60 protein-coding genes (2 of these 60 running past the window's edge) are annotated in these 57,671 nt (G+C 35.7%); 55 read left to right on the top strand and 5 right to left on the bottom strand.

The window, feature by feature from the left end:
- Window positions 1-1,075: the 3' portion of a helix-turn-helix domain-containing protein gene (locus tag AC4BC7_RS09340; RefSeq protein WP_207942466.1), read on the top strand. 329 nt of this gene lie to the left of the window's left edge; 1,075 of the gene's 1,404 nt are visible here — the last part of the coding sequence; the start codon falls outside the window, past its left edge; it ends in the stop codon at window positions 1,073-1,075.
- 74 nt (window positions 1,076-1,149) lie between these two features.
- Here AC4BC7_RS09340 and AC4BC7_RS09335 read toward each other — a convergent pair whose 3' ends face one another.
- On the bottom strand, window positions 1,150-2,589 hold the full coding sequence (locus tag AC4BC7_RS09335; protein WP_490502705.1) for a helix-turn-helix domain-containing protein: 1,440 nt from the start codon (window positions 2,587-2,589) through the stop codon (window positions 1,150-1,152).
- A gap of 345 nt (window positions 2,590-2,934) precedes the next feature.
- Between AC4BC7_RS09335 and AC4BC7_RS09330 the strand changes: the two genes are divergently transcribed.
- On the top strand, window positions 2,935-4,887 hold the full coding sequence (locus AC4BC7_RS09330; protein WP_207942464.1) for a heavy metal translocating P-type ATPase: 1,953 nt from the start codon (window positions 2,935-2,937) through the stop codon (window positions 4,885-4,887).
- A 54-nt stretch (window positions 4,888-4,941) separates the two neighbouring features.
- On the top strand, window positions 4,942-5,223 hold the full coding sequence (locus AC4BC7_RS09325) for a rhodanese-like domain-containing protein (protein WP_207942463.1): 282 nt from the start codon (window positions 4,942-4,944) through the stop codon (window positions 5,221-5,223).
- A gap of 65 nt (window positions 5,224-5,288) precedes the next feature.
- Here the strand turns inward: AC4BC7_RS09325 and AC4BC7_RS09320 are convergent, their stop codons facing one another.
- Complete coding sequence (locus AC4BC7_RS09320; protein ID WP_490502704.1) at window positions 5,289-7,337, bottom strand: methyl-accepting chemotaxis protein; 2,049 nt, start codon at window positions 7,335-7,337, stop codon at window positions 5,289-5,291.
- A gap of 621 nt (window positions 7,338-7,958) precedes the next feature.
- On the opposite strand from AC4BC7_RS09320, the gene flgB reads away from it, so the two are divergent.
- The 3 genes from flgB to fliE are packed head-to-tail and all read left to right on the top strand — an operon-like array spanning window position 7,959 to window position 9,132.
- Window positions 7,959-8,333, top strand: a complete 375-nt coding sequence (gene flgB / locus AC4BC7_RS09315; protein WP_207942462.1) for a flagellar basal body rod protein FlgB — start codon at window positions 7,959-7,961, stop codon at window positions 8,331-8,333.
- A gap of 19 nt (window positions 8,334-8,352) precedes the next feature.
- On the top strand, window positions 8,353-8,796 hold the full coding sequence (flgC, locus tag AC4BC7_RS09310; RefSeq protein WP_207942461.1) for a flagellar basal body rod protein FlgC: 444 nt from the start codon (window positions 8,353-8,355) through the stop codon (window positions 8,794-8,796).
- A gap of 6 nt (window positions 8,797-8,802) precedes the next feature.
- Window positions 8,803-9,132 (top strand): flagellar hook-basal body complex protein FliE, encoded by a 330-nt coding sequence (gene fliE / locus AC4BC7_RS09305; RefSeq protein WP_207942460.1) that lies wholly within the window; start codon window positions 8,803-8,805, stop codon window positions 9,130-9,132.
- 505 nt (window positions 9,133-9,637) lie between these two features.
- Here the strand turns inward: fliE and AC4BC7_RS09300 are convergent.
- Window positions 9,638-10,705 carry an IS30 family transposase gene (locus AC4BC7_RS09300; protein ID WP_490502703.1) on the bottom strand — a complete coding sequence of 356 codons (1,068 nt, stop codon included), beginning with the start codon at window positions 10,703-10,705 and terminating at the stop codon, window positions 9,638-9,640.
- Between the two features lie 146 nt (window positions 10,706-10,851).
- Between AC4BC7_RS09300 and fliF the strand changes: the two genes are divergently transcribed.
- The 46 genes from fliF (at window position 10,852) to AC4BC7_RS09070 (ending at window position 53,240) form a co-directional block, all read left to right on the top strand.
- Window positions 10,852-12,225, top strand: coding sequence for a flagellar basal-body MS-ring/collar protein FliF (gene fliF / locus AC4BC7_RS09295; RefSeq protein WP_490502702.1), 1,374 nt, complete (start codon window positions 10,852-10,854; stop codon window positions 12,223-12,225).
- A 16-nt stretch (window positions 12,226-12,241) separates the two neighbouring features.
- Window positions 12,242-13,246, top strand: a complete 1,005-nt coding sequence (gene fliG, locus AC4BC7_RS09290) for a flagellar motor switch protein FliG (RefSeq protein ID WP_207942458.1) — start codon at window positions 12,242-12,244, stop codon at window positions 13,244-13,246.
- Window positions 13,230-14,030 carry a FliH/SctL family protein gene (locus tag AC4BC7_RS09285; RefSeq protein WP_490502701.1) on the top strand — a complete coding sequence of 267 codons (801 nt, stop codon included), beginning with the start codon at window positions 13,230-13,232 and terminating at the stop codon, window positions 14,028-14,030. Before fliG ends, AC4BC7_RS09285 begins: the two co-directional genes overlap by 17 nt.
- Before the next feature lie 7 nt (window positions 14,031-14,037).
- A complete protein-coding gene (fliI, locus tag AC4BC7_RS09280) occupies window positions 14,038-15,375 on the top strand; it encodes a flagellar protein export ATPase FliI (protein ID WP_207942456.1) in 1,338 nt (445 codons plus the stop codon).
- Between the two features lie 14 nt (window positions 15,376-15,389).
- Entirely contained in the window at window positions 15,390-15,809 is a 420-nt protein-coding gene (gene fliJ, locus AC4BC7_RS09275; protein ID WP_207942455.1) for a flagellar export protein FliJ, read from the top strand.
- A 26-nt stretch (window positions 15,810-15,835) separates the two neighbouring features.
- Window positions 15,836-18,499, top strand: coding sequence for a flagellar hook-length control protein FliK (locus AC4BC7_RS09270; RefSeq protein ID WP_490502700.1), 2,664 nt, complete (start codon window positions 15,836-15,838; stop codon window positions 18,497-18,499).
- Between the two features lie 17 nt (window positions 18,500-18,516).
- The gene (locus AC4BC7_RS09265; protein WP_207942453.1) at window positions 18,517-18,945 is read left to right on the top strand and encodes a flagellar basal body rod modification protein; all 429 of its coding nucleotides are present in this window, start codon (window positions 18,517-18,519) and stop codon (window positions 18,943-18,945) included.
- Window positions 18,946-18,979: 34 nt separating this feature from the next.
- A complete protein-coding gene (locus AC4BC7_RS09260) occupies window positions 18,980-19,834 on the top strand; it encodes a flagellar hook-basal body complex protein (RefSeq protein WP_490502699.1) in 855 nt (284 codons plus the stop codon).
- Between the two features lie 33 nt (window positions 19,835-19,867).
- Entirely contained in the window at window positions 19,868-20,071 is a 204-nt protein-coding gene (locus tag AC4BC7_RS09255) for a flagellar FlbD family protein (protein WP_207942451.1), read from the top strand.
- A 13-nt stretch (window positions 20,072-20,084) separates the two neighbouring features.
- A complete protein-coding gene (locus AC4BC7_RS09250; protein ID WP_490502698.1) occupies window positions 20,085-20,606 on the top strand; it encodes a flagellar basal body-associated FliL family protein in 522 nt (173 codons plus the stop codon).
- A gap of 8 nt (window positions 20,607-20,614) precedes the next feature.
- Window positions 20,615-20,992, top strand: coding sequence for a flagellar biosynthetic protein FliO (locus AC4BC7_RS09245; RefSeq protein ID WP_490502697.1), 378 nt, complete (start codon window positions 20,615-20,617; stop codon window positions 20,990-20,992).
- The gene (gene fliP / locus AC4BC7_RS09240) at window positions 20,979-21,740 is read left to right on the top strand and encodes a flagellar type III secretion system pore protein FliP (protein ID WP_490502696.1); all 762 of its coding nucleotides are present in this window, start codon (window positions 20,979-20,981) and stop codon (window positions 21,738-21,740) included. The genes AC4BC7_RS09245 and fliP overlap by 14 nt, the downstream gene beginning before the upstream one ends.
- Before the next feature lie 15 nt (window positions 21,741-21,755).
- A complete protein-coding gene (gene fliQ / locus AC4BC7_RS09235) occupies window positions 21,756-22,019 on the top strand; it encodes a flagellar biosynthesis protein FliQ (RefSeq protein ID WP_207942447.1) in 264 nt (87 codons plus the stop codon).
- 9 nt (window positions 22,020-22,028) lie between these two features.
- Window positions 22,029-22,781 (top strand): flagellar biosynthetic protein FliR, encoded by a 753-nt coding sequence (locus AC4BC7_RS09230; RefSeq protein WP_207942446.1) that lies wholly within the window; start codon window positions 22,029-22,031, stop codon window positions 22,779-22,781.
- A gap of 13 nt (window positions 22,782-22,794) precedes the next feature.
- On the top strand, window positions 22,795-23,859 hold the full coding sequence (flhB, locus tag AC4BC7_RS09225; RefSeq protein WP_490502695.1) for a flagellar biosynthesis protein FlhB: 1,065 nt from the start codon (window positions 22,795-22,797) through the stop codon (window positions 23,857-23,859).
- A 23-nt stretch (window positions 23,860-23,882) separates the two neighbouring features.
- A complete protein-coding gene (gene flhA, locus AC4BC7_RS09220; protein WP_207942444.1) occupies window positions 23,883-25,961 on the top strand; it encodes a flagellar biosynthesis protein FlhA in 2,079 nt (692 codons plus the stop codon).
- Between the two features lie 19 nt (window positions 25,962-25,980).
- Complete coding sequence (locus AC4BC7_RS09215) at window positions 25,981-26,691, top strand: sigma-70 family RNA polymerase sigma factor (RefSeq protein WP_207942443.1); 711 nt, start codon at window positions 25,981-25,983, stop codon at window positions 26,689-26,691.
- Complete coding sequence (locus AC4BC7_RS09210; RefSeq protein ID WP_490502694.1) at window positions 26,688-27,386, top strand: flagellar hook-basal body protein; 699 nt, start codon at window positions 26,688-26,690, stop codon at window positions 27,384-27,386. The genes AC4BC7_RS09215 and AC4BC7_RS09210 overlap by 4 nt, the downstream gene beginning before the upstream one ends.
- 15 nt (window positions 27,387-27,401) lie before the next feature.
- Window positions 27,402-28,184 (top strand): flagellar hook-basal body protein, encoded by a 783-nt coding sequence (locus tag AC4BC7_RS09205; protein WP_490502693.1) that lies wholly within the window; start codon window positions 27,402-27,404, stop codon window positions 28,182-28,184.
- 12 nt (window positions 28,185-28,196) lie between these two features.
- Complete coding sequence (locus tag AC4BC7_RS09200; protein ID WP_207942440.1) at window positions 28,197-28,916, top strand: cell division ATP-binding protein FtsE; 720 nt, start codon at window positions 28,197-28,199, stop codon at window positions 28,914-28,916.
- Between the two features lie 141 nt (window positions 28,917-29,057).
- Window positions 29,058-30,350 carry a methyl-accepting chemotaxis protein gene (locus AC4BC7_RS09195; protein WP_207942439.1) on the top strand — a complete coding sequence of 431 codons (1,293 nt, stop codon included), beginning with the start codon at window positions 29,058-29,060 and terminating at the stop codon, window positions 30,348-30,350.
- 31 nt (window positions 30,351-30,381) lie between these two features.
- Window positions 30,382-30,867, top strand: coding sequence for a chemotaxis protein CheW (locus AC4BC7_RS09190; RefSeq protein WP_207942438.1), 486 nt, complete (start codon window positions 30,382-30,384; stop codon window positions 30,865-30,867).
- Window positions 30,836-31,345, top strand: a complete 510-nt coding sequence (locus AC4BC7_RS09185) for a chemotaxis protein CheD (protein ID WP_422389686.1) — start codon at window positions 30,836-30,838, stop codon at window positions 31,343-31,345. Before AC4BC7_RS09190 ends, AC4BC7_RS09185 begins: the two co-directional genes overlap by 32 nt.
- A 13-nt stretch (window positions 31,346-31,358) precedes the next feature.
- Window positions 31,359-32,378: a protein-glutamate methylesterase/protein-glutamine glutaminase gene (locus AC4BC7_RS09180; protein ID WP_207942436.1), complete on the top strand. Its 1,020-nt coding sequence runs from the start codon at window positions 31,359-31,361 to the stop codon at window positions 32,376-32,378.
- Window positions 32,379-32,383: 5 nt separating this feature from the next.
- Entirely contained in the window at window positions 32,384-33,154 is a 771-nt protein-coding gene (locus AC4BC7_RS09175) for a CheR family methyltransferase (protein ID WP_207942435.1), read from the top strand.
- A 20-nt stretch (window positions 33,155-33,174) separates the two neighbouring features.
- Window positions 33,175-35,274 carry a chemotaxis protein CheW gene (locus AC4BC7_RS09170; protein ID WP_207942434.1) on the top strand — a complete coding sequence of 700 codons (2,100 nt, stop codon included), beginning with the start codon at window positions 33,175-33,177 and terminating at the stop codon, window positions 35,272-35,274.
- 3 nt (window positions 35,275-35,277) lie between these two features.
- Window positions 35,278-35,865, top strand: coding sequence for a chemotaxis protein CheC (locus tag AC4BC7_RS09165; RefSeq protein ID WP_207942433.1), 588 nt, complete (start codon window positions 35,278-35,280; stop codon window positions 35,863-35,865).
- Window positions 35,866-35,879: 14 nt separating this feature from the next.
- Entirely contained in the window at window positions 35,880-36,242 is a 363-nt protein-coding gene (locus tag AC4BC7_RS09160; protein WP_207942432.1) for a response regulator, read from the top strand.
- Window positions 36,243-36,259: 17 nt separating this feature from the next.
- Window positions 36,260-36,655 carry a chemotaxis protein CheW gene (locus AC4BC7_RS09155; protein WP_207942431.1) on the top strand — a complete coding sequence of 132 codons (396 nt, stop codon included), beginning with the start codon at window positions 36,260-36,262 and terminating at the stop codon, window positions 36,653-36,655.
- Between the two features lie 13 nt (window positions 36,656-36,668).
- Window positions 36,669-37,685, top strand: coding sequence for a flagellar motor switch protein FliM (gene fliM / locus AC4BC7_RS09150; RefSeq protein WP_207942430.1), 1,017 nt, complete (start codon window positions 36,669-36,671; stop codon window positions 37,683-37,685).
- Window positions 37,682-38,827: a flagellar motor switch phosphatase FliY gene (gene fliY, locus AC4BC7_RS09145; protein ID WP_490502692.1), complete on the top strand. Its 1,146-nt coding sequence runs from the start codon at window positions 37,682-37,684 to the stop codon at window positions 38,825-38,827. The genes fliM and fliY overlap by 4 nt, the downstream gene beginning before the upstream one ends.
- Window positions 38,828-38,922: 95 nt before the next feature.
- A complete protein-coding gene (gene flgM / locus AC4BC7_RS09140; RefSeq protein WP_207942428.1) occupies window positions 38,923-39,216 on the top strand; it encodes a flagellar biosynthesis anti-sigma factor FlgM in 294 nt (97 codons plus the stop codon).
- Window positions 39,217-39,219: 3 nt separating this feature from the next.
- On the top strand, window positions 39,220-39,588 hold the full coding sequence (locus tag AC4BC7_RS09135; RefSeq protein WP_207942427.1) for a flagellar protein FlgN: 369 nt from the start codon (window positions 39,220-39,222) through the stop codon (window positions 39,586-39,588).
- 12 nt (window positions 39,589-39,600) lie between these two features.
- Window positions 39,601-41,055 (top strand): flagellar hook-associated protein FlgK, encoded by a 1,455-nt coding sequence (gene flgK / locus AC4BC7_RS09130; RefSeq protein WP_490502691.1) that lies wholly within the window; start codon window positions 39,601-39,603, stop codon window positions 41,053-41,055.
- Between the two features lie 4 nt (window positions 41,056-41,059).
- Window positions 41,060-42,028: a flagellar hook-associated protein FlgL gene (flgL, locus tag AC4BC7_RS09125; protein ID WP_490502690.1), complete on the top strand. Its 969-nt coding sequence runs from the start codon at window positions 41,060-41,062 to the stop codon at window positions 42,026-42,028.
- Between the two features lie 264 nt (window positions 42,029-42,292).
- Window positions 42,293-43,591 (top strand): flagellin N-terminal helical domain-containing protein, encoded by a 1,299-nt coding sequence (locus AC4BC7_RS09120; RefSeq protein WP_207942424.1) that lies wholly within the window; start codon window positions 42,293-42,295, stop codon window positions 43,589-43,591.
- A 123-nt stretch (window positions 43,592-43,714) separates the two neighbouring features.
- Window positions 43,715-45,136, top strand: coding sequence for a flagellar filament capping protein FliD (gene fliD, locus AC4BC7_RS09115; RefSeq protein WP_490502689.1), 1,422 nt, complete (start codon window positions 43,715-43,717; stop codon window positions 45,134-45,136).
- Entirely contained in the window at window positions 45,136-45,459 is a 324-nt protein-coding gene (locus AC4BC7_RS09110) for a hypothetical protein (RefSeq protein ID WP_207942422.1), read from the top strand. The genes fliD and AC4BC7_RS09110 overlap by 1 nt, the downstream gene beginning before the upstream one ends.
- A gap of 13 nt (window positions 45,460-45,472) precedes the next feature.
- Window positions 45,473-45,850, top strand: coding sequence for a flagellar export chaperone FliS (gene fliS / locus AC4BC7_RS09105; protein ID WP_490502688.1), 378 nt, complete (start codon window positions 45,473-45,475; stop codon window positions 45,848-45,850).
- Between the two features lie 137 nt (window positions 45,851-45,987).
- Window positions 45,988-46,755 (top strand): flagellar motor stator protein MotA, encoded by a 768-nt coding sequence (gene motA / locus AC4BC7_RS09100; protein ID WP_490502687.1) that lies wholly within the window; start codon window positions 45,988-45,990, stop codon window positions 46,753-46,755.
- Window positions 46,756-46,770: 15 nt separating this feature from the next.
- Window positions 46,771-47,562, top strand: coding sequence for an OmpA/MotB family protein (locus AC4BC7_RS09095; RefSeq protein ID WP_207942419.1), 792 nt, complete (start codon window positions 46,771-46,773; stop codon window positions 47,560-47,562).
- Window positions 47,563-47,618: 56 nt separating this feature from the next.
- On the top strand, window positions 47,619-48,473 hold the full coding sequence (locus AC4BC7_RS09090) for a C39 family peptidase (RefSeq protein WP_490502686.1): 855 nt from the start codon (window positions 47,619-47,621) through the stop codon (window positions 48,471-48,473).
- A gap of 92 nt (window positions 48,474-48,565) precedes the next feature.
- Window positions 48,566-50,656 (top strand): DUF8426 domain-containing protein, encoded by a 2,091-nt coding sequence (locus AC4BC7_RS09085; RefSeq protein WP_490502685.1) that lies wholly within the window; start codon window positions 48,566-48,568, stop codon window positions 50,654-50,656.
- Window positions 50,646-51,689, top strand: coding sequence for a 5-methylcytosine restriction system specificity protein McrC (locus tag AC4BC7_RS09080; protein WP_490502684.1), 1,044 nt, complete (start codon window positions 50,646-50,648; stop codon window positions 51,687-51,689). The genes AC4BC7_RS09085 and AC4BC7_RS09080 overlap by 11 nt, the downstream gene beginning before the upstream one ends.
- A gap of 62 nt (window positions 51,690-51,751) precedes the next feature.
- On the top strand, window positions 51,752-52,441 hold the full coding sequence (locus tag AC4BC7_RS09075) for an MgtC/SapB family protein (RefSeq protein ID WP_490502683.1): 690 nt from the start codon (window positions 51,752-51,754) through the stop codon (window positions 52,439-52,441).
- A gap of 55 nt (window positions 52,442-52,496) precedes the next feature.
- Window positions 52,497-53,240: an alpha/beta fold hydrolase gene (locus AC4BC7_RS09070; protein WP_490502682.1), complete on the top strand. Its 744-nt coding sequence runs from the start codon at window positions 52,497-52,499 to the stop codon at window positions 53,238-53,240.
- 14 nt (window positions 53,241-53,254) lie between these two features.
- On the opposite strand, the gene AC4BC7_RS09065 is transcribed toward AC4BC7_RS09070, so the two are convergent.
- Window positions 53,255-53,866, bottom strand: a complete 612-nt coding sequence (locus AC4BC7_RS09065; protein WP_490502681.1) for a sugar O-acetyltransferase — start codon at window positions 53,864-53,866, stop codon at window positions 53,255-53,257.
- A gap of 341 nt (window positions 53,867-54,207) precedes the next feature.
- Between AC4BC7_RS09065 and trhO the strand changes: the two genes are divergently transcribed.
- Together trhO and AC4BC7_RS09055 are read left to right on the top strand one after the other, a co-directional pair.
- Entirely contained in the window at window positions 54,208-55,161 is a 954-nt protein-coding gene (trhO, locus tag AC4BC7_RS09060) for an oxygen-dependent tRNA uridine(34) hydroxylase TrhO (RefSeq protein ID WP_490504424.1), read from the top strand.
- Window positions 55,162-55,311: 150 nt separating this feature from the next.
- The gene (locus AC4BC7_RS09055; RefSeq protein ID WP_490502680.1) at window positions 55,312-56,490 is read left to right on the top strand and encodes a multidrug effflux MFS transporter; all 1,179 of its coding nucleotides are present in this window, start codon (window positions 55,312-55,314) and stop codon (window positions 56,488-56,490) included.
- A 51-nt stretch (window positions 56,491-56,541) separates the two neighbouring features.
- Here AC4BC7_RS09055 and AC4BC7_RS09050 read toward each other — a convergent pair whose 3' ends face one another.
- Complete coding sequence (locus tag AC4BC7_RS09050; RefSeq protein WP_490502679.1) at window positions 56,542-57,243, bottom strand: GntR family transcriptional regulator; 702 nt, start codon at window positions 57,241-57,243, stop codon at window positions 56,542-56,544.
- A gap of 162 nt (window positions 57,244-57,405) precedes the next feature.
- Here AC4BC7_RS09050 and AC4BC7_RS09045 point away from each other — a divergent pair, with 162 nt between their 5' ends.
- Window positions 57,406-57,671, top strand: partial view of a PTS sugar transporter subunit IIC gene (locus AC4BC7_RS09045; RefSeq protein WP_490502678.1) — the 5' portion only. The gene runs 1,027 nt beyond the window's last position; 266 of the gene's 1,293 nt are visible here — the first part of the coding sequence; its start codon is at window positions 57,406-57,408; the stop codon falls past the right edge of the window.

Raw genomic sequence — 57,671 nt, 5'->3', positions numbered from 1 at the left:
TTTTTGCGACGAACATGGCATTAGTTTTTCAAAATTACGTCGTAAAATCACGCAAATCAATCAGTTCTTACATCGCTTTGACTTACATATTAGTATTTCACATCAAGTAAAAATCAATGGTTCTGAAGAAGGGATTCGAATCATGTTATTCTTACTTATGTATGGATTACAGCCATACACCAAGAGTGTGTACTCAGATGCAGTTGAAGAAAAATACTATCGAATCGGTCATTTATTAGCCAATGAGCTAGAGGTTGAGCCAAATAATTATATGGTACATTTGCTATCTACGTGGTCTTTTATTATCAGTCAATCGGTGCATTTAGGATACAATTTGTCAAAAAACGATCGTAAAAACAAAGTACCTTTAAAAGAAGAATTGACAGGCTGGGGAAATAAAGACTGGGAGCTATTTAATTCTGTTTTATATTGTTTTGAATTGTGCCCAAATCAAGCAGTATCTGTCAAAATGGATACAAGTACCAAATTTAAAGCACAGAAATGGATTAAATTTTTTGAGAGACATTTTCGGATTTTAGTTCCAGCTGAAAAAAATATGATTTATACTATGTTCCATCGGCTCCATCTTATTAAAAATTATCATTTTTTAGATGGCGAACTCCATTCTTTATTGTATCCAGTTACTGTCGAAGAAGCTGAGCAAAAAGATACAGCGTTTGATCGTCAATTTCAAGAGTTCTGGCAAAGTTATAGCAAAAATGTGCAAGATGCTAACAACTTTGTTAAGTGCCAAAGCTATTTAATGTGTCAAAATTTTATCCCGTTGGAACAAACATTTGAAAAAGTACACATTTTTATCTACTCAAAAGTTTCAGCTAGTTCTTTGCAGTTAATTAAAAACAAAATTTATCGATATTTTATGGGAGAAGTCGTCATCGAATTTGTCGATGATTTTATGGATGCGGACTTTACGATTATTACGGAAGAAATCAATCGGACGAACTTTAATAAACGTCAAAAGATTGTTGTCATTAATCCTTGGGTATCGGAAAAAGATTTATTGATGTTGGCAGTTCAACTTCAAGAATTTTTAACACATGCTAAACTAGCATAAATTTTATAAGATAAATAGCTATCACAAAATTAGGCAACTATTTTTGTGATAGCTTTTTTGTGGAACTCGTGTTTTTATCCATCGATAGCAGTACTGGTTATCTTTTGTGCTGCGCGTTCAACGATAGACATATCGATTAAAGAAAAGTTACTACATACTTGTAACAATCTTTGAGATTCATTCAATTCTTCTAAAAATTCAATGGTACTGATGATTAATTGAGCTTCTTTATAATTTTCAACAAATGTTAAAGCGTATGTAGTTAACGTAGTTTTTAATCGAGCTCGTAAATAATTTTTATGCAAATCACTGATATCTGAAAAAATATAAATTTTTAATTTAGGTGTTAGTTGCTCAAAATCAACTAACTTGATTGCAGTTAATAACGACATTCTTCGTATATACTCTGAATTTTGATAAATCTTTTGTTTTTCAGTTAATTCTTGCCAAAAAAAATCAAAGCGTTCTATAAGTTCAGGAAATTGCTGGTAATCTGTATAGTCATTCAATTCATTAAAATTATCCAGTAATTTTTCTTCAAACGGAAAATTCATTGTATAGATTAACTGTTTATCTAATAAAATTTTTGTAGCTTTTTTTTCTGACTCAAATAATGGAAAGAGATACTTTTCAAATGATATCAACCATGTTTGAATAGCCTCTTCAAATAGAAACTCTGATTTTAGTATTAACTGATCATTATATTGAGAGTCAATTAAGTTGTATATATACAAAAAAGCAACATAAAATTGCCAATCAGACATGGACCAATGAGATAAAAAATCAGGTTTGTCTGGATAAATAATGGAATTTGTATGTTGAAATAAAATATTCTCTGGTATATGCGAATGAGTCTTGATGCTTTCAGTATTTATATAGGTTAAAATTGCGAGTTTTTGTTTTTGATTTTTTGAAATAGGAATCTTTAAGTAATCAAAAATATTGGTAGTTACTTGTTCAATGTTCATCTGATTAGCAAGGGTGATATCAGGCAAGAATTGGATCATTCGATGACAATTAAACAAAAAAATATAACCAAACATACGAATATGATGTTCTGCTCCTCTGAAACTAATCCGACTGGAAAGGGCTATGTGTAAGCCATAACGATGTAAACTATCATTTAAAATTCGTATACGATTATATAAGGTGGTTCTGGTGATATAGTTGTTTTCTAAAAATAAGTCAGTTACAAGTGTACGCTTGACTAATAGGTTAAACACTAACGTATAAGCCAGGTCATTAGCAACTAATTCTTCGATTAAATGATGTGTGTTTGCGCTATGACGAATGAGTTTGACGCCTTCAGATACTTTAATACTAAATTCAGCATCTTCTTTGTGATAAAACTGTTCGAATTGTTGTTTTAGTTCCGCGCATGCTTGTTTTACACTATTGAAAGAGGGATAAACAAGTATATCAGTTAGTTGTTTTGTAGATATATACTCATTAGTGTTTTCTAATACTTCAAGAATATCTCGCTTTAAACGAACGCTTTTATGTAAAGCGAACATCAAATCACCTCCTTTTTTCCTCTCATATAATCTTAATTTTAACTCAATGAAAAAAGGACTGTACTCAAAATAACAACGAATAATGAGGGTTAATTTTGAATTTAAAAGTGAGCGGATATTCTTTATTATATTAAGATATGTCTAAATTAAAACTAGTCATAAGTAGATAAATTACCTGGTTTTCGATGAATAAGAAGAGATGAAAGAAACGGCTGAAACTTGTAGTCGTTTCTTTTTTTATTTTTAGGATATCATTTGACAAATGAATGATCGCTCATGTATTCTATAGATGAACAAATGATTAAGTAATCATATGAAACGATTTCAAGAAAGAAGGAAACTATCATGGAAACAGTCAATAAGCATACACATAGTGAAGAATGTCATCATGACCATACACATCACAATCATCATGAACACAATCATTCACATGGTCGTTTACCTGTTTATTTATATGGCGTGGGACTAGTTATCTATCTTATTGCTCTTATTGGAAATTTTTCTTTAATAATCACTAATAGTCTTTTTACAATCAGTATGTTAACAGCAGGTTATCATATCATTTTAGAAGGCTTTGGTGAAACAATCACTGATTCAATTCGTTTGAAAAAATTTCAGCCCAATGTTCATATTTTGATGACTTTAGCTGCATTAGGTGCTGCGATTATTGGTGATTTTGATGAAGGAGCATTGCTGATTCTGATTTTTGCTGGAGCTCATTTTCTCGAAGAATATGCAGAAGGTCGGAGTCGTCGTGAAATTACTAATTTATTAAAAATGAATCCGACTGAAGCACGCCTTATTCAAGAAAATGGCGAAACAATTTTAGTTTCTGTCGATCAACTACAAATTGGCCAACAATTAAAAGTTCTTCCAGGAGATCAAATTCCAACAGATGGACAAATTGTCGAAGGTGTTAGTTCAATTGATGAAGCCTCAATTAGTGGCGAAAGTATTCCGAGAGAAAAAACAATCGGCGATGAAGTATTTGGTAGTACGATAAATGGTTCAGGGACATTCACAATGACTGTGACCAAAGATAGTAGTGAAACAGTATTTGCTAAAATTTTGCAACTGGTCAATCAATCACAAAGTAATTTATCTAAAACTGCAACGAAAATAAAAAAAATTGAACCAATTTATGTCAAAATTATTTTAGCAATTGTCCCGATTTTTATCTTGTTGACACATTTTGTTTTTAATTGGGACTGGAATACAAGTTTTTACCGTGGGATGGTCTTGCTAATTGCAGCGTCGCCTTGTGCTTTAGCTGCTAGCGCGATTCCAGCAACTTTATCAGGAATTTCAAATTTAGCTAAACGTGGCGTTCTGTTTAAAGGCGGTTCTTATCTAGCTAACTTAACGAATATTAAAGCTGTTGCCTTTGATAAAACAGGGACATTAACTAAAGGACAACCTGTTGTGACAGATATGTATTTTGTTGATGAGAGCCAACAAAGTGATTGGCAAGAAATTATCATTACAATGGAAAAAAGTGCCAATCACCCTTTAGCAAAAGCTATTTTAGATGAATTTGGTCAAACGACTTCTTTAAATTTAGACGTTACAAATGAAATCGGTAAAGGGTTAATCACTACACATCAAAACAAAGTGTATCGGATTGGGAAACCAGCTTCTTTTGAACAATTATCAATGGACATTCAAGAAAAAACGGCGAAATGGGCAAATGAAGGAAAAACGGTTGTTTATTTTGCAGAAAATGAACTAGTTGTAGGCATGATTGCGATGATGGATACACCCAATGAACAAGCAAAAAAAGTTATTCAATATCTACAGGAACAAACTATTCATACCACGATGATTACAGGCGATGCAGTTAAAACAGGTGAAGCTGTTGCCAAACAATTAGGGATTGATGAAGTAGCTGGTAATGTCTTGCCAGAAAATAAAGCTGCGATTATTACAGCGCTTCAAGAGAACTATGGAGAAACTGTGATGGTTGGAGATGGAGTAAACGATGCCCCAGCTTTGGTCCAAGCCGATATTGGTTTTGCGATGGGCGATGGGACAGATATTGCGATTGATGTTGCAGATGCAGTCATTATGCAAAATGATTTGTCGAAATTTAAGTATGCTCATCAACTTTCTAAAAAATTAGATAAAGTTGTTTGGCAAAACATTCTATTTTCAATGTTTATTGTGGTGTTGCTTAGTGTGTTAAATATTTTAGGTAAAATGGATATTGGAATTGGCGTGCTGGCACATGAGGGAAGTACGCTAGTGGTCATTTTAAATGGATTACGCTTATTAGTTCCTATTAAAGAAAAGGATTTTTGACAAATAGGACTCAATTCGTTAGTATCAAAACAACTGAATTGAAGGAGTGAGTAAATGTATCCGTCTATTTCCATCGAAGAATTTAAAATTAAACGTCAAGAAAACATTGCAATTCTGGATGTTCGTGACAAAGAACCATTTGAACAAAATCATTTATCCGAAGCATTTAATATTCCTTTAAATGAATTACCAGCAAAATTAGCTGAGTTGGACGATGAAACAACCTATTATGTTATTTGTACATTAGGGATTCGTTCTAACCAAGCCTGTGAGTTTTTAGCACAAGAAGGCTATGATGTGGTTAATGTTGAAGGCGGCATGCAAGCCTATCACTAAAATAAAATATTCCGAGTGATAAGTACCTCAATCAGGACTTTATCACTCGGAATATTTTTTTGCTGTTAATCGATAACAGTAATATTATTCATTTTTTGTTTTAGAACATCAGAGATACCTTTTAAATCACTAACATGGCCAACAAATTCTTCCATTGTTGCTAGTACTTCTTCGGCATTTGCAGATACTTCTTGTGTACCCGCTGCATTTTCTTCTGTCGATGCTGAAATGCTTTCTAAGTTTTCTAATACAATGTTTTGAATGTTCACAATGCGATTAGTTGAATTTTCAATCTCGCGAATGCCTTCAATCATTGCTGCGCTACGAGTATATACTTCTTTTGAAGAAGCAATCGCTTGTTCAATTAAACGTGTTTGTTTTTCTCCACCATCTAATGAACGAGACGCTTGATTGACCATCTCAGAAGATTGGCCTTGAATCGTAGCAATAATTGATTCAATTTCTTTGGTTGAATTTTTGCTTTGCTCTGCCAATTGACGGATTTCAGAAGCAACCACTGCGAACCCTTTTCCAGATTCACCCGCACGCGCAGCTTCAATTGAAGCATTTAAAGCTAATAAATTCGTTTGATAAGAAATGTCATTAATAACGTTAATGATTTGATTGATTGCTTGAATGCTTTGATTCATTCCATTCATGCTATCAACTAAAATTTCCATTTGATTCATTTCGTGTTGCCAGCTCGTATTGACTTCATTCATCACAGTCATGCTTTGTTGGTTAATACTTGAAGATTCTTGAGACTGATCATTCATGGTCGTAACGTTTGTGGTTAATTCTTGTACCACATCAGAAAGTTGTTGTAACTGTGAAACACTACGTTCTGTTTCTTGTGCTTGTGTACCAGTCACTTCAGCAATTCCTGTGATTGTTTCGGTCACTTCGCTGGTAGCTGAACTAGTTTGTTGAGATAACTCGAATAAGGATTCCGACATCGTTGCAACATGGTCACTTTCTTGACGAACTTGTTTAACCAGTCCAGCTGTGCCATCAATCATATCATTATAACTAGCGGCTAGCCGATGAATTTCGGTACCATGTTTATCAGGATAAACGTAACGGCGTGCTTTACTTAAGATATTTATGCCAGTTCCTTTTTGCTTATCAGCTTTTTTGATTTTGCGATAAGTGCCATTTTTTAATTCATTAAAGTATTCTTCAAAAACAGCAATGATTTCTTTAATCACATTGCGGACAAAGAAGGCGAAGAAAATTACGATTATCGTAATAATAACAGCAATAATTATTGAGTTTCTAATCAATGCTTGGATTTCAACAGCATATTCATCTTCGTCAATCGCGGCATAAACAAAACTTTGGCTGCCTTCGCGACCTTTATCGAAATAAATATTGGCGATACCATCTTCGTTGATAGCAATAGAACCTTCATTTCGAGAAGGATCCGAAATTTCTTTGAATATTTTTGTCTTCGAAATATCTTCCCCAATACGTGCTGGATCAATATCTGCCACAATAATTCCTGAATCTGAGATTAACGTAATTGAACCGGTGCGCCCAACTGTTAAATCACTTAACAATTGAGAAATACCATCGTATGAAACATTCATACTTAGGACGCCCCAATCCCCATTTTTGTTTGTAACAACTTTAGAAACAGTTGTTAAATAATTTTTTTCTACCGCTGCATTTTCGTATGGTGGTGACCATACAGATTCCCCATTTTTTTCAACGGCTGCTTGAAACCATGGTCGGGTACTTGGTTTGAAATCACTTGGCAAGTCACTTAACGAAGTGAACTTGTCATCGGATGTAGCAAAAGTCATTCCTTTGATTTCAGTATCTCCATAAGTAACTAATTCCATCGTTTCATGAATTTTTGCTAAATCAAAATCATTTTGAAAGTTTGGCATTTTACTGATTTCTTCAAAACGTTCTCTGGTTTTGTTTAACAATGTGTCTTTTTCAGTAATCACTGCACGAGTAGTGCTTACTTGTGTTACATGATTTCGTTCTTGTAACAAATTGGTAGTTATGTTATAAGAACTAAACAACATAATAAGAATCGGTATTAAAGCCAATAAAATTAAAACCATTAAAATTATTGTACCGATACTTTTTTGCCCTTTTTTCACTTCATTTCCTCTTTTCTATAAAAATTTGAACAATTCACGTTCTATGGGTGTGTTCACCTAAATTAAATCGGTTGTTATCTAATTGTTTTTAATATGAAATTTAATTTTATTTGAAAAATACGAAAAAACAATGAGCTGAACGATATTAAAAAAGCAATAGATGTGATGGAGAATAATTTGTTTAATAAAAATTTTTGAATTTTGATAAAAAAATTATAAATGGGCGCAAGGTATATTTTCTGCTTCAAATATTTTTTTTTGTGAAATTTGTTAATTATTTTCTGCTGTTCCTTTATATGTGTCCTTTTTAGTCATTTACAATAGGTTTTTTCTATAGTAAAATTTAGTTTCTATTAATATATTCCATTGTAAAAATTATGACAGCACTTTATACTGAGGTGGTAGTAATTTTAATTATATAAAAATTTCAAAAAATAGAAAAAAATAGATAAATTAACTTTAAAATATAAATTGATTGAGATTGTTCGAAAAATAATCTATTTCTAGATTGTTTTAGAACTTTTTTTTGAGCTATTATTTGATACTTTTTGATATTGTAAACATCATTATTTAATAATATGAAATTTAAAATGAGAATTTAAGGAAAAGGGGTTTGTATAATTGGATACATATAATTTATTGAAAACTGCTATGCAAGTTTCCACAACACGAGCTGAATTAATTTCTAGCAATATTGCGAATGTTAATACTGACGGTTATAAAGCGAAACGCGTTGAATTTGAAAACCAACTACAAAAGGCTATCGGTCAAAATCAATTTAATTTAAGCGCCACAAACGAAAAACATTTAAATAATTCGTCATCAATAAATCCACGTGTGATAGAAAATAATGCCAGCAGTGTCAAAGCCAATGGAAATAATGTTGATTTAGAAGTGGAAATGGTAAATCAAGCGACAAACGGGCTTTACTACAATGCACTGACAGCTCAATTAAATGGTAGGTATAAAATGTTGAATTATGTCTTGAGTAATTAATAGCAGAGGGGAAAAATAAATGAGTATTTTTAACGGCTTAAATATTAATGTTAGCGGTCTTGCTTTAGAACGCTTGAAATTAGACACGATTTCGACCAACATTGCGAATGTCAATACGACACGTACGCCTGAAGGGGGCGCTTATCGTAAAAAATCAATTGATTTTGCGGAAAGCTTAAAAAATGTTTCTACAACTGAGCAAAAGAGGAATTCATTAGCTACTAATCGCATGAGTTACGGGGTTCGTATTAATGGTATTACAGAAGATCAAACAGTTCGTACTAGTTATGATCCGACAAATCCCGATGCAGATGAAAATGGATATGTTGAGCAATCAAATGTAAATATGGCAGACGAGATGGTTGATATGATACAAGCTCTACGTACATATGAGGCAAATGCCTCTGCCGTTGAAATGAATAAAAGTATGCTACGCAAAGCATTAGAAATTTCCAAGGAGTAAAAATAAATGAATACTATTTCTAATATCCAAGGTTTAATGGATTATCAAAATCAATTAAGAGAATTGCAATCATCAGTGGGGGTTCCAACGCTTTCTGAGAATAACACAACATCTAACAAATCCTTTGGTGCTCATTTGGGCGAAGCAATTGCTGGATTGAATCAAAATATGAATGTGATTGATAGTGATACGACACGTGTCATTTCAGGAGATGAAAATGATTTAGCAAAAGTCATGATTAATATGACTGAAGCACAATTATCATTGCAAACAGCAGTACAGGTTCGTAACAAATGTTTAGAAGCATACAATGATATTAAAAATATGCAGTTTTAATGCAGTAAATTAAAGGCTTGGAAGGATGGAATGAATGGGTGCCAGGGTAAATGAGTGGTTCGAACAAGTAAAAGACAGATAGCAAAACCTTAGTGCAATGATGAAGCGCATTATTGTTTTGGGAATAATGAGTTTATTCATTGTCATTGGTACCTTTTACTATATAAGCACAAGGGTTGAATACGGGGTGCTTTTTACAGACTTGAGTCAAGCAGATGCAGGGATCATTGTTAACGACTTAAAAGAAAAAAAGATTGCTTAATTGCAATATCAAATGCATAAAAAATTTTAAAAACCTTTATAGACAGCGAATTACTCAATAATCCAGTATTACCAATGCTTTGAAGCCATTGACGGCAGGGAGTGTTTCATCCCTTACCATTTTTCAGGTGAGTTGTTGGTGGTTCTGACCCAAGAGGATAGGTTAGCTGAGTCAAGAGAAGGAGCAAAGCGGCTCTTGACTCAGCTAATCTATTCTCTTATCCTATAGAACCAACAAAACACCTTAAGCTGCTTGTAAATCGGCCAGTTCTTCCTGAAGGCGTTCTGCAGGTGTTGTATAGCCCATTATTTTTCTTGGTTTGTGGTTGATCGTATCGGTTACTTCCAGTAAATACGAATAGGACAATGGACGCAGAGTGACTCCCTTTGGGATAAATTCTCGGAGCATGCGGTTATGCCTTTCGTTCGTTCCTTTCTCCCAAGAAGCATACGCATGAGTAAAGAAAACCTGAACGTCTTCAGCAATGCTTTCGATAAGAGACAGACTTGAAAACTCAGAGCCGTTATCAGTTGTGAGTGACTTGAACTGTTCTAGCCCCTGTTTTTTCATCAAGTCAAGCACGCCTTTTTGAACCAGCGCTGCGCCTTTTCCCCAAACTTTCTTAGTGAGGCAGTAGCGTGTTTTCCGTTCAACCATAGTGATGATGACAGGCTCATTTTTTGTTTTCTTACCTAATACTAAATCAACTTCCCAATGCCCAAATTCTTCCCTCGAGAGTACTTCTGGAGAGCGTTCTTCGATACTGCGTCCCAAGTGTTTAGCGTTATGACCTTTAGGTTCAGAAACGGTTGTTTTTCGTGGCCGCATCCTAGTCTTCATAGGCAAATCGATATTACGGATTGGAAGTACGGCAGCATTTATCAAAGCGTAAACGGTCTTCGTGCATGGTACGCGTTCGTCAGGGTGCAACTTTCTATAAGAGTGTACAAAAGTATCCACACTATAAATCCGCAACCCCTTCTTGGGTGCTAGATTTTCAGGTAAGGCAGCAAGGAAAGCCGCAGAATATTTATTATGATCCCGCGCATGCGAGTTCTCACGATTTTCTTTATAAACCCGTGCGCCTGAGGCGGCAATATACTGCTCGTAATAATTGCGCTTATAGTCAAGCTGGCGCGTTCTACCGCGTTTCAACTCACGAGAAACAGTGGGTTGGCTGACCCCTAATTCTCGCGCCATTTCAGCTTGTTTATAGGTGCCGCTTTTCGCCATCTGTTCCAGCATTCCGCGTTGGATGTCAGTAAGTTGTTTGAAGGTGCGCTTTTCTGTGATACAATTATTTTTGGTCATGTAGATACCCCTTATACTTTTGGTTTGGTTGCTAACAAGTATATCGTATCTACATGATTTTTTCGTTTATTTCCTTATGCATTTCATTTTACAATTTACCAGAAAAAAAGATTGCTTACAAACTAGAAGATAAAGGTAGCACTATCATGATTGACCAACAAGAAATAGATGGTTATCGGATTGATTTAGCAGTAGAAAACAAACTGCCGGATAGTTCTACTGGATTCGAATTATTTGACCAATCGGATATGATGACAACTGATGAAGACCGTAAAGTAATGTATCAACGGGCGCTAACGGGTGAATTAGAACGAGCAATTGGTTCGTTGGATGGTGTTCAAAAAGTAAAAGTTATTTTGGTGACACCAGATGATGGCGTTTTTAGCAGCGAGAAAAAAGATGCTACGGCGTCTATTATTTTAACGCTAAATAAACAACTTTCTGATTCTGCCATTCAAGGAATTGTCACCCTTGCTTCGGGTGCAGTTGAGAATCTAAATCCTGAAAATGTCAAAGTAGTTGATGGCAACGGGCTAGTTTTAGCTGGTAGCGGCGAAGAAAATTCCCTATCAAATGCTAGTGATCGTTATATCGGTATTAAGAATTCGTATGAAGAAACACTAGAAAAGAAAGTCAAAAAATTACTTGAACCAATTTATGGGGCAGAGAATCTACAAGTTTCAATCAACGTCGATTTAGATTTTGATTCTGTAGAAAGCACGCGAACAACTTATAATAATCCTGAAATTCGTAGTGAGAGTGTTGAAGCTACTGGTTCAGCAGACGCTATTCAGGAAGCACAAACGGGGCAAGCAAATGACAATGTGACGGTTGTAACTGGTGATGATGCAGAAGGAAATCGCACGTATCGACGGGATGTCAATAATGAACTTGATACAGAAATTACGAAAACCATTAGTGCTCCAGGAATGATTGAACGCATGACAAGTTCAGTTGTGATAAGTGGAAATTTACCTGCAGATGTTCAACAAGAAATTCGTGCTTTAGTAGCATCAGCAGTGGGATATAACGAAGAACGTGGCGATGAAATTGCCATTCAAGGTGTGACTTTCACACAAGCAGAAGCTGCTGCTGAAGAAAATCCAACAACGAACAATCAATCGACTATCTTAAATAATCTTTGGATATATTTAGCCATTGGTGGTGGCGTTTTATTGGTCTCTCTGATTATGTTAGGCACATTCTTTATATTACGCAGACGTCAACAAGATGATTTCTTAGTTGATGATGACGAGGAAGAACTAATGGAAGAAGTAATTCCCAACTTTAATGAGCGTTCACAATCAATGTCTGCAGAAGCTAGTTTTGCAGATTCGATTGCTTCAATGGTCAATCCGTCATCAACCTCTGATAGTTATGATGAATTAGATGAAGAGGACACCCAAACAAGTCGTATTAAATCGAAAGTAGTTGACAGAGACAAACGTGCGAAACAATTTGCCGATGAAAATCCTGAAATTGCTGCTGAATTAATTCGTGCATGGACAAAGGAAAAATAAATGGAGGAGAAATAAGATGACTACCATTGATGGTATAAAAAAAGCAGCGATTTTATTAATCTCGCTTGGTTCAGAAACCTCCTCTAAAATTATGAAATTATTGCCGGAAGACGTTATTCGTAAGGTCAGCTACGAAATCGCAAATACTGATTTGGTTAGTCCCGAAGAAAGAAATGCTGTATTAGAAGAGTTGATTGAAACCTCCAGTGCAAGGCAATATGTTTTAGATGGTGGGATTGATTATGCAAAAGAATTATTAAATCAAGCATTAGGACCACAACGAGCAAAAGATGTCATTGATGTATTAAATCAAATTCAATTAAGAGAACGTCCATTTAATATTGTGCGTAAAGCAGATGTTCAACAATTGATAAATTTACTTTTGAATGAACATCCTCAAACAGTAGCATTAATTTTGTGTTATATGCAGCCTGAAAAAGCAGCTACAGTTCTTTCTCAATTTCCAGATAAACTTCAAGTGGAGATTGCAGAAAGAATCGGGATGATTTCTAGTACTTCACCAAAGATTATTCGTCGTATTGAAGGTGTAATTGAGAATAAATTCTCGAACGTAATGGAAAATAGCACCGAAAATGTTGGTGGTGTGCATACCCTTGTGGAAATTTTAAATTCAGCAAGTCGTGGTACAGAGAAGAATATCTTAACCGATTTAGAAAAACGTCAACCAGATTTATCAAACGAAGTCAAATCAAGCTTGTTTACTTTCGAAGATATTGTTGGTTTGGATCGTTTGGATGTACAAAAAGTATTGCGTGATGTTGATAACAATATGTTAGTTCTTGCATTGAAAGGAACAACCGAAGACATTCGTGAGTTTATTTTTGCTAACTTATCGAGTCGTGCAGTTCAAAATATTAAAGAGGAAATTCAGTTTATGGGACCTACACGATTATCAGCAATTGAAGAAGCACAACAACATGTGGTTGCTGTCATCCGTAGATTAGATGAAGCTGGCGAGATTTATATTGGAAGAGGCGAGCAAGATGCAGTGGTCAAATAATTCTTTGCTAAAAGGTTCAGCGATTGATAAAAGTACAACAGCTAAATCGATAGTTACTACGCGACCAATCATTCCTGAAAGAAAAGAACCTGAGTTTAACTTAACCAAAAATAAAACTAGAGCACAGCAACTTTCAAAAGAACAGCGACAGTTACAACAACTCGAAGAAATGAAAGCTAAGATTTTACAAGAAGCACATGAAGAAGCTGAAAAAATTAAACAGGCCGCATTACTAGAAGCTGCTCAAATTGAACAAGAAGCAGAGAACGTACAAATACAAGCCCATCAACTTGGCTTAGCAGAAGGTCATGAACAAGGCTTTCAACAAGGCCATGAAGAAGGCATGCAAAAGGTTCAAGAAGAGGCTGAACATTTATTTATTCAAGCCAAAGAATCTTTACAAGAAGCCATTGAAAGCAGTGCGATTTATGTGCAAGAAAAGCGTCAAGAAATCATTCAATTGGGTGTTGAGATGACGCAAGAATTGATTCAAACCAAATTAGAGATAGATAACGAAACGATTTTAAAAATCGTTGAACCAATCTTGATTAAGCTAGAAAAGCCCGACCAACTAATCGTTATTCGAGCAAATGCACGCTATTACGATCTGTTGGTAGAAAAAATGGAATCCAGAAAACAAGAAATACCTTTCTTAAGATTTTTAGTTTTGAAAGACGAACTTATGGGACCTTATGATGTATCAGTGGAATCGGATGAAGCACTGGTAACTTTTGAATTAGAAAAAGAATTAAAACGATTTTTAAAACAATTGACAAAGGAATGAACAACCAATGGAGCTAACATTACCAATTGATTCTTATATCGAACAAGCCAAAAGGCATTCCTTTTTTTCAGTATTTGGAAAAGTTAGCGAAGTGGTGGGTTTAATCATAAAAGTCGAAGGACTAGATGTATTTGTTGGAGAAATTTGCGAAATTAAAATCCGCAATAGCAATAAAACGGCGTTATCTGAAGTGGTAGGTTTTGTGAAACAAACGGTTTTGCTAATGCCTTTAGATGAACTAGAAGGCATTGGCCCAGGATGTTTAGTGAAAGCTACGGGTAAAACTTTAACCGTCAAAGTAAATGATGACTTGCTTGGTCACACGCTCGATGGACTGGGGCGACCGTTAGACGATTTAGTTTTAAATGAAAATAGTCCTGAATATGAAGTGATTAATGACTCTCCAGACCCTTTTAAACGAAAACGAATCGCTGAAATTATGAGTACAGGTGTACGCGCAATTGATGGCATTATGACAGTCGGTGAAGGTCAACGTATGGGGATTTTTGCCGGAAGTGGTGTGGGAAAAAGTACATTGTTGGGAATGGTTGCTCGTTACTGTGACGCAGATGTCATTGTCATTGGTTTAATCGGTGAACGTGGTCGTGAGGTAAAAGAGTTTATTGAGAATGATTTAGGTAGTGAGGGGTACAAAAAATCAGTAGTGGTTTGTGCGACGTCAGATTCGCCGCCTTTGGTTCGTTTAAAAGGAGCACACGTTGCTACCGCAATTGCTGAATATTTCCGTGATCAAGGCAAGAAGGTGGTATTGATGATGGACTCAGTTACACGTTTTGCTATGGCACAACGAGAAATTGGGTTATCTATCGGAGAACCGCCCACCACGAAAGGGTATACTCCATCTGTATTTACAGCTTTGCCAAAATTGTTAGAGCGTAGTGGAATGTCTGATAAAGGCTCAATTACAGCGTTTTATACAGTTTTGGTTGAAGGGGATGACATGAATGAACCAATTGCTGATGCCGTACGCGGAATTTTAGACGGTCATATCTTACTTTCGCGTAAAATTGCTTCACAAAATCATTATCCAGCGATTGATATTCAAAATAGTTTGAGTCGATTGATGAAAAGTTTAGTTTCTCCAGAACATCATAAGCATGCCGGTGAACTAAAAGAAAATATGGCTGCTTACTCGGAAGCAAAAGACCTAATTGATATTGGTGCTTATCAAAAAGGAAGTAATGCTGTGATAGATTATGCGATTTCGTTACATCAACCAATCAATGCCTTTTTACGTCAACAAGTAGAAGAACCTTCTGATTATGAACAAACAGTTATGAAACTACATGCTTTATTTAGCGATGTATCAACGATTAGAGGGTAAGAAGGGAGTAAAAAGTGGAAAAATTTCAATTCTCGCTAGAAAAAATTTTAGATTATCGTTGGATTCAAGAAAATGAAGCAAAAAGAGAATATGCTTCAGCACAAAAAGCACTGAATGAACAAGAAGAAATTTTGAAACAACTAATTGCAGAAAAAGGGGAATTGATGGAAATTCGTGAAACAACCGTCAATCGAATGCAAATTCAACAGTGGTATTTGTTAGATTTAAATCAAAAATTAACAGAAACAGTTCAAACAATTAATGAGCTTAAACATTTTGTAGAACTCAAATTACAAGCATATATTACCGCACAAAAAGAAAGAAAAGTTTTAGAAAAACTCTCAGAAAAACAAATGGCGGAGCATCAATTAGCTGTAAATCGTGAAGAACAAAAAATGCTAGATGAGATGGCAAATAGAAAAAGAATCAGTTAATTCTCGGCTGATAGAAAGGATGAAAAATGGAAAGAATTCATCAAATAACGAATAGTACGTTTCCAACAACCAACCACCAATCTTCAGCCCCAGACAGTACTATGTTTCAAATGTTCTTCCAACAGTTTCAGTCGGCATCAGACGAGGATGTTCAATCAGAAGAAACTACTGTTGAACATTCAGAGCTAGAACAGTCCATGGATGAGGACACTTTTTCTAAAGCGAATATATCCAAGCAAGAACATTCATCGCAAGCATCAAGCATACCCATAAGCACATTTGCTACTCAGTCAAGTCAGCAATCTGCTTCAACAACCAATGAAACTAGTAACATGCAACAAACGACCACTCGAATGGACACAGAATTTTTAGTTGGAATGGAACAAAAAAATAGTCATGCAGTTTTTATGCAAACGAATAGTCCATCCACAGATGTTTTGGGTAAATCAAACGAACATAGAACGACTAATTTATTTAAAGAATCTGTTGAATCTTATTCTAATAGAGTTTCAGAAAACAAAATGTTTGCTATTCAGACGGTTCCATCAGTTAATGAAAATCCAGAAGTGATGACAAATGAGGCGCTGCCGTCGCCTTTTTCTGTAGAAGTAACAAGTGATTCGTCTGAAAAAATAAATTCTTTACCCGTCAATCGTTCGATGGAAGTAAATACCGTCATCGAAGAACAACAATTTAATCCACCATTGGTAAATCCTACAGGAGATTTGTTAGAAACGGTACCGGATACGAAAGAAATGCTAACAGAGGCGTTTCAAGTGACCAAAGAGCATCTGCCAACAGCTCAAAGCTTTATAGAAAATCAATTGCATCAAAATTCAGAAATCTTAATTGGAGAATTTTCTCAAATAGAAAAAGACACATTGCCACAAACAAGTCCAGAAACAACAGGTGAAGAGTCTTCGTCTGTGGCTACAATGGATTCAGCAAGTCCAGATATTAGCTGGACTAATCCTTTAAATTCAACTTCTGATAACTTTATGGGAGAGACGAAACAAGTAGAAAAAAATATAGAGGAACAGCCACTTAAAAATGGGGTTGGAATAGAACTATCAGCTGAACTGCCAACAGCTGAATTACCGACTGTCGCTAGTATGGTTTCCGAACGTTTGCGTCCAACTTCTGATAAATTTCTTGGAATGGATCATCAAGGAGAAGAAAATCTGCCAGAACAGCTAAACGCTGAATTACCGATTGCTGCTAGTATGGTTTCCGAACGTTTGCGTCCAACTTCTGATAAATTTCTTGGAATGGATCATCAAGGAGAAGAAAATCTGCCAGAACAGCTAAACGCTGAACTACCGATTGCCGTTAGTATAGTTCCCGAACATTTGCGTTCAATTTCTGATAAATTTCTTGGAATGGATCATCAAGGAGAAGAAAATCTGTTAGAACAATTAAACCCTGAATTACCGATTCCCGACAGTTTGTTCCCAAATCGTTTGAAGTCAATGTCTGATCAATTCCTTGGGCCAGTCACTATTGAAGAGTCGATAGTGACACAACCAATAAACAGTGGGGAATTAGAGGCAACAGCTGAACTGCCAACATCTGTTGCTAAGACCAAACAAACTGTTCCATCTTCAGAAGTGATTCTTGATGAGTCGTCAGTAATTGAAAAATTATCTGAGCAACAAACACTGAATACTGATTTAGAAAATGGGATAGATGAAGCGGTAGTATTGAAGAATCGAACAATCAATCCAGAGGTAGACTTACCCAAAGGCACACAAGCGGTAAATGCAACGTTGCCTAATAAAAGTTCAGATACGCTCGTTGAAAAAGTATTATCCAGCAAAGTACTGTCTAAAGAGGTAGCACCTACTGAAATAGTTCAAGCGCCAATTATTGAAAAAATAGTGGGTTCGGACAAACAACAAGTTCCTACTGTAATAGAAGAAGTACCAGAAACAGCTAAAAAGCCAGCAGCTACCTTAGATAAGTCGATACCAGTGGACCAAGAAATTAGCGAACCAAAAGCAACAAATCGAGTGGAAGTACAAAGTGAGAAACAAAGTCTACCAGTTGAAAATGAAAACGTCGAATCGACAGACCAAGTTCATTCGACAACTAAAACTGAATCAACAGATAAATCGATCACATCAAAATCTGTAGGGAATTCAGAGATTGTAACCAGTTCACCAACGACGATACCTGTTCGCGAGGCTGGAACAATCGCTTTAGATGTACCGAAAATTCAAAGTGGACACGGACCTACACTTGAAAAAGTAGTTCAAGAAATAGCCAAGCCTATTCAGCAAGAGTTACAAACAATGGTGCGACCAAATGAAAAAGTGGTGACTTTTGACTTAGATCCAGGAGATTTGGGGAAAATTCAGGTCAAAATGAAAGTAACCGCTCAATCTGTTTCATTAGAATTAACCGTGCAATCAGAACAAACTAAAAAAATGTTTGAAGCGATTACGACACGCTTAGATAAAGTATTACAAAAACAAGAGAATGTGTCTGTGTTTACTGTGACTCGTTCAGAACCAACGATTGCTTCGACAACCGATAATCAAAACTCATTGTCACAGTCGTTTCAGCAGGGATTTTCACAAGAACGTCCAATGCAACAACAACGACATCCGGCAGGTCGATATCGAAAACAACAGCTAGAAGAAAATGTTGTCGAGCATGAAGTCGAAAGTCGCGTGAGTATTTTAGCTTAAAAGGAGGAAAAAGAACGATGACAGACGCAGTGAATAGTCTTAATTTTGGTGGAACATATGCCACGAGTCAAAAAAGCGATCCTTCAGAAATTTCGATGGATGATTTTTTGAAAATTCTTTCTGCATCGATGAGTAACCCCACTGTTTCGGCAGGTGGTGGTGAATCTGGAGGAAATGCTGGTACCGATTATATTGGACAGTTTGTTCAGTTTACTACTTTGCAACAAATTAAAGAAATTGGCGACGGACTAAATCAGTCTGTTCGTATGTCTCAACAGCAACAAGCGTTTGAAATGTTAGGGCGTGAAGTCAGTGTACGAGACGGAGAAGAAATTGTTACCGGAAAAGTAGAAAAAGTCCGCTTCGTTGATGGTTATGCAACCATCGTTGTTGGTGGGAATGAATATTACATGAGTGGTATTCAAGAAATTGGTGAAAAAATATAATGAGTTGTCATGAAAAATTAGGAGGAAAAGAAAAATGTTAAGATCAATGTACTCAGGCGTTAGTGGAATGAAAAATTTACAGGTTAAAATGGATGTTATCGCAAATAATATTGCCAACGTTAATACAATTGGTTTCAAATCAAGTCGTGTGATGTTCCAAGATATTATGAGTCAAACCACAACTCAAGCAACAGCTGGACAACCAGGTGGACTTGGTGGAACAAATATGCAACAAATTGGTTTAGGTGTACAAGTTGGTTCCATTGATACAATTCATGAACCAGGCGCACCGACTTCAACGGGTCGTGATTTAGACTTTTATCTAGAAGGTGGTGGTTATTTTGTTGTCCGTGATGGTGAAGGAAATAACTTATACACTAGGGATGGTATTTTCACGCGTGATGGCAATGGGGATCTAGTAAATAGTTCAGGGATGAAAGTCATGGGAGCGGTGAGCACAAATAATACGACAGCACCGGATATCACTAATAACAGTCCTTTAGCAGCATTAAATGTTCCTGAAGAATTTAATGGTCAAGCTTACCAATCAATGGCCATTGATAAATATGGGGTAGTTTCAGCTAAATATGGCAATCAAGATGTAATTATTGGTCGAGTGGCGGTTGCAACTTTTAACAACCCCGATGCTTTACAAAAATTGGGTGGTAATAATTATGGCGCAACTGTAAATACAGGTAATGCAATTCTTGGAGCAGCTGGACAAAATGGCTCAGGCATGATGCAATCTGGAAAAATCGAAATGTCAAACGTTGATTTATCAACTGAATTTACTGAAATGATTGTTGCTAGTCGCGCTTACCAAGCAAACTCAAGAAGTATTACAACATCTGATGAAATGCTTCAAGAATTATTAAACTTGAAACGTTAATATCCTAAACTTTAATTAAAAGGAGATACTCATATGATTCCGGTCACATCGTTAAGCAAAAAGCAGTTTTATCTCAATCCTGATTTGATTTATCGTTTAGAGGAAACCCCTGATACTATGGTGACTTTAGTAGATGGAAAAACATTGCTTGTTATTGAAACGGCTGACGAAGTGATTCAACGAATCATTGAGTATCGCCAAAAAATTCAACAACCAATTAATTTAAAAGAAGCGTAGGAGGTGAGTCAGTATGGAGAAAAAGAAAAAAGGAAAAGCTCCAAAAGCTGAAAATGGAACAGTTGAAGTTGAAAAAAAGAGTATGAAGATGGGACTTATTTTACCTTTAATCCTGGTACTGGCAGTAGTCGGTAGTGTGATTGGAACAGTCGTAACAACTAAGTTTTTATTGCCCCCAACAACAGGTGTACAAGTTGCTGAAAAAGAAGGTAAACCCACTGTTTCAGAAGATCAAACCATTGTTCCATTAGATGAATTTGTTGTGAATTTAGCGAAAAGCGAAGGAAATCAACAATATATTCGTGTCAATCTTTCTGTATTGATTGAAGAAAAAGACAGTGAAGATTTTACTAAAAATGTTGCTTTAGTTAGAGACAGTATCGTCAATGTTTTGCGTCAAAAAAAAGCTAGCGATATTTTAGATACGCCAGAAGGTCTAGCGCAGTGGAAGGCAGAACTTAAAGAAACCATTAATCATGCGTACGGGACAGAAATCGTTAGTGATGTATATATTACTGATCTAGCAATTCAGTAGGAGCAGTTATGGAAATAATATTTTTATTAGTGAAGATGATTGTCTTTCTTTTTGTTTTATTATATGGAGCCAATCAATTGCTTCGCTATCTAAACAATCGCACACATCAAAATGGTGGGAAAACGTTACAAGTACTAGAAAGAATTGCAGTTAGCAAATCGTCTTTTATCGCCATTGTTAAAATTTTAGACAAATATTATGTGATGAGTTTATCGGAACAAACGAATGAAATTATTCGTGAGTTAACACCAGAAGAAGTGCAGAACTATCGTACGTCACAACAAATACCACAAGAAATTGTTCCTAAACAATTTTCGCAACTAATTCAAAAGAAAACGGAACAGTTAGCACGTAGAAAGAGGAATTCATCGAATGAAGAAAAGTAGTTTATGGTTGTGTTTACTAGGAATAGCAGTCACTATGTTGGTATTTCCTACGCAAGTTCATGCATTAGATGCAGAAGAAGTGACAAATACAATTAATGGTTTGCTTTCGAATACAGGTTCTTCTGACCAAACAATTAATACTTTTATCATGATGACTTTATTATCAATCATTCCGATTCTATTGGTAATGACCACATCGTTTACTCGAATTATTATGGTGTTATCTTTTGTACGTAATGCTTTAGGAACACAGCAAAATCCACCGAACCAAGTTTTAATTGGTTTGGCTTTGTTTTTGACTTTTTTTGTGATGCGCCCAGTTTATACAGACATCTATAATGATGCGATTCAGCCATTTCAAAATGAAGAAATTACACAACAAGAAGTTTTTGATCGCTCGGAAATTCGAATTAAAGAATTTATGTATGAGCAAACACGTGATAAAGATGTGGAATTATTTGTTGATTTAGCAGATGCACGTGGTCAATATGCGTCTTATGAAGAGTTGCCTATGACTATTTTAACACCCGCTTTTATTATTAGTGAATTACGAATTGCCTTTAGTATCGGCTTTTTGATTTTCATACCATTTTTGATTATCGATATGGTTGTAGCCAGTGTATTGATGTCGATGGGGATGTTTATGTTGTCACCAGTGATGATTTCCTTACCGTTTAAGCTCTTATTATTTGTGTTAGTCGATGGTTGGTATCTAGTAGTGGAATCGTTAATTAAGAGCTTTGCTTAGAAAGTAGGAAGAAAAATGTCTGTTGAATTAGTCTTAGATGTGATGCGTGAAGCGTTCATGAAAATCTTGTTAGTATCTGGTCCAGCAATTGTTGTGGCGATGGTGGTCGGATTAATTATTAGTATTTTTCAAGCAACCACGCAAATTCAAGAACAAACATTAAGTTTTGTGCCGAAACTTATGGCTATCTTTTTAACGCTCATGTTAGCTGGTAACTTCATGTTAAATTTACTTTTAGAATTTACGCAATCGATTTTTAAAATCATTGCTTCTTTATGAGGAAGTAAGATGGCACAAATTCAAGTTTTTTTATTTGTTTTTATTCGTATTCTTTCTTTTTTAGCTGTTTGTCCGGTATTTTCTCAAAAAGGAGTACCTATGATGGCAAAAGCAGTTTTAGGCGGCAGTTTTGTTGTCGGAGCTTGGCCATATGTTGAAGCTGCAACAACGACTTATCCAATTTTATTGTTTGCATTAATTAGTGTGAAGGAAGTATTACTTGGTCTAGCTATGGGTTACGTCACTCAATTAGTTTTTACAGGTGTTGAAATGGCAGGTAATATGATTGATTTTCAAGTAGGTTTTTCAATGGGACAAGCATTTGACCCAACGTTTGAAATGATGAGTTCACAATATGGGAAAGTTTATTATTGGCTGAGTTTAGCAATTGTATTTGTTTTAGACTTACATCATTTTTTGATTAAAGGTATGTTGCTATCCTTTCAGTTAATTCCGCTAGGTGCGTTACCTATTCAAGGGAGTACAGTTGAGGGGATTATCAAATTGTTTGTGGGAACGTTTGAAATGGCGGTTAATCTGGCAGCACCATTAGTAGTAGGTGTGTTAGTGATTGATGTTGTTTTAGGAGTTATTTCCAGAACGATTCCAAGTCTAAATGTTTTGATGTTAGGAATGCCTATTAAAAATGCGGTTAGTTTCGCATTATTTTTATTGGTTTTGCCAAACCTTGTCAGTTATTTAGGAAAGAAATTACCCGAAGCATTATTATTTTTACAAGAATTTATTCAATCGTTAAGTTAGTGAGGTGAGGACATTGGCAAAAGATGATAAAACAGAACAACCCACGCCCAAGCGTTTAAAAGATGCACGGGAACGTGGAGAAGTCGCTAAGAGTCAAGACTTATCATCTGCTGTAGCATTATTGGCTTTTGCCGGTTTACTAGTTCCTTTGTGGACATATATGATGAAACAACTTCTTCCTTACCTTATAACTTCGATAGAACATGTACATAATTATGGAAATTTATTACATGATTTACCTAAATTAGCTATCCAAGCAATTTTGGTCTTTATGTTAGCTTGTTTACCTTTTTTTGCAATAGCTGTTTTAATCGGTGTAATCGGAAATGTTGCCCAAGTAGGGTTGCTTTTTTCTACTAAAGCAATTAAACCGCAATTTAAAAAAATGAATCCTATCGAAGGAATCAAGCGCATGTTTGGCAAACAAACCTGGATGAATCTTTTTAAAACATTAATGAAATTCGCAATAGTTATTTACTTATGTTACATAAAAATTAAAGATGCCATTCCAGAATTAATGAATCTTAGTTCAGTGGGCACTGAAAAGCCTTTGCAATTTTTATTGGCTTTTGTTACCAGTTTAACGATTCAAATAGCCATTATTTTAGTTGCTTTAGCGATTATTGATTACTTTTTTCAACGTTACTCTCATCGTAAAAATTTACGAATGACCAAACAAGAAGTCAAAGAAGAGTTTAAACAAATGGAGGGAGATCCACAAGTGAAATCCCAACGTAAAGCGAAATATCAAGCGATGGTTCGTAATGCGATTGCAAATGTTAAAGACGCTACTGTTTTAATTACAAATCCAACGCATTATGCCATTGCGTTACGTTATGATCCAGCACAAGATGACGTTCCGGTAGTTTTAGCTAAAGGAGCAGATGAGCTTGCTCAACGTATGAAAGAAGAAGCGAAGATTCAAAAAATACCGATGATTGAAAACAAACCAGTAGCGCGTGCACTTTATCCAATTGTTGAAGCAGGCGAGCCGATTCCGGTTGAATGGTATGAAGCAATAGCTGAAATTATTGCTTTGGTTTATCAAATGGAAGAAAAAAATAAAGGGAAACTGTAATACGTTAGAAAGTGGGAGCAGAAATGAACGAAGCGACAAGTGGCAAAAAATTGAAAAAAATCAGTTATGCCGATGTAATCATCTCCTTTATAGTAGTCGGAGTAATTGGTTTAATTATTGTACCTTTGCCAGCAGCCGTCTTGGATTTTTTAATTATTGTTAATTTAACAATTGGTTTTAATATCTTGCTAATTACGTTGTTTACGAAAAATGTTTTGGAATTCTCTACTTTCCCAACTGTTTTACTGATTACAACTATGTTTCGTCTAGGTTTGAACTTGGCTTCTACTCGATTGATTTTGACTCAAGGAAATGCTGGACATGTAATTGACGCTTTTGCCAATGTAGTGACTGGTAGCAATTATATTGTCGGAATTATTTTATTCATCATTATTACAATTGTCCAATTAGTCGTGGTCACAAACGGAGCAGGTCGTGTATCGGAAGTTTCTGCACGGTTTACTTTAGATGCAATGCCTGGGAAACAAATGGCGATTGACTCAGACTTAAACTCTGGTTTGATTACAGAAGATCAAGCGCGTCAACGTCGTAAAGATTTACAACGAGAAGCAGATTTCTTTGGATCGATGGATGGTGCCAGCAAATTCGTAAAAGGTGATGCGATGGCTGGGATTATGATTACACTAATTAATTTAATTGGTGGTGCCGTTATTTTCTCTCTAAATGGTGATTTAACAGTTGGTGAAGCTTTTGCTCAGTTTGGTAAATTGTCTATTGGGGATGGACTAGTCAGTTCTATTCCAGCGTTATTAATTTCAGTGGCTTCTGGTGTCATCGTGACTCGTTCAGATAATTCACGTTCATTCGGGGCAGATTTAGCAGACGATTTTACAAGAAATCCGATATTGTTCCGCATTATTGCTGTTATCTTATTTATTTTAGCCATTGTACCTGGGTTTCCTTTTTTACCATTTGTTTTTATTGGTATTTGTTTAATGGGTCTGAGTTTTTTTATCAAGCAACAAGAAGAAAAAGCTATTATTCAGCAGAAAAAAGAAGAACAAAAATTGGCGTTACAAAGAAAAAAAGAACAACAAGAGGAAGAAGAATCTGTTTCAGCTTTTCAAGTTGAACCCATTTCAATTGAAATTGGCTATGCGTTGATTCCGATGGTTGATAGTTCTGTTGACAATAGTTTAATGAATCGAATTGTCGCTATTCGTAAGCAAAGTGCTCATGAGTTAGGTATTTTAGTTAATCCTGTTCGTATTCGAGATAATTTGTATCTTGAACCCAATAGTTATTCCATTAAAATCCGTGGAAATGAAGTAGGGAGTGGCGAAATTTATCCCAATAAATTTATGATTATTAGTCAGGGAGAACCCTTTCCGTTTGAAGGACAATTAACCAAAGAGCCGGCGTTTAATTTAGATGCTATGTGGATTGATGAGAGAGATCGCGATGCTGCAGATTTACAAGGTTTTACGATTATTGAACCGCTAACCGTTATTGCGACGCATTTAAAAGAAATTATTTATAATCACGCCTCTGAATTATTAGGACGTCAAGAAGTGAAAAAATTACTTGAAGGTATTAAAGACCAATACAATGTTGTTATTGACGAATTAATCCCTGATATCATGCGTTTGGGAGAAGTACAAAAAGTTTTACAAAACTTATTAGATGAACAGATTCCCATTAACGATTTAGCTTCTATTTTAGAAACACTTGCTGATTATGGTTTAGTAACCAAAGATGTTGAAACGTTAACTGAATATGTACGGCAATCATTGAAACGTACAATTTCAGCCAAATATGCGGATGGGAATCATTCAATCAATGTTGTGGTGATTCATCCGAAAATTGAAGATATTATCATGCAAAGTATTCAAAAAACAGCGACAGGTTCTTATCCAGTATTAAAACCAGAAACGGTGAGTCAAATTTTGGAAAGTTTAGGCAACACGCATCAACACTTGATGATGGAAAATATCCCACATGTCATTTTAGCTTCACCAAAAATTCGTTTAGCTTTTAGAAAGTTAATTTCATTTAATTTTCCTGATATTGCGGTGTTGTCATTAAATGAAATACCAAATGAGATGATGATTGAAACAGTAGGGAGTTTAGAATTGCAATAATAAGAAAGGGGTGCTTGGGATGTATGCAGTGAATATGGAAGATGAAATCATCAAATATTTACCACTAGTTGAACGAGTTGTCAATCGAATAGGAATTAAAAGCCAAGAATATGAAAAAGGCGATTTGTTTAATATCGGTGTGATTGGTTTGATGGATGCGTTACATAAATTTGACGCATCGAAAAAAGTTCCTTTTGAAAGTTATGCAGCTATTCGTATTCGAGGAGCAATCATTGATGAAGTTCGTAAAAATGCCAAACTTTCTCGTTATAAAATGGCCCGTGTGAACGCATATTACCAAGTAAAACAAAGTCTGGAGCAAGAGTTAAAACGTGAAGTGACTGACAATGAAATTTGTAAAGAATTGGAAATTGATTCTAAACAATTAGGAGAGATTTTTGATAGCATTCATTATTTAGCCAGTATGTCTTTGGAAGATACCTTGTTCAATCAAGAAGATGAAGGTATTGAGTTAAAAGATACGATTAAAGATACGTCAATTATTAGTGCCGAAGAACAGATGCTAGAAGTCGAGCATAAGCAAGCGTTGCAAGTAGGCATTCAAAAATTGACGGAAAGAGAACAGCTTTTGTTGAGTTTATATTATAAAGAAGAATTGACCCTAAGAGAAATTGCTGAAGTGTTAGATGTGTCAATCGCAAGAGTTTCACAAATTCATGGAAAAACAATCAGTAAACTAAAACAGATTATTCAGGAGGAAATGTCATGATACGTGCATTTGATACATTAACTAACCAATTTGATATTTTACAAAAACGCCAAGAAAATATTAGTAGCAACATGGCGAACGTTCAAACACCAGGTTTTCAATCGAAACAATTATTTCAGCAAACATTAGAAGAAGTTGATGTGTTTAACTATCAAAACGGTGGACGTTTAAATCGTCGCAATGATATCGGTTCATTGGTTTTTAGCAATGAATTGGCAGGCTCTACGTTGAATACTGAAAGAGGTGCCCTACAAGAAACGTCACGTCCAACTGATTTTGCTTTAGGTGAAGGATATTTTGCGGTACAAATGCCAAATGGCGAAGTTGGGTATACACGTAATGGTAACTTTATTTTGAATAATCAAAATCAATATGTGACTCAAGAAGGATATTCAGTGCTCAATCAAACTAACCAGCCAGCGACCTTAGCAGCCCCCAATTTTCGAGTGGTCACATTTGCAAATTCACAAAATTTAACGAGTGAAGGCGATACATATTATACAAGCGATGAACAACCACAAGTAGTTAATAATCCTCGTATTTATCAAGGGTATCTTGAGCAAGCAAATGTACAAGTAGCCGATGAAATGGTCGCAATGATTCAAGCAACAAGAGAATTCGAAGCCAATCAAAAAGTTTTGAGCACAACGAATGAAACTTTGCGTAAAGCAGTCAATGATTTAGGTAGATTTTAGTAGGGAGAGAAGACAATGAATTTAAATAGCTTATTACACGTAAGTAAATCAGGAATTAATGGCTTACAACAAAGTCTGGATAGAACTGCCAATAATATTGCCAATGTAAATACGACTGGCTATAAAGAAAAGCAAACAAGCTTTCGCGAACTTTTAACTAACCAAACGACCGCTCAAGAAGTCAATCTTCCAGTAAATGCAGAAGTAGCATTTAATCGCGGAGTAGAAACAACACAACAAAGCGTTGTTTTTAGACAAGGGGCTTTACGTGCGTCTGATTCACCGTTGGACTTGGCAATACAAGGCGAGGGATTTTTCGGTGTGCGTGATGCCAATAATCAGTTATTGCTAACGCGTGATGGTAAATTTGGTTTTGATGCCAATGGAACATTAGTCAATAGTCAAGGTTTGCGTGTGGATACGACCCTAACAGTACCTTACCAGCAATGGCCACAAGGAAAACCAGTGATTGATCAAGCGGGGAATATTTCGATTACCGCTAATGGAACATCAACTCCTGTGGGACGAGTGATGATGTATTTACCAGAAAATCCCGAAATAATAGTGCCTACTGGCGATAATTTATATCAAGTTGAGCCAGGTACAGTTGTGAGAAATTCCAATGAAAATATTGAAGGATTAGGAACCATACAACAATCGATGCTTGAAAATTCAAATGTTGAATTAGCTCGGTCAATGACTGAAATGATTACAACGCAACGTGCCTATTCATTAAATACGCGTGTATTACAAAGTACAGATGAAATGTTAAGTATTGTTAATCGTTTTACGGATTAAGGTGAGTCATAAATGATTAAAGTCAAAAATGCGAGCAAAAATTACAAAAATGGTGCAGATTGGGCATTAAAAAAAATCTCTTTTCAGATGCAAGCCGGCGAATTTATTTATTTAGTCGGCCCCAGTGGTTCAGGAAAATCAACACTCTTGAAATTACTTACTCGACAAGAAAAATTAACGAGCGGTTCAATTCAAGTGAATAATATTTTAGTGGATAAAATTAGTGATTCTAAATTATATTTATTGCGACGAAAACTGGGCATTGTGACGCAAGAAGATCTTTTCTTACCGCAGCATACAGCTTTTCAAAATATTGCTTTTGCTATTGAAGTGGTCGAAAAGAATCCTCAACCTGAAATGATCTATCAAAGAACTACCACAGTATTAGAACAAGTGGGCATGTTGGATTGTCAAGACAAGTTAATTACAGAACTTTCAATTGGCCAACGTAAGCGAATTGCGATTGCTCGTGCATTGGTAAATAATCCGTTAGTTTTACTTGCTGATGAACCCACGGCTAATTTAGATATAAAGTCATCTGTTGAAATGATGAAAATTTTTTTGCGAATTCACGATGCGGGGACGTCTGTGATTATTGCAACGCATGATAGTACAATGGTAAATTCAATTCGCAAACGTGTATTGGAACTGGATAATGGTCAATTGGTTCGCGATGAAAAATTTGGTGGCTATACACGAATTTCTGACCCAAAAGATGTATATGTTTGGTAAGTCTTGCTTTAAATTTGTCAAAAATATCCGATAGTTAAATCAGAACTATCATTTTTTGGCCAAAAGGAGGGGACTTAGATACGTCTTGGATAGTGTCTAATTAATTTATTAATATATGTTGTTGAAAGAAAGGGTAGCTCAATGAAAGAAAAAAGACGTTTTTTTTCACGTATTCCACTAAGTATAGTTGTTTCATTTGTTAGTACGGTAATTGTTTTATTTGCTTGTTACATGTTTGTATTAAAACCTAGTGATAATGACTTACTTACGCAACAGTTTGTTCGCTTTTCTGCGATTGTCTTGCTTTTAGAAATCGTTCTTTCGATTGTTGTAACTACAATGTCTAAGAGAAAAACCGATGCAGTGTTAACGCAATTGTTAGAACAGTTACAATATGTTAACCAAGGTGATTTTCAACATTTAGAGAACACTGAAATTGCAACAAAACATCCAATTATTCAAAATGTAATTGAACGATTTAGTGGTATTGCGAATACCTTTAAAGCCTTAATTCTAGGGATGAAAGACGAAAGCTCCCGCATGACTGATATGGCAGCTCAATTAGATGAAACTGCCCACGATATTCGATCAGCTGTTGAAAATATTCAAGGTAATATGGATCGTATTGCAGATTCCGCAAGTACAGAAGCTGCAGATGCTGAAAAAACAGTGCAAGAAACCGATGAACTAGCTAATGGCATTGAAGCCATTCACCGCGATGTTAAACAAATTGATAGCTATATTGACCAAGCAAAAAATAGTAATATTCGTAACGCTGAATTAATGTTTAAAGTATTTGAACGCTGGGAAACTGAGCGTTTGGGGCAATCGCAACTTGTTGAAGAAATGAAAGAAATGAATCAAGATATTCAAAGCATTGGACAAATTGTTCAATTAATTAACGATATTTCGGAGCAAACCAACTTATTAGCATTAAATGCTTCAATTGAAGCAGCTCGTGCAGGGGAAGCGGGTCATGGTTTTGCAATTGTTGCGGATGAAGTTCGGACATTAGCTGAACAAAGTAGTCAATCAACGAAGAACATTCGCAATATTATGGAAAATATTCGCAATAAATCTGAACATATGGTAACCACAGTAACGACTTCTTTTGAAAATGGTGAAAAACAAACACAAACCTTAAACAAAGCAATTGAGTCATCGAATGAAATCACCGATGTTGTAGATTCATTTATTACCAGCATTCAATCAGTGGAAACGCATATTAAAAATATTGTAGCGAAAAAGGATTTAGTTCAACGTTCAGTTAATAACATTTCAAATGCAATTTCGGATACTTCAGCGAGCACGCAAGAAGTAAGCTCTAATTTAGAAAACGTTTCAATTATTATTGAGAAGTTTGAATCAGAAATCCAAGAAATTGCAACAATGGCTAGTATTCTTAAATTTCAAGTAGATCACTTTAAGTTGTAAAAGGAAAAAATGAAAAAGGAAGAAAATAAATATGGAGCAGTATGTTGTTTTTAAAAGTCACAATCAACTATTTGCCATTCGAGTTACAAATGTTGACCGTGTTATTGAAGCGAATCGATTCATTGAATTGCCTGAAGTAGCAGAATTTATTTTAGGTGTTTATGAATATCATGACAATATGGTGCCAATTGTTGATGTGCGTAAAAAATTATTTAATCAATTTTCAGAACAAATAGAAGAAAGCAAAGTCATTTTATGTCGTTTTGAAGGTCACTCGCAAGGATTATATGTAGAAGATATTATTGGGATTTCTTATATGGAAGAAACCAATTATGAACAAGATTTAGTCAAATCTTTACTAAAAAAAGGTTACATCGAAAAATTTTTGAAATTAGAAAATGAAGTTGTCATGCTATTGGAACTTGACTATCTATTTAATAATGAACAAACACAAGCTGCTTTCCAAGAGCTTGAACAGTTGACTGATGTCGAGGATACCATTGATGATGCAGACTGAAATTAGAGTAGGTATTTCTGATTATAAGTTAGGAAAAGCCCCTAATAAATTAATTACAGTAGGTTTGGGTTCGTGTATTGGGACAATTATCTATGACGAAAAAACCAAAGTAGGCGGATTAAGTCATATCATGCTACCGGATAGCACGATGTTCATCGGTAAACAAGACATAAAAATTGCTAAGTTTGCTGATCTTGCCTTACCACAAATGGTAACTGAATTAAAACAACAAGTACCATTGCCACGCCTAAAAGCAAAAATTGTGGGCGGTGCCAGTATGTTTGGTTTTAATGCTAGTGCTGCCTCTATTGGGATTGGCCAAAGAAATATTGAAGCAGTGGAAAAAGTTTTAAAAGAACTACGAATTCCAATTGTAGCGAAACATGTTGGGGGAAATGCTGGTCGGACAATGATTGTTGATTTAAACGATTTTAAAACGACTGTCCGAATTGTTAATCAAGAAGTGGTTTACATTTAAAGGAGGAGACTAGATGGATATTTTGGTAGTAGATGATTCTGCATTCATGAGAAAGATTGTTACAGACTTATTAGAAAAAATGCCAAATATTCACGTCTCTAATGCGGCGAGAAATGGAAAACATGCGTTGAAATTGTTACAAGATAAACAGCCAGACTTAGTACTATTAGATGTTGAAATGCCAATTTTAAATGGATTAGACACATTAAAAGAGATTAAACGTCTGTATGACCTTCCTGTAATTATGCTTAGCGCACTCTCCAATAAAGATATTACGATTGAAGCACTAGCTTTAGGTGCGGCCGATTTCGTTGAGAAACCGACAAACATTAGAGAAATCCAAGATGAGTGGATTCGTGAATTTTACGGGAAAATTAAAAGTATTCATGCGCAGAATCGTCGTGTGCCACGACGCGTGGAGCGTATTGAAAAAGTTGATACTACTACACCAACTATTACAGAACGCTCATTACCTAGTCGTATTCAAGCCATTGTGATTGGCGCGTCTACAGGTGGTCCCAAAGCACTCTTGAAAATTAGTCAATCTTTGCCTGCAAATTTAAACGTACCGATTTTTATTGTCCAACATATGCCAAAAGGATTTACCACTTCTTTTGCGAAGAGAATGGATGATGAAAGTGCTGTTTCTGTCAAAGAAGCACAAGATGGCATGTCAATTGAAAAATGCGTGTATCTTTGTCCAGGAGATTATCATATGACAATCACTCAAGGTAAAATTAGCCTGAATCAAGAAGCTAAAATTCATGGTACCCGACCAGCAGTTGATTATTTATTTAAATCTGCTGCACAAGTGTACCGCCGTGAATTGATTGGTGTGATTTTGACAGGAATGGGAAAAGACGGCGCAGAAGGTATGCGCGAAATCCAACGATTTGGCGGATACACCATTGCACAAGATAAAGAATCAAGTGTCGTTTTTGGGATGCCACGTCAAGCGATTATGTCTGGCGTAGTAAATGAGGTTCTAAGTTTAGAAGAAATTGGTCCGAAACTAAGACAAATGGTGAGGTGAGCTAGATGCAACTAAATTTTGAATTTTTTAATAAATGGGTCAAAGATAAGTTAGGCATTCAGTTGGATGCATATAAAGAAAAACAAATGCAACGACGAATCGCTAATATTGTGGAATCTCGTGGAGTTAAAACGTTAGAAGCTTATGCAAAACTTTTAGAACGTGATCCTGTAGCGAAACAAGAATTTTTGGAACATATTACCATTAATGTGACAGAATTCTATCGTAACCGAGATTTATTTGATACGTTTGAAAAAAATCTTGTCAAATTAAATCAGCAATTTCCACGTTTGAAAATTTGGAGTGCAGCATGTTCGATAGGTGCTGAACCCTATACGTTAGCGATGATTTTACAAAAAAATAAAATTCAAACTGCAAAAATTATTGCAACAGATATTGATCGGACAATTCTCCAAAAAGCAAAAGACGCCACCTATAAACCCAATGAAATTAAGAATATTCCAACGGTTGATCGCGATTTATATTTCAATAAACTTGCTAATGAGCAATATCAATTAAAAGATCCAATTAAACGACAAGTAATGTTCAAAAAGCATGATTTGTTAAAAGATCGTTACGAAGATAAATGTCACATCATTGTTTGTCGAAATGTCACCATTTATTTTAAAAATGATGCGCGTGATGAAGTGTATCGCAAATTTAGCGAGTCACTACTACCTGGAGGCATTCTATTTACAGGAGCAACAGAAACAATCAATTTTTCAGAGAAATTTGGATTGAAAAAAATTGATTCGTTTATTTATCAAAAAATGTAGAATTAGGAGTGGAAGAAGTCGTGGATGATAACAGTATTTATCGTACACTATTCTTCGAAGAAACAGATGACCATCTACAACAGTTAAATGACAATGTATTGGAATTAGAAAGTAATCCCAATGATGCCAGCCTATTGAATGAAATCTTTCGTTCAGCTCATACCTTAAAAGGGATGGCAGCAACGATGGGCTATGATGTGATGACCGAATTAACTCATAAAATGGAAAATATCTTTGAAAAATTCAAAGAAGGTTCGGTTGATGTAACAAGTAGTTCAATCTCATTAGTTTTTCGTTGTTTGGATAAGTTATCTAGCTTAGTCGAAGATTTACGTGAAGAAAAAGAGTTAACGCATGAATCAATTGAAGGTTTATTAGCGGAATTAAATATAGTTGAACAAGGCTCAATTCAAGAATCAACTCAAGAATCAGAACCTACAGATGTCGTTGTCGATGTTCCTCAAGCAAATGATTTAGTTGTGGGCTTTAGACAATTGGAAGATAGTGATTTGCATGTTATTAAAAGTGCAATTAACGATGATTATCAATCGTATAGTATCTCTGTTCGTCTAGAAGAAGATTCCTTGTTGAAAGGACCTCGTGCCTTTTTAATAATGGAAAAATTAGAACAAGAAGGCGATATTCTCCATACGGAACCGACTACTGAAGCACTAGAAGAAGGTGATTTTGATTCGGATTTCCACGTTATTTATCTAACGAAAAATGAGTCAGAACGTGTGTTAGAAAATCTAATGGGAAATAGCGAAGTGGAAGAAGTCAAAGTGGAACATTTTGATGAGACACGTCATATTCTAGGAGCACAACTATTTGAACCACTACCAGTTGAAGACGTAGAAATTGTTCAAGTAGCAACAGTGGATGAAGAAACAGTGGAAAAAGCAGTAGAGCCTACTGTAGTGAATGAGCCAAAAACGGAAACAACGAATAAACCTGCGCAACAACACCATAACAACAATAATAATCAATCAATTCGGGTTGATTTATCACGTTTAGATTTATTTTTAAATCTTGTTTCGGAACTAGTGGTTTATCGTAACCAATTAGAAGAAGTAAGCACTCGTGCCAATATAGCAGATATTAAAGAATCACTTGAGCAAGTTTCTCGTTTAACTTCAGAATTACAAGATTTAGTTTTGAAGATTCGTATGCAGCAAGTCAAAGTTGTGTTTAGCCGTTTCCCACGAATGGTCCGCGATTTGTCCAACGAATTAAACAAAGAAATGGATTTAATTATTACGGGGGAAGAAACAGAGCTAGATAAAACAGTTGTTTCTGAATTGAGTGAACCCCTTGTTCATTTATTAAGAAACTCAGTCGATCATGGAATTGAGCTGCCAGAAGAGCGGGAGCGTTTAGGCAAAGAACGTAAAGGAACCATTCGCTTGTCTGCATTTCAAGAAGGAAATCAAGTCATGATTACGATTGAAGATGACGGAAAAGGGTTGGATCCAGCAGTCATTGGTGCAAGCGCTGAAAGAAAAGGGATATCTATAGATGGGTTAAATGATGAAGAAATTCAACAATTAATTTTCCATCCAGGTTTCTCAACAGCTAAAGAAGTCACCAATATTTCTGGTCGCGGGGTAGGCATGGATGTTGTAAAATCGAAAATCACTTCATTGGGTGGAACGATAGAACTACGTAGCCAAGTCAATGTAGGTACGCTTTTTATTATCAAACTGCCATTGACCTTGTCCATTATCGAAGCATTAATGGTTCGAATAGGAAATGAAAATTTTGCTATTCCATTAGATATTGTGGAACGTGTCGTAATGATTCGCGAAGCAGAAATCGAAGAAACATTGAACGAGGAAGTTTATGAATTCCAAGGGGAAATGATCCCGATTATTCGCACGAATGAATTATTAGGAGTCGAAACGAATCACACAGGTAAACACTATGCCATCATTGTGAATATCGATCAACGTTATTACGGTATTTTATCGGATGAATTAATCGGGCAACAAGAAATTGTAATTAAGAAAATTGATAATATCTTACAACAAATTAGAAAGTATCAAGGCGCAACGATATTAGGAGATGGCTCCATTGCCCTTATCCTAGATATCAATGCGATTTGTCATGATCAGAGGAAATAACAGATGGCTTATACAGATTTACAATTAGATGGATTAAGAGAAATTATCAATATCGGCGGTGGTCATGCAGCAACGAGCATCTCCATGATGGTTAACCGCACGATAGATATGCGTGTACCTGAAGTTGAAATTTTAAGTTATGACAAACTTTATGAACAAATTTTATCAGAAAATGAAGAAGTGTATGCGGTAGTTAGTCAAATTTTAGGTGATGTCCGTGGCGTATTTTTATTTGTGTTAACAAACTCAGCTGCAGATAAAATGACTGAATTTATGATAGGAACTACTGATTTTAATGATGAAGTCAAACATTCTGCTGTGAATGAGCTGACGAATATCGTTTCGAATTCTTTTTTAGGTGCGATTGGTAGTTTTTTAAATAATCAATTGCTTTCATCTTTACCTATGATACAATATGATTATTTTGGTGCGATTATTAGTAGTATTTACATGGAATTAAATCAGTTTGATGATCAAATTATGGTTATTCGTAATGAGTTTACGTACGATGCAGATAAATTAGACGCGTCTTTGTTTTTTATACCAGAAGAAGGCGTTATTGAAAAATTTTTAACAACTTTAGGAATTTGAGGAGAGAAGAGTAAATGGCAAAAAAAATATTAATTGTAGATGACGCGGTATTTATGCGTATGAAATTAAAAGATATTTTGGAAAAAAATGGCTATGAAGTAGTTGGCGAAGCACAAAATGGGCAAGAAGCTTTCGAAAAATATCAAGCAGTAAAACCAGACTTAGTAACGATGGACATTACAATGCCAGAAGTAGATGGTTTAGAGGCATTGAAAATGATTCGTGAAGTGGATGGAGCAGCTAAAGTTGTTATGTGTAGTGCGATGGGGCAACAAGGTATGGTAATGGATGCTATCCGTGCTGGAGCAGTTGATTTTATCGTTAAACCATTCGATACAGATCGTGTCATCAAAGCTGTAGATAAAGCTCTTTCTTAAAAAGGAGATGGACCAAGATGCAAATGATTCTATTTAAAATGAATCATCAAAACTTTCTCATCTCAGCAGATGCTGTGGAAGAAGTAATCGATACAATTCGCATTACGAAAGTTCCTTTGGCACCGCATTGGGTAGAAGGATTGATTAATTTACGAGGAACGGTATTAACAGTGGTAAATCTATCACAATTAATTGGCGTTCCTTCCGCAGAAACCAACCGAAATATTTTAATCATGAAGCAAAACGAAGAGAAAAAAGGCTTGCTGATTGAAGAAGTAGTTGAAGTTGTAGATATTGAAGCAGATGATATTCAGTTAACGGATGAGGATGGATATGAATACTATTCAGGTATTGTATCATTCCCAGATAAGGTAGCAAATGTGATTCAAGTAAATCACATGATTTTTGAGTAAATGGGGGATTGAATTGGATCAGGTATTGTCGCAACAAGAGATTGATAATCTGTTAAGTGCCATGAGCAGTGGTGAGATTACTCAAGAAACAGTTGAAATAGAAAACGAACAATCCAAGATTAAGAATTACGATTTTCGAAGACCAACCAAGCTTTCAAAAGAATATATCAATACATTGTATATGATTTTTGAAGACTTTTCGAAAATGGGAAGTAATGCGTTATCGACACAGTTAAGAACGAATGCAGCCTTTCAGTTGGCAGCAATCGAACAAATCAGTTATGAGGAGTTTATCCATTCAATTCCTAAATTTACATTATTAGGCTTGTTACAATCAGAACCGATGAATGGGATTCAAATCATTGAGATGAATCCGCAGCTGTGTATGTTGTTGGTCGAATTGTTGTGTGGTGGAACAGAAATCCATCAACAACAAGGAGAAAATGCAGAAGAAAATTTGGCAGATAAGAAGTCTTTTACAGATATTGAATTAGCAATTTTAGAAGAAATTATGTCTCAATTGACGTCCGCCTTTGAGCATTCTTGGAAGGATATTGTTAATCTATCAACTGTACTAGGAGGAATGGATACAAACCCCCAATTGTTGCAAAATATGTCTCCAAATGAACCTGTTGTGTTAGTTACCTTTACTGTGAAAATTTTTAAAGTGCAAACATTTATTAACATTTGTATTCCATATGTTTTCTTTGAAGGTATTGTTGATAAATTGAGTTTCCGTAACTGGTTTGATTCGAATAAAACATCGAGCCAAGAAGATTCTGATGAATTACAAAAGAGTTTGAACGGTGTTGACTTAGAGCTAGAAGTTCTTTTAGGAGAGGCTCAAATGAGTCTTTCTGATTTCCTTCACTTGGTACCAGGTGACGTGATTAAATTAGACCGTAAAATCACTGACCCATTAGATACATTTATTGAAGGAAAACCTTTCTATCGCGTAATTCCAGGTAAGAAAGGTGACCAATATGCAATTGAATTAATAGATAAATTGGAAGGAGATCAGAACGAATGAGTGAAAGTCTGTCACAAGAAGAAATCGATGCAATGTTAAATGGAGGTTCTATTCCTACTCAAGCAAGTGAGTCGGATAATTCATTAACAGAGCAAGATAAGTTTGATATTATTGGTGAAGTAGGCAATATTTCGATGTCTCAAGCAGCGACAACATTGTCTTCTATCCTAAATCGACGCGTGATGATTACTACACCACGTGTTGCAAAAGTAAAATTTGGGGAAATTTTAAAAGGGTTAGCCGCACCCAAAGTTTCAACCACTGTTGAGTTTAAAGAAGGATTATATGGCACGAACTTGATGCTATTAGAAGTTAGCGATGCGATTATTATTGCTGATTTAATGATGGGTGGCGAGGGTGAGCCTAAAAATACCCAGTTTACTGAATTGGAATTAAGCGCTGTAGCTGAAGCGATGAACCAAATGATTGGCTCTGCATCTACTTCGATGGCAACCATGATTAATCGTAAAGTTGATATTTTACCCCCTGTTGTAAACTTATGGGAAAATGAGGCAGCGATTGATTATGACGGAATCGTTTCAGATGAAGATATTTATCGTATCTCCTTTTCATTAAATGTCGAGGGCGTTATTGAAAGTGAAATTATGCAAATCTTTACAAATGAGGTAGTCAACGAAATTATGGAAGCCATGTTGGCTGATCAAGCAGAAGACTTACGTCAACCTGTACCTGAAGTTGAGAAAAAAGTTGTTCAACCAGAGCCACAGCCAGTGCAAACACAACCGTCACAACCCATTCAGCAAGCACAACCAGAACCAGAACCAGAACCACAATGGCAACAATCAACGCAACAAACCCAGCGTAAAGTAGAAATAAATCAAGCAGAATTTCAACCACTAACTGCAAGACCAAGCGTGGATGGTGATAATTTAGACTTGATTTTAGATGTACCATTGGATTTAAGTGTAATTTTAGGTAAGAGTAAAAAATCTATTAAAGAGATTTTATCTTTAAACACAGGTTCTGTTGTTGAATTAGATAAGCTAACAGATGAGCCATTAGAAATTTTAGTGAATGGTAAACTTATAGCTACTGGAGAAGTTGTCGTAATTAACGAAAACTTTGGTGTCCGTATAACTAATATCTTATCGCCAAAACAACGATTGCATCATTTAAACTAAAAATAAAAAAAGTTAAGCGAATCCGTTTAACTTTTTTTGTTTTTATCCGATAATATATAACAGAGAATAAAAAGAACGACAAAGGAGGGCTCTGTATGAAAATCGAAAGAGGTTATGGCGAATATAAAGAACATATACTACAGTCGAAAAAAAAGCAGGCCGAGACAGCTTATAGCCAATCAAAAGCAATTCCTGCAGCTAAGGATAATATTGATTTGTCTGAGACGACACAAAAAATTCGACAAACGCAAGCGAACGAAAAAGCAGAAACTGCTCGTTCGGAGAAAGTAGCTGCATTGAAAAAAGCGATTCAAGAAGGAACCTATCAAGTGTCTGCCGAAGAAATTGCGACAAGTATGGTACAAGCAATGAAAACAGCAAAGGACTAATCTATGACAACGACTGAATTTGAACGTAAATTAGTAACATTTTTTAATTTATTAAAAAAAGAAAAAAATTACCTTATCAAGGGACAATCTGAGAAACTAGAAGAATTAGTGGGAAAAAAAGAAGCGTTTGTTCCACTATTTAATGCTTATACTGGTGAAGTGACAGATAAGATGCGTGAGTTAATTCAGCAAATTCAATTTCAACAAGAAGAGAATTTGCTGCTAACCAAACAGGCAATCAGTTACCAAGAGGTATTGATGCAAGCCGTTAAAGATACCATGCAATCAGCAACCAAACAGACCTATTCAAAGTCACCAAACACACCTTATCAACAACAAGCACCAACAAGCCTTGTAGATACAGAATTTTAGGAGGAACACGCGATGACAGGTTTATTCGGGATGTTAGGCACCGCAACACGCGGGATGAATGCCAATCAGACAGCCTTACAAACAAGTGGACATAATATAGCGAATACAAATACAGACGGTTATTCACGCCAACGCGTACATATGACAACAGAACGTCCTTATTATATGACAGGCGTCGGAGCAATTGGGATGGGTGTTTCTGCATCAAGTGTGGATCGTATTGTGGATCCTTTTATCCGAAATCAAACGCGTGATGCGTATTCAAAATTCCGTATGTATGAACAAAAATCAGATGCCTTGGGACAATTGGAACATTTTATGAATGAACCTTCTGAAACAGGAGTTATCAATCAATTATCGGTGATGTATGATGCGTGGTCTAAATTAGGCAGTAATCCAGAATTAGTTACTTCCAAATCTTTAGTTATTGAAAATTCCGCTTCTTTTGCCGACATGGTTCGCGAAATGGCAGGGCAAATTTCTCAGTTAAAAGGAGAAGTTACTAGCAATATTGAAAAAGGTGCGATGGATTTCAATGAGAAATTAGAACAGCTATCCATTCTAAATGACCAAATTTTTTCGATTTCTTCAAATGGAAATGTACCTAATGACTTATTAGATACCCGTGATTCTTTGTTAAAAGACATCGCTGGATTAGCAGATATTTCTACCACTTTCGATAGCTATGGACGTGTATCAGAGTTAAAGATTGGTGGAAAAAGCGGTGAAACTGTTTTAGATATTAATGGACATAAAAAAATTAGTGTCGTTTCTGCTGAAAATACAATTTCTGTGGGTGGCGATGCCAATAATAAAGTAACTTTTACGAGTAATTTACCAGTAGGAACTATTGTTATTGAAGGATATACACCAACCGAGCCAGCTTTCAAGGCGGTGGATGTCAATGAAGGAGAGATTGGTGGTTTCCAAGCAGCCAGTAAAGAAATTGATGTTCGTTTAGAAGAATTAAATACGTTCGTCACTAAATTTGCCGAGACGATTAATACCGCTTATCGCAATGAAGCAGGAATTGACTTCTTTGATTTAGGAACAGATTCTACAAAAGTCTTAGAAAATATCAAAGTGACACAATCTTTACAAGAGAATCCGGCTACGTTGAAAACTGGAAAAGGAGCTACTCCCGCTCCAGGAGATGGTTCATTGGCCAAAGATATCGAAAAACTGTTTAATACAAAAGATACCGGCGATCAAATGACGTTTTCTGAACGCTACAATAATATTGTCACGAAAAACGGAATTTCCAAACAACAAGCAGATAATATTGCAGCATCTCAACTTACAGTATTAAATCAATTAGAATATAAAAATGAATCAATCTCTGGTGTAAACTTGAATGAGGAAGTTTCGGATGTTATCCGTTTTTCACAAGCATTTCAAGCAAATGCACGTGTTATTCAAACAATTTCAGATATGCTTGATACTTTAATCAACAGAACAGGAGCGTAGGACCATGCGAGTTTCAACAAATGTCACATATAACGATTTTATCAAAAACTTAGGCGCCAACGCCTCAAAAGTTCAAAAAACATTAAATCAATTATCAAGCTTAAAAGAAGTGAGCCAATCATCAGATAATCCACTATTGGTTTCTAAAATTATGAACTTAAATGTGTCATTATCTCGTAATGCAACATTTAACCAAGAAATTAAAGATACTCGTTCTTGGGTGCAAACACAAGATAGTGCATTATCGAATGTTGGAGATTCAATGCGTCGTATTCGAGATTTAATTCAATCAACAGGTTCAGGAACGAAAGATGCTGATGCGGTTCGTGCAAATAAAAATGAAATCCAACAAGAAATTCAAGGAATTGTGGAAGCGTTGAATACCAATTTTGATGGACGGTATATTTTTGGTGGGCAAAACACAACTGAACCACCCTTTGCAGTTGTTAGAAGTAATCCAGCAGATCCTCAAAGTGAAGTGGTAGGAATTTCTTACAATGGGTCAACAGTGGATATTTCTCGTGAAATTGCAGATAATGTGACGATTGACGTCCCTACTAATGGCAACGCGATGATGAGTGTAGACGGAGAAAGTTTGAATGACTTTTTTGGTGATGTCATTAATCAAATGAACATTTATTTAGGCGAAACCAATCAAACACCACCACCACCTGCTGGTAATGATGCTGATTTAAAAATTTTTGCGGAAGATTTTATGAAACAAATCGATACATTTAGTGACAACATTGTCAATTTCCGTACTAAAATTGGGGCAGTCGATAATCGCTTAGAATCTGCACAACAACGTAATGAATCAGATAAAGTTAATTTAACAAGCGCTCTATCTGAACGACAAGATGTTGATATTGCAGAAAAATATATGGAGTATCAAAATCAAATGTTAGCCTATCAAACAACGATGGCTATGGGCACGAAGATTATGCAAACAACAATTTTGGATTATGTCCGTTAAAAAGAGCGAGCCGTGTGCGAGCTCTTTTTTATTTCAAAAAAATTTCTGAATTTAAAAAAAAAATCCTCATTTTTCTCTTAAAAAAGCTAATTACCTTCCGATACATAATAACAGGGGATGAACCTGTGTTTAGATAGGTGAAAAAAGTTGGTATTTTTTAGAAAAATTGCGAAGAAGCTATTAACTCTAAATAGAAACTGCCGATACTATATAACAGAGGGGAAACCTTAACAAAAGATGAATGCCAATTAGGAGGAAATAAGAATGAGAATTAATACAAATATCTCTGCAATGAACACTTATGGTCGTTTGACTAATGCAAATGCTGCAAAAAGTGAATCATTATCAAAATTATCATCAGGTTTACGTATTAACAAAGCTGGAGACGATGCTGCTGGGTTAGCAATCTCTGAAAAAATGAAAGGCCAAGTAGGCGGTTTGAAACAAGCGGTACGTAACGCACAAGACGGTGTCTCTTTAATTCAAACAGCTGAAGGTGCTTTAAATGAAACACATGCAATCTTAGGTCGTATGCGCGATTTAGCTAACCAAGGTGCTAACGGAACTTTAAGTCAAGATGACCGTGGTGAAATCAATAAAGAATTTGAAGCATTGAAAACAGAAATCACTCGTATTTCAGATACTACTGAGTTCAATACGAAAAAACTATTAAATACAAAAGATCAAAATTTTACTTTTCAAATTGGTGCTAATGGCGGACAAACAATGTCAGTAACAATTGGTAAAATGGATTCTGAAAACTTAGGTTTATCTAAAACTTCTTTATTTGGTGATGAAGATATCCTTGTAGGAAATGCCAGAGTTGACGATGCACGACAAAAAGTTACTGATGCAAAATTAGCTGTAATTAATTTTGATCAAGCAACTTTAGATACTGCTGCTACTGATGCTGGTACTGCTCATGACACAGCTAAATTAGCAGCAAGTGCAAGAAATGTTGATGTTAGTGCTCTTGTAAATGGAGATGCTTATGCGGATAAAGCTGCAGTGGCAGCAGTAATTGGAGCTAACGAGGCGGATGCTTTAGAAGCTGCAGGAATTGATTTTACATCTTCACAAAATGGATCAGTGATTAAATCTGCGTTTGCTGCTTTAGATTTTGAAGCTTTAGATGCTACTGAAAGAGCTGCACAGAAAGACTTAGTATCAGCAACAAAAGCAAAAGAAGCAGGAATTACTCCATTTGAAGATGCTGTAAAAACTGCAGAAGCTGATTTAGAAACAGTAAAAGCTTTAGAATTAGACGAAGTTGGTCGTAAAAATGCTTCAGATGCGATTGCTGATATCGATGCGGCAATTAAATCTGTTTCAGCACAACGTTCTGACTTAGGTGCGGCGCAAAACCGTCTATCTCATACAGTTAAAAACTTAACAACAACTCAAGAAAACTTATCTGAAGCGAACTCACGTATCCGTGACGTTGATATGGCGGAAGAAATGATGAATTTCACGAAGAATAACATCCTTTCTCAAGCAGCTACTTCAATGTTATCTCAAGCAAATGCTATGCCAAACAGCGTATTAGGCTTATTACAAGGTTAATATTCTGTTTTATAAAGAATCGGCGAAAGTCGATTCTTTTTTATTTTCTACTTAAATTTGTTCTGATTCTTACCGATAATATATATGAAGTGAAGATTACATAGAAGAAAGAAGGGATCGAATATGGCAAGTATTACAGGTGCATCAGGAATTAGTAGTATTTTAGGGCAATATTCTGGCATAGGTGCCGATCAAATTGATCAGTTATTGCAAGGTGATGCGATTCCAAAACTACGTGCACAAAATCGAATTGAAGGTATTCAAAAAGAAAAAACTGCTTGGAGTGATATTAAAACTCGTTTAACAAATTTTTTGAAAAAAACAGAGGATTTACAAAAATTAGATACGTTTCAAACGAAAAAGGCCACTTCTTCTGATGATAAAAGCGTTAAAATTTCAGGTACGGCAGCAGCTGGAGAAGGAAAATATTCTGTTCAAGTTAAGCAATTAGCGACATTCTCTAGTTTAACGGGTGCAAAATTAGCAACGAATGATACCTCCTTGTTAGCGTCTGGGGCATTAACAATTAAAACAGCAGAATTAGATGAAAATGGAGTAGCAAAAGAATTTACTTTTGATATTGATTCTTTAGATAGCTTAAAAGACATAGCAACAAAAATTAATAAAGAAACAAAAAATTCCAATATTACTGCAACAATTGTTGATAATCGTTTAGTTTTAGAAGATAAAAAAACTGGTGATCGTACCTTTACTGTAGAAGGAAACGTCAAAAATGCTTTAGGATTATCAGAAACAGAGGCTACTTTCACACAAGGAAAAGATGCTGAATTTGTATTGAATGGGATTGAAATTAAACGCCAGTCAAATACAATCGATGATGTTATCGAAGGTGTAACATTTGAATTGCTTCAGCAAACTGAAGAAGAGAAAAATGTTTCTCTCACGCTAACCAATGACACATCAAAAATTAAAACTGCGGTTAAAGATTTTGTCACACAATACAATAGTTTAATGTCTTTAATTAGTGACAAATTAAAAGTTGGTGATCCGAGTTCAGATAACAACACGGATGCAGGTGCTTTAGCAGGAGATAGCACATTAATTCGTCTACAAACAGAATTACGTAATATGGTTGCACCACCGTATACTTCCGGTGGTGGGTTGAAAGCTGGAGATTTGGGGATTTCGATTACTGATCGCCAAGGAACCTTAGCCTTAGATGAAAAGAAATTTGATGAATTATTGGCTAAAGATCCAGATGCGGTCAAAGATTTCTTTTTCAAATCAGAAAAAACAGGAGAAACAACCAAAACAAGTGGTTACTCAGTTGCTTTAAAAGAGATTGCCGATAAATATTTATCAGAAAAAAGCGATAATAAAGGGGTTTTAGCAACAAAATTTGAATCTTACGAAGCAAGTATTAAAGATTTAAATAAACAAATTACACGTTTAGATACGATCTTGGAGCAAAAGAAAGCTAGGTATGTGGATATGTTTACTCGTTTAGACCAAGCGATGATGCAGGCGGAAGAACAAATGTCATGGTTGGTTAGTCAAGTGGAATCATTTAATGGTGGAAAATAATGAAGAATGATGAACGCCTTGTCAAAGAAGTGTTAATGTATTTATTAGAACAGATGGATAAATGGAATGGCGAAATTGATCAAATGGAAACTCTATTAGAACAATGTGATCAAAAATTGACTGCTTTAGCGCAATCGACAGCGGGATTTCGTGCAAATGAAAATTTAGCAAATCGTGTCATACTTAAATATCAAGAACTACTGCTACGCATGAAAACACAAAAAGAAGAAATCGCCAAAGAAATGTCGCAATTAAATCAGCGAACTACTAAACGTAATGCCTATACCCAACCTGTATCACCTGATTATGAATTTTATTATTGAAGGAGAAAAGAGAATGTATCAAGCACAAGCTATGCAAGAAAATTATTTGAAAACACAAGTGATGAGTGCTTCACCCAATAAATTAATTGAGATGCTTTTAGAAGGCGCGATTAAAAAAATTCGTATTGCAAAATTAGCATTAGAAACAGGAAAATTAGCGCAAATGGGTGAAAATTTGCTTAAAGCTCAAGATATTGTGATGGAATTACGCTATTCAATTAATGAAGAAATCGAGAGTCCGATTCCACAAGAGCTAATTCAACTGTATGAATATATGTATCAACGTTTAGTGATTGCGAATGTGGATCGTGATACAGAAGCAATGGATGAAGTCCAAAAATTATTAACCGAATTATTGGATGCATGGAAACAAATTTCAGAAGTAAAATAATTAAAAATCAGTAGGTTCTGTTTCAAGAAAATTTGGCAGAAGTTACTGATTTTTTCATTCCCCACTTAAAAAGAAATGAAAAAAAGCCGATAGTATAAATTGAGAATGTGTAAATCAGTAGCAGGAGGATCGGTCAAATGGATATATTTTTAATAGTTGGGATTATATTAGGGTTTGTCTCCGTTGTTGTCGGGATGATTTTAAAAGGTGCAAATGTCATGGTTTTAATCAATCCGGCTGCTGCGATGATTATCTTTATAGGGACAATTGCTGCCTTAGTCAATTCGTTTCCTGGAAGCGAGATTAAACGCCTACCGAAAGTTTTTGGTGCATTAATGCGAAATGATGAAGAAGATGTTACAGGAATTATCGAAAAAATTGTAGAATTAGCCAATCTTGCGCGTCGAGATGGTGTGTTGGCATTAGAGAGCAGTGTCGAAGGGTTAGACAATCCTTTTATGAAAAAAGGTTTAGAAATGGTTGTTGATGGCGTTGATCCTGAACAAATCCGAGAAATTATGGAAAATGAAATTGTCGGTATTGAAGAACGTCACCGTACAGCAGCTCAAATGCTAAAAACAGCAGGAGCAGCAGCGCCCACACTAGGAGTATTAGGAGCTGTAATTGGTCTGATTGGTGCCTTAGGGAACTTAAATGATGTGGATGCACTGGGACATATGATTTCAGCAGCTTTCGTAGCGACGATTTATGGGATTTTCTTAGGTTATGTTATTTTGGTGCCTTTTGGGTCACGACTCACATCAAAGTCAGCAATTGAAGTTCAATCGATGATGATTATTATCGAAGGGGTTATGGCAATTCAAGCGGGTCAAACGCCAAAAACGATCGAACAAAAATTAAATAGTTTAATTGAACCAGGAAAACGTTCATCAAATGATGAGTAAAGGTTGTGAGAAGCAATGAAAAGAAAGAAAAAACATGAAGAACATCATGACGAAGCTTGGTTGCTTCCCTACTCGGATATGATGACTCTTTTGCTAGCATTATTTATCGTGATGTTTGCGATGGCACGAGTTGATGAAGAAAAATTTGAAGAATTTCGTAGTGAGTTTGGGACAATTTTTTCCTCTCGAAGTGGAAGTAATTCTATTATTGGAAATGTAGTAGATCTTGGTACTAGTCGAGTCGTGCCAGCTGAACAAGCAGGGGATGGTGGTGGAGAAAAGACTGGTACAGGCGATGAGGTTCGCTCAATCTCTGGTGAGGAAGCCAAAGAAGCCGTATTAGCACAGAAATTAGAGGACCAAAAAATGGCAGCGGCACGTGAAGACATTAAACAAGCCTTAACTGATGCTAATTTAGACGGTGATGTGGAAGTCTCCTTGCGTTCAGATGGGATTCATATTTCTTTGGAAGATAGTATTTTATTTCAATCGGGCAGTACGAATTTATCTAATGCAGTCCGACAATATCTCGATTTGATTTCAGGTCATATTAAAGAACTGAATAAAGAAGTTGTCATTGCTGGACATACCGATAATATACCTGATCCAAATTCTACTAACTGGGAATTGAGCGCGAAACGAGCCATTGTGGTGATGGACTACTTAGTGGGTACGACTGGTGTTAAGCAAGAGAAAGTTTCGATTCAGGCATTTGCCGATACGCAACCAATGGCAACGAATCAAACAACAGAGGGCCGAACTAAAAATCGCAGAGTAGAAATTATTGTGTATAAAGATTATGAATAAGACTGAGCTGTGGCGTGCCGTCGCTCAGTCTTGTTTTCTTATCAAGGAGGAAAAAGATGAGTAAGGCATTACGGATGTTAATAGCATTAATTATTCTAGCTGCGGGTTGTTTTGGTGCGTATTATTTTTTCATAAAAGAAGAACCAACACCCACTGAAGAAACAATAAATTCAGAAACAACCATTAGCTCGACAGAAGAGCAGATTGAAGAACCTAGCAAAGAATACAATGAAGAAGCTACGTATAACAAAGATGACCAAATTACGATTACTTCACGCGATGCACCAGTAGAAAATGAAGGGTCGCGTAAGTTTATTAAAACAATTCGCTTTGATGTTCCATTTGAAAATCAATTAGACAAACCTGCATTAGAAAATGGTGGTGGCATCACAGCTTTATCGATGCTATTAAATTATTATCGATTAGGTACAAGTAAAAATGAACTTGCTGACAAACTACCTATTGAACCTTATGAAAAAGATGGACTGCATGGCGATCCAACAAAAGGTTTTGTAGGTGATTTGGAAAAAGGGCAGGCTTTAGGTGTTTTAGCAGAGCCAATTGCTAAAGTTGCACAAGAAGTAGTAGGTGATAGTTATCAAGTAGTGATGAGCGATCAAATGCCATTTGAAGAATTATTGGAACAAGTTCAAAGAAATCGCCCTGTTTGGATTACTGCCAGCAAAGATTTGAAAGTACCTAGAAACGGCGATTATCAACAATGGTCGACAGAAGCAGGTAGGATGAATATGCCCAAATATATTCATGCAGTGGTCATTGTCGGCATGGATCAATACCGTGTGTATATCAATGATCCTTTAGGAGAAGAAGAAAAAGAAATTAAGATGGGCGAAATGAAAGAGATTTACGAAAAAATGGGCAGCCAATCCATTTATTTGAAGAAAAATTAATAACTTTAGAAAAGAGGACACATATGTTCTCTTTTCTTTTTTACTCGAAATTACCTATGATACAATAAAAGAAAACGATTAGGAGGAGTGGAATGGTAACGGTAGATGGGCAAAAAGAAAACTATTCAGAATGGGTCACAGAGAATTTAGGCGAAAAAACGGGGATGTGGTATGCACCTTATCTAGAAAAAATGGGGATTTATTTAGAGATGTTTGAACTTGCGCATGGTTATCAAGATAACTTTTTTGCCTATCAAACATATGAAGAATTTGCGCGAATTTATGGTGAGCTTACGGGAGAAACCCAAGCAGATATAGCTATCGTGTTAGAAGGGATAACGAAACATTATCCCAAAGAATTTGTTGCTAAAAATTTACAGTGGAACAAAGCGTATGCTAAATATACGCATGAAAAAGGTGAACGTAGTCGTCCCGATAATTTTGGTGGAATTGCTAATTTAGGTTCAATTTTACGTTCGTATTTGAAATTCCTATATTACGATGAGCACCAAACACTCATCTATCCTAAACGTGAAAAGAAAATTGCTGCGCAAGAAGGGGAAGTTGATGGCTCGTCTAATTATTGGGTCATTTCACCTGGCGAAAATGCTCGGCTATGGTACGAATTTATTTCAGATGGCACGATTGGTTTAGGTTGGGATTATTTAGGTGATTTGAATCAATACGATTCTCGAATGGAAATTGAACAAGCGATTGCCGCACAACGTGATGATGGCAAGCGTCCGTTTAATGACTCGAAAGCTGTTTGGGATTTTTACCATAACATCCAGATTAATGACACCATCTACGTCAAAGCAGGCATTAAAAAAATTCTGGGAAAAGGTGTAGTCATTGATAATTATTATTTTGATGACACGAAACAAGAATACAAACATCGTCGTAAAGTAGATTGGATTCAAACAGGTGAGTGGAATATTCGTCAAGCTTTGGCTCAAAAAACATTGACGTCCTTGTCGGCTTATCCTGATTTAGTCTTCAGTATTGAAAAAACGATTAATGAGGAAGAATTTGATGAAAGTAGTATGGTGGAACGTGAATTCAAATTATGGTTAGCAAAACAAGTCGATGAAAATGGGATTGTTTTAAATGATAAGACTATTTTGTCAAAAATTTATGCACTAAAAAATATTGAAAAGACATTTCAAACACCTGTTTTTGGCGAAATTGATGCGGAAATTTTGCGCGAATTAAAAGAATCGGTACTTTCTGATAATAATTACCGCTATAAAGGAGTTGCAGGTAGTTCACTTGATTATTATATTCGTTATTTGGAATCGCAACCCGTGGTGGAAGAAAATGAAATCTATCCTCTGTCGAAGTTTCTAGAAGAAGTCTATTTAACGGAACAACAAGTAACGATCATGCTTTCAGTTTTACGAAATAAGAAAAACATTATTTTAAAAGGAGCACCAGGTGTCGGAAAAACCTTTATAGCTGATCGACTAGCTTATGCCACGATGGAAGAAAAAGATGCGTCTCGGGTTCAAATGATTCAATTTCATCAAAGTTATAGCTATGAAGACTTTATCGAAGGGTTTCGTCCAAAAGCAGATGGTGAGGGATTTGAGTTGAAGCAAGGACCGTTTGTTAAGTTTGCGCGAAAAGCGATGCGTGATCCAGAACGGGATTATTTCTTTATTATTGATGAAATCAATCGAGGAAATTTAAGTAAAATTTTTGGCGAGCTGTTAATGCTGGTTGAAGCAGACAAACGTGGGAAGCAAATCAATCTCTTGTATTCTAATGAAAAATTTACTGTGCCAGAAAATTTATATGTCATTGGGATGATGAACACCGCCGATCGAAGTTTAGCTTTATTGGATTATGCCTTACGTCGTCGGTTTTCGTTTATTGAAATTGAACCAGCATTTGACCATCCGTTGTTCCGCAAGATGGTTCAAGATTTGGATCATCCAGAAAGTACGTTACGAGTGATTGCTAAAGTCCAAGAATTAAATCAAGAAATCGAAAAAGAGTTAGGGAAAGGGTTTCGTATTGGGCATAGTTATTTTGTTTGGAAAGCGTCCGAAACCATTGCTCGCGAACGAGTGAAAGAAGTGGTTGAATTTGAGATTATTCCTCAATTATTTGAATACTGGTTTGACAATGAAGAAAAAGCCGAGCAATGGGCACTGGAGTTGAGGAATAGTTATGAAGAATAACATTCCAATTCGCAATATTTATTATATGTTGGCGTATGCGTATCAGGCATTGCAATTTACGGAATACCAAGAGTTAAGTACTGAAGAATTCGATGATGTTACTGAGTTATATACAGCCATTTTAATTGTTGGTATTCCAGTATTGTTACGAGGTGGTTTGCTGCGAGATTATATGCCCTTGCAAGAACAATCGCAAGTATTACGTGGCAAAATTGATATTAGTCGTTCGATTAAACAAAACGCGTTGATTAATAAGAAGTTAATTGTTGCTTATGATGAATTTTCAGAAGATATTCTAGCAAACCAGATTATCAAAGCAACAGTTCTTACTTTATTACAAAACGAACATGTCAAACGTAATCAAAAACAAGTGTTGTATGGTTTTTTACCTTATTTTTCGCAAGTTTCGGAGATTGTTCTTGATAGTCGTTTATGGCAAAATATAGCAATGACATCTCAAAATCAACGGTATCAATTTATTTTGACGATTTGTCGTTATTTATTTGAGGAGCGTTTGCTTTCAGAAGAAGCCAAATATCGTCAGTCACAGCCGACTGATGAACAACAATTGTCTTCGTTATATGAACAATTTGTGCGTGCTTTTTATAAGAAAGAAACAACCTATCAGGTGTCCAGTCCCTATATTCGCTGGAACGTCGATGATGGCTATTCGGAAGATTTACCATTGATGAAAACAGATGTGGTTCTAAAAGAAAAGCAACAAACTTTAATTATCGACACAAAATTTTATGCTGAAAATATGGTGGCAAGTTATCGCAGTCATACATTGAAACATCAATCAGATAATTTGTACCAATTGTACAGCTATGTGATGAACTATTCGCTAAAAAAGGATGAAACAGTAGGTGGAATGCTTTTATATGCAAAAACCAAAGCATTCACGCAACCTAATCATGAATATGTTATGAATGGTAAGCATTTATGGATTATGGCACTGGATTTGGATCAGCCCTTTGAAGAAATAAAAGCACAATTGTTGGCATTGCCTCGACACTATTTTTGCCCACAGTGAGCGTTATCTCGGTATTTTTTGGTAGCTCTTTCATGATAAGATGAAAAGAAAGAGGTGAAGCAATGACAACGACAGAAATGTTGCTACGCATGGGTTTGGCAGTTATAGTATCAGGATTGATTGGTTTTGATCGTGAAGTTAAAAATCGTCCAGCAGGTATCCGTACACATCTTTTAGTTTGCATTGGTGCCACAATTATTGCGATGATCCAAGAGCATATTTCAGCAACGGCTTTAGACTTTGCGAAAGAATATCCTGAGTTTCAAGGGGTGGTTCGTTCAGATGAAGCACGTTTAATTGCTCAAGTTGTCAGTGGTATTGGTTTTTTAGGAGCAGGAACGATTATTGTGACTAAACAATCTGTTCAAGGCTTAACTACTGCCGCATCGTTATGGGCAGTAGCAGGTTTAGGATTGGCGATTGGCATGGGTTTTTATCGGGTTGGCTTATTAGGTGCTACAGTGATTTTGTTAGTTTTAAGTGTTTTAAACCGAATGATTCGTACACCAGAAATTAGACGCTTAGAAATAAGTTATCAGTATTCTCTCGAAACGCAGCAGCTTATTCGAGAAATATTTGCCAAACGAAATATCTCAATTAAAGATTATACGGTGACGATTCAGTGTGATCAACCAGTGATTTATAAAGATAGCTATCTCTTAGAAGTACCGATTGATTTTGCAAAAGAAGAGTTATTAGAAGCGTTTCTCACTCATTCAGAAATCAAATCGATTCGGTTACGTAGTAGTTAAGCATGCTTTTCGTAAAAAAAATCTTTTTCACTTATAATTAGTAAGAGGTGAGAGAATGAAGATTGAAGTAAGACGTCGTTTAATTGGCACCATTCCATTATTGGAAGTTGTTGAACAAACGGCATTATACGAAAAAAGACCATTGATTATCTACTATCATGGCTGGCAAACACAAAAAGAATTAGTTTTAACACAAGGAAGGAAATTAGCACAAGCCGGCTTTCGTGTGGTGTTACCTGATGCTGCTAATCATGGGGAACGCAAAAATCCAGTATCTACCATTCCGTCATTGACTTTTTGGCAAAGTATTCAAACAAATTTGTTTGAATTTTCATCGATTATTGATTTTTTCAAGCAAATGGAATTAGTTGATGACTTTATTGGTGTTGGTGGTGTTTCAATGGGAGGCATGACCACATGTGGCTTGTTGACGCAACATCCAGAAATTTCGGCTGCTGCATGTGTCATGGGCTCACCAACTTATCTTGGGTATCGCGAGCTATTGCAAATAAATGTTAAAAAAAGAGGATTGTCATTGCCAGAAGATTATGAAGCCTTGACTAGTTGGATTGAAGCGTATGATTTAATGACCGCATATCCTTCATTATCCAAACGACCTTTATTCTTTTGGCATGGGAAAGAAGATGAAAAAATTCCTTACAGACAAGTAGAAGAGTTTGTTGAGACGTATCAAGATAATACGATTCAATTTATTTCTGCGGAAGAGCGTCATTTAGTTCGTGGGGAAACCATGTCTCAAGTCACAGATTTTTTTATACGTGCAAAAAAGTCACTCTAAAAAGAGCGACTTTTTTAAATGTCAATTTTTTTATCTTTATGATAATACTGTAAGTCATGTTCATTAATTTCACGTAAAATGCGACAAGGATTACCAACTGCGACAACATTTGCAGGAATATTCTTGGTGACAATACTTCCTGCGCCAATTACTGAATTTTTACCTATTGTTACGCCAGGTAAAATGACACTTCCTGCACCAATCCAAACGTTGTCTTCAATTGTGACAGGCAAATTATATTGGGCTTGCTTTTGACGCAACTCAGGATGAATCGGATGCGTACCCGTTGCGATAGTGACATTAGGTGCAAACATGACATAGTTACCAACGTGAATCGAGCAATCATCGACTAATGTCAAATTAAAATTAGCGTAAACATGATGCCCAAAATACACATGTTTTCCACCCCAATTTGCATGAAAAGGTGTTTCAATGTAACAGTCATCACCGATTTCGGCAAACATATCTTTTAGTAAGGCTTGCTTTTGTGTACCTTTAGATGGCGGTAGTTGATTGTAGTGGAATAATTTTTCGAGATAAAGACCTTGCTCCACACCTAAAGTGGAATCACTACTATAATAAAGTTGCCCGCTATGCATTCTTTGTAGAGTTTCTTCTAATTCCATCATTGACCTCCTAATTGAATTCCCTTACATTATACCTATTTTTTTCTGATTATGGAAATAGGTATTTTTTGAACGGTGGGTAAGGGATTATGTTTAACTATAACTATTGAATGGCGTGGTCAAAACCAAAATCAGTTGTGTAAAGTTAAAAAACGAATACAGTTAATTAATCGTGAGTGTGAATAGCAATCATTAACGAAACTGTGCGAGGATGATTTTAGGTGAATACAAGCTAAAAATTTATAACATTGTATATAAATTAACAAGCAAAAAAATCGTTTTTTGTGAGAATATTTCATATAATGAGTAATGTATGACTTGAAGGAGGAGTAATGAGAAAAATGGATTACCGCGTATTACTATATTATAATTACACAACAATTGAAGATCCTGAAGTATTTGCAAAAGAACACTTAATATTTTGTAAATCAATCGGACTAAAAGGTCGCATTTTAGTTGCTGAAGAAGGAATCAATGGAACTGTTTCAGGAACAATTGAAGCAACAGAGGCGTATATGGAACACATGCACGCTGATGAACGTTTTAAAGATACTTGGTTCAAAATTGACGAAGCAGAAGGACATGCGTTTAGAAAAATGTTTGTTCGTCCTCGTAAAGAATTAGTTGCTTTAAACTTAGAAGATGATATCAATCCACATGAATTAACAGGTAAATATTTGGATCCAAAAGAATTTAAAGAAGCGCTGCTGGATGAAGACACGATAGTCTTAGATGCACGTAACGATTATGAGTTCGATTTAGGTCACTTCCGTGGGGCTGTTCGTCCAGATATTCGTAGTTTCCGTGAATTGCCACAATGGATTCGTGATAATAAAGAGAAATTTATGGATAAAAAAGTGGTTACGTATTGTACAGGTGGTATCCGCTGTGAAAAATTCTCTGGTTGGTTATTACGTGAAGGTGTGGAAGATGTTGCCCAATTACATGGCGGTATTGCCATGTACGGAAAAGACCCTGAAGTTCAGGGCGAATTATGGGATGGCAAAATGTATGTCTTTGATGATCGTATCAGTGTTGAAGTCAACCATGTCGATAAAAATGTAATTGGTAAGGACTGGTTTGATGGAACTCCTTGCGAACGTTACATCAACTGTGCAAATCCTGAATGTAACCGTCAAATCTTGACTTCCGAAGAAAACGAAGCAAAACATTTAGGTGGCTGTTGTTATGAATGTGCAGCAAACGAAAATAATCGTTATGTCGTTGCACACAATATTTCACCAGAAGAACGTGAAGCTCGTCTATCTGCAATTGCTCCAGAAGCAACTGCATAATCATTGAAGCATGATTCTTAGGAATTGTGCTTTTTTCTTTTAGAAAGGGGTGAGGCTATGAATTTTTATCATCGTATAAAAATCATGATTCCACCATTTCCCTGTAAAGGATGTTTTTTTCTTAGATAAGTAAACTTTTAGGAGAGAATTATGGAAAAAAACATCGAGTCAAATAAAATTAGTTTAGCGTTATTAGTTTGCCTAGTCGGCTTTCCACAAATTAGTGAAACTATTTTCACCCCTTCTTTAACAGAAATTGCTAAAGGATATCAAGTGTCAATAAATGTGGCACAAATGACATTAAGTATTTACTTTTTAGCATTTGCATTTGGCGTTTTCTTTTGGGGGATTACTTCAGATTATTTTGGTCGGAGAGTGGCGATGAATGGAGGATTATTTATCTACACCATTGGTTGCCTGCTCTGTTACTGGTCAACAGATATTATTTTGTTATTTGTTGGGCGTGTCATACAGGCTTTTGGTACTAGTACTGGTTCTGTAACTACCCAAACAATCTTGCGCGATAACTATCAAGGAAAACAACGGCATACTTTATTTGCACAAATTTCTGCAGCATTAGCTTTTACTCCTGCTATAGGTCCATTAATTGGTGGTTTTTTAGGACAATATTTTGGATACAAAATGGTCTTTTTAGCATTAGTTGGTTTGGGCACCTTTTTATTAATCTGGAGCCTGAAAAAATTGCCTGAAACATCATCGAGTAAAAAAAATCATTTGAATTATCAAAAAATCTGCCAAATTGGTCAAAGAATGATTGTTGACAAATATACGTGGACATTTTGTGTATTGATTGGTGTATTGAACGGCGTATTATTTGGCTACCATTCAGAAGCACCTTCTATTTTTATTGAAAAATTTGGATTCACCCAAGCTCAATATGGTTTCATTGGAATTGTGGTGGCATTAGCTACTGTTCTAGGTTCATTTATTTCGAAGCAGACCTTAGAGCGATTATTACCTGAAACAATTATTCTTTTAGGAACAAAAATAGCCCTGATTGGGAGTTTAGGATTATTAGTGGTATCGTTGCTGCCAGTGTCATTTAACCTTCTTTTGCTTCTATATCTGGTTGGGATTTTTTCAGTATTAACAGGGATTGGAATTGCCTTGCCGAACTGTTTAAGTTTAGCATTAGTAAATTTTACAGATGTTGCTGGGACAGCGGGGGCATTTTTAAGTTTAGGTTATTATGTAATTGTAAGTATTTTAACCTTTTGTATTAGTACAATTCATACTGGTTCAATCAGTATTTTACCTGTTTTCTTTCTAGGTTCATTTTTATTGATTTATTGGATACAAAAGAGATGAAAAGGATAAAAATCATCGGGCTTTCTTTTTAAAAGAAAGTCCGATGGTTTTTTAATCAGAAATAACGGTGAAATCGCCTTTGTCATAGCGATGACGTGCGTGAGAAATTTCAAAAGGAATCCCATTTTTTAAATAAACGGTTTGTTCGACTTCTAACACAGGATCATGTACGTCACAATTGAGGTAGTTTTGATCATAGATATCGGCTTTGTCGGCTTTAATGCGACGAATGGATGTCCCGATTTCTAGGTTTAAGCTTTCGTTAATATAACGATAGATGGAGGATTTTAAAATATCTTCATCTATACCTGGAATCAGTTGAACAGGCATGATTGTATATTCTAACGAAAGAGGTTCATTGTTTAATAAGCGTAAACGGACAATATCATAAATGGGCTCGTTTTTCTTGATTTTTAATTTTTTTTGCTCCTCTTCATCAGGAAATAACACCCCAAATGAGATAATCTGGCTCGTTACTTCGCCTAATTCACCGAGACGTTTGGTGAGACCACGGTGGGTTTGTGCATTGTAATCAAAAATAGACAAAGGTCCAGTAACAAAGGTGCCTATGCCTTTACGACCATAGATGAGTCCTTCGAGATGTAGTAAATCTAACGCTTTTTGAATCGTGACGCGGCTAGTTTGATAATAGTCGGCTAACTCAGTTTGTTTGGGTAATTTTTCTTGCTTTTTGTACAGCCCATTTGTTATTTTTGAACGAATATCAGCTGCAATCTCATGATATTTTGCCACAGGATCACCTCTTTTCAAGCTAGAATAAACTATTTTAGCGACTATGTAAATGTATTTATTTACATAGTCGCTTTATGGCGTTTACATATTTGAAAAGATACGTTAAATTTACTTTGTAATCGGTTACTTAGAAGTTTTTAAAGGGATTAGGAGGAAATTTTAATGGAAAAATTTGCAAGTGTTTTGGGAAATATCGCCGCAAAAATTAATAGTTTACGTTACATTATTGTTATTAAAAATGCTTTTGCAGCATTAATTCCAGTAATTATTACAGGTGCGTTTGGAACTTTGTTTTCTGCAATGATTTTTGATTCAGAAAATGGCTTAGCCAAAATTAGCTCTTTGAGTTTTTTAGCAGAGTTAAAACCTATTTCATCGGCAGTGAGTTATGTGACGTTAAGTTTTTTGACCATTTATGCGGTATTTTT

The sequence above is a fragment of the Enterococcus sp. AMC1623 genome, assembly GCF_058216495.1.
Note: the sequence above shows the minus strand (reverse complement) of the source record. Positions and strands in the feature narration are given on the sequence as shown.

What these genes read in the sequence shown, in the direction of transcription:
- trhO (WP_490504424.1), top strand. Translation starts at nt 54,208, where the DNA reads ATGGATTACCGCGTATTACTATATTATAATTACACAACAATTGAAGAT.
- flgM (WP_207942428.1), top strand. Translation starts at nt 38,923, where the DNA reads ATGAAAATCGAAAGAGGTTATGGCGAATATAAAGAACATATACTACAG.
- AC4BC7_RS09165 (WP_207942433.1), top strand. Translation starts at nt 35,278, where the DNA reads ATGGCTTATACAGATTTACAATTAGATGGATTAAGAGAAATTATCAAT.
- AC4BC7_RS09070 (WP_490502682.1), top strand. Translation starts at nt 52,497, where the DNA reads ATGAAGATTGAAGTAAGACGTCGTTTAATTGGCACCATTCCATTATTG.
- AC4BC7_RS09055 (WP_490502680.1), top strand. Translation starts at nt 55,312, where the DNA reads ATGGAAAAAAACATCGAGTCAAATAAAATTAGTTTAGCGTTATTAGTT.
- AC4BC7_RS09185 (WP_422389686.1), top strand. Translation starts at nt 30,836, where the DNA reads ATGTCGAGGATACCATTGATGATGCAGACTGAAATTAGAGTAGGTATT.
- AC4BC7_RS09260 (WP_490502699.1), top strand. Translation starts at nt 18,980, where the DNA reads ATGTTAAGATCAATGTACTCAGGCGTTAGTGGAATGAAAAATTTACAG.
- AC4BC7_RS09270 (WP_490502700.1), top strand. Translation starts at nt 15,836, where the DNA reads ATGGAAAGAATTCATCAAATAACGAATAGTACGTTTCCAACAACCAAC.
- AC4BC7_RS09210 (WP_490502694.1), top strand. Translation starts at nt 26,688, where the DNA reads ATGATACGTGCATTTGATACATTAACTAACCAATTTGATATTTTACAA.
- AC4BC7_RS09325 (WP_207942463.1), top strand. Translation starts at nt 4,942, where the DNA reads ATGTATCCGTCTATTTCCATCGAAGAATTTAAAATTAAACGTCAAGAA.
- flgC (WP_207942461.1), top strand. Translation starts at nt 8,353, where the DNA reads ATGAGTATTTTTAACGGCTTAAATATTAATGTTAGCGGTCTTGCTTTA.
- AC4BC7_RS09335 (WP_490502705.1), bottom strand. Translation starts at nt 2,589, where the DNA reads ATGTTCGCTTTACATAAAAGCGTTCGTTTAAAGCGAGATATTCTTGAA.
- AC4BC7_RS09215 (WP_207942443.1), top strand. Translation starts at nt 25,981, where the DNA reads ATGTATGCAGTGAATATGGAAGATGAAATCATCAAATATTTACCACTA.
- AC4BC7_RS09080 (WP_490502684.1), top strand. Translation starts at nt 50,646, where the DNA reads ATGAAGAATAACATTCCAATTCGCAATATTTATTATATGTTGGCGTAT.
- AC4BC7_RS09175 (WP_207942435.1), top strand. Translation starts at nt 32,384, where the DNA reads ATGCAACTAAATTTTGAATTTTTTAATAAATGGGTCAAAGATAAGTTA.
- AC4BC7_RS09180 (WP_207942436.1), top strand. Translation starts at nt 31,359, where the DNA reads ATGGATATTTTGGTAGTAGATGATTCTGCATTCATGAGAAAGATTGTT.
- AC4BC7_RS09285 (WP_490502701.1), top strand. Translation starts at nt 13,230, where the DNA reads ATGCAGTGGTCAAATAATTCTTTGCTAAAAGGTTCAGCGATTGATAAA.
- fliD (WP_490502689.1), top strand. Translation starts at nt 43,715, where the DNA reads ATGGCAAGTATTACAGGTGCATCAGGAATTAGTAGTATTTTAGGGCAA.
- AC4BC7_RS09245 (WP_490502697.1), top strand. Translation starts at nt 20,615, where the DNA reads ATGGAAATAATATTTTTATTAGTGAAGATGATTGTCTTTCTTTTTGTT.
- fliI (WP_207942456.1), top strand. Translation starts at nt 14,038, where the DNA reads ATGGAGCTAACATTACCAATTGATTCTTATATCGAACAAGCCAAAAGG.
- motA (WP_490502687.1), top strand. Translation starts at nt 45,988, where the DNA reads ATGGATATATTTTTAATAGTTGGGATTATATTAGGGTTTGTCTCCGTT.
- AC4BC7_RS09250 (WP_490502698.1), top strand. Translation starts at nt 20,085, where the DNA reads ATGGAGAAAAAGAAAAAAGGAAAAGCTCCAAAAGCTGAAAATGGAACA.
- AC4BC7_RS09065 (WP_490502681.1), bottom strand. Translation starts at nt 53,866, where the DNA reads ATGGAATTAGAAGAAACTCTACAAAGAATGCATAGCGGGCAACTTTAT.
- AC4BC7_RS09110 (WP_207942422.1), top strand. Translation starts at nt 45,136, where the DNA reads ATGAAGAATGATGAACGCCTTGTCAAAGAAGTGTTAATGTATTTATTA.
- fliE (WP_207942460.1), top strand. Translation starts at nt 8,803, where the DNA reads ATGAATACTATTTCTAATATCCAAGGTTTAATGGATTATCAAAATCAA.
- AC4BC7_RS09135 (WP_207942427.1), top strand. Translation starts at nt 39,220, where the DNA reads ATGACAACGACTGAATTTGAACGTAAATTAGTAACATTTTTTAATTTA.
- AC4BC7_RS09155 (WP_207942431.1), top strand. Translation starts at nt 36,260, where the DNA reads ATGCAAATGATTCTATTTAAAATGAATCATCAAAACTTTCTCATCTCA.
- AC4BC7_RS09265 (WP_207942453.1), top strand. Translation starts at nt 18,517, where the DNA reads ATGACAGACGCAGTGAATAGTCTTAATTTTGGTGGAACATATGCCACG.
- flgK (WP_490502691.1), top strand. Translation starts at nt 39,601, where the DNA reads ATGACAGGTTTATTCGGGATGTTAGGCACCGCAACACGCGGGATGAAT.
- AC4BC7_RS09195 (WP_207942439.1), top strand. Translation starts at nt 29,058, where the DNA reads ATGAAAGAAAAAAGACGTTTTTTTTCACGTATTCCACTAAGTATAGTT.
- AC4BC7_RS09190 (WP_207942438.1), top strand. Translation starts at nt 30,382, where the DNA reads ATGGAGCAGTATGTTGTTTTTAAAAGTCACAATCAACTATTTGCCATT.
- AC4BC7_RS09120 (WP_207942424.1), top strand. Translation starts at nt 42,293, where the DNA reads ATGAGAATTAATACAAATATCTCTGCAATGAACACTTATGGTCGTTTG.
- fliS (WP_490502688.1), top strand. Translation starts at nt 45,473, where the DNA reads ATGTATCAAGCACAAGCTATGCAAGAAAATTATTTGAAAACACAAGTG.
- fliY (WP_490502692.1), top strand. Translation starts at nt 37,682, where the DNA reads ATGAGTGAAAGTCTGTCACAAGAAGAAATCGATGCAATGTTAAATGGA.
- fliP (WP_490502696.1), top strand. Translation starts at nt 20,979, where the DNA reads ATGAAGAAAAGTAGTTTATGGTTGTGTTTACTAGGAATAGCAGTCACT.
- AC4BC7_RS09085 (WP_490502685.1), top strand. Translation starts at nt 48,566, where the DNA reads ATGGTAACGGTAGATGGGCAAAAAGAAAACTATTCAGAATGGGTCACA.
- AC4BC7_RS09095 (WP_207942419.1), top strand. Translation starts at nt 46,771, where the DNA reads ATGAAAAGAAAGAAAAAACATGAAGAACATCATGACGAAGCTTGGTTG.
- AC4BC7_RS09160 (WP_207942432.1), top strand. Translation starts at nt 35,880, where the DNA reads ATGGCAAAAAAAATATTAATTGTAGATGACGCGGTATTTATGCGTATG.
- fliG (WP_207942458.1), top strand. Translation starts at nt 12,242, where the DNA reads ATGACTACCATTGATGGTATAAAAAAAGCAGCGATTTTATTAATCTCG.
- AC4BC7_RS09330 (WP_207942464.1), top strand. Translation starts at nt 2,935, where the DNA reads ATGGAAACAGTCAATAAGCATACACATAGTGAAGAATGTCATCATGAC.
- fliF (WP_490502702.1), top strand. Translation starts at nt 10,852, where the DNA reads ATGATTGACCAACAAGAAATAGATGGTTATCGGATTGATTTAGCAGTA.
- AC4BC7_RS09205 (WP_490502693.1), top strand. Translation starts at nt 27,402, where the DNA reads ATGAATTTAAATAGCTTATTACACGTAAGTAAATCAGGAATTAATGGC.
- AC4BC7_RS09230 (WP_207942446.1), top strand. Translation starts at nt 22,029, where the DNA reads ATGGCACAAATTCAAGTTTTTTTATTTGTTTTTATTCGTATTCTTTCT.
- AC4BC7_RS09300 (WP_490502703.1), bottom strand. Translation starts at nt 10,705, where the DNA reads ATGACCAAAAATAATTGTATCACAGAAAAGCGCACCTTCAAACAACTT.
- AC4BC7_RS09200 (WP_207942440.1), top strand. Translation starts at nt 28,197, where the DNA reads ATGATTAAAGTCAAAAATGCGAGCAAAAATTACAAAAATGGTGCAGAT.
- AC4BC7_RS09075 (WP_490502683.1), top strand. Translation starts at nt 51,752, where the DNA reads ATGACAACGACAGAAATGTTGCTACGCATGGGTTTGGCAGTTATAGTA.
- flhA (WP_207942444.1), top strand. Translation starts at nt 23,883, where the DNA reads ATGAACGAAGCGACAAGTGGCAAAAAATTGAAAAAAATCAGTTATGCC.
- AC4BC7_RS09090 (WP_490502686.1), top strand. Translation starts at nt 47,619, where the DNA reads ATGAGTAAGGCATTACGGATGTTAATAGCATTAATTATTCTAGCTGCG.
- fliQ (WP_207942447.1), top strand. Translation starts at nt 21,756, where the DNA reads ATGTCTGTTGAATTAGTCTTAGATGTGATGCGTGAAGCGTTCATGAAA.
- flgL (WP_490502690.1), top strand. Translation starts at nt 41,060, where the DNA reads ATGCGAGTTTCAACAAATGTCACATATAACGATTTTATCAAAAACTTA.
- AC4BC7_RS09255 (WP_207942451.1), top strand. Translation starts at nt 19,868, where the DNA reads ATGATTCCGGTCACATCGTTAAGCAAAAAGCAGTTTTATCTCAATCCT.